We start from the raw sequence: 55,369 nt of genomic DNA, 5'->3' as shown, positions 1-55,369 counted from the left end.
TTGTAGGTGGGCCAGTTGGTGATTTTGAATTTTTGCTTTGCCACGGAACGGTCTGTGTTGTCGGGAGGATGCGTGATCTGATCCTTCAACTCAGCAAAAGTTCGATTTATTCAACAAAGCCGAATCGAGGCGAAATCGACCGCCTGGCCCTGCGCCGCTTTCGCCATCAGATCGATAAAGCCGGGATGCAGCAGCACGCCCGCGATAGCGATGGCCAGCGACATATTGGTTTTAAACTTCAGCGAGGCGGACGCGGCAACCATCACCGGCAGGAAGAAAAATGCGCCGTCGCCGATCACCGTCAGGATCGTCAGGGTCGAAGAGCCTTTCGGCAGCACGCCGCTCATCTCCAGCACCATCGCCAGCAGCTTCACCATTGAGCCGCCGATAATGGCCGGAATCAGCGGCGACATGGTGCCCACCAGCGCATCAAGAATGCCGGCGCCGATACCTCTCAGGGTAATTTTGCGCTTCACCGCCGCGCCGCCTGAGGCGGCCGGGGTGCCGAGTTCAAGGATCGCCTGATAGGCCTTGCCGACGTTGTTGCCGATAATGACCTGACACTGGGTCTCCTTGTGGACCACGCCCATTACGCCGGGCAGCGCTTTAAGCGCGGCGCTGTCGATAAGAGCGGGATCTTTCAGCACGAACCGCAGGCGGGTCATGCAGTGGGTCACTGCCTCAATATTTTGCATGCCGCCCAGCGACTGTACGATGGCGCGAGAGACTTCTGCGTAGGGATTAGGCATAGTTTTGCGTCTCTGTTGTTATGAGTAGAGTGTTTTTTACCGGCGGCCTGCTGTTGTAGGGACAGAGTGTGCGCTGATTCGCCAGAGCGGGATGATGCGCCATAGGAAACCGGTTTCACAAAAGCATGAACAGTTGCAAAATTGATAACAAGATGCAAAAAGCGGATATTTTCTAAACTGTGATTACTGTCACTTACTGGATTGATGCCTGTCGAGCGGGGTCTGAGGTTAAGTAGACTGCTCAGCTGACTGAAGGAGAAGGGAAAAATTATGGCCACCATACTTGAGGTCGCGAAACGGGCGGGCGTGTCAAAAGCCACAGTGTCCAGAGTGCTGTCGGGCAATGGCTATGTCAGTCAGGAGACGAGGGAAAAGGTGATGCAGGCGGTGACCGAAACGGAGTTCCGCCCCAATTTACTGGCGCGCAATTTGTCGGTGAAATCGACCCAGACAGTCGGGCTGGTCGTGACCAATACCCTCTACAGCGGCAACTACTTTTCCGAGCTGATGTCGCACTCCGCGCGCATGCTGGAGCAGCAGGGCCGCCAGCTTATTCTGGCGGACGGCAAGCACAGCGCGGCGCAGGAGCGGGCGGCGATCGATTTTCTGCTCGACCTGCGCTGTGACGGCATTATCATCTACCCGCGCTTTCTCAGCGTTGACGAAATGGATGAGATTATCGCGCAGCATAAGCAGCCGGTGCTGGTGGTGAACCGACGCCTGCGCCAGCACCACAGCTTCTGCATCTACGCCGACCAGAAGCGGATCAGCGCGATGGCGGTGAAAGCGCTTATCGATCTCGGGCATCGGGATATCGGCTTTATCACCGGCTCGCTTGATTCCCCGACCGGCCTTGAGCGCCTCGCCGGCTATAAAGCGGCGCTGGAGGAGAGCGCTATTCCGCTGCGCGCGGCGCTTATCGTGCAGGGCAACTGGCATGCAGAGAGCGGGGCGCAGGCAGCGGCTGCCTTGCTCGCCAGCGGCTGCCCCTTTAGCGCGCTGGTAGCCAGCAACGATGAGATGGCGATTGGTGCCATCAGAGCGCTGACCACGGCAGAGATAGCGGTGCCGAAGCAGGTGTCGGTGCTGGGCTTTGACGATATCCCGCTGGCACCTTTTACCGTTCCCGCGCTCTCCAGCGTTAAAATCCCCGTCACGGAAATGATCCAGGAGGCGATCGCGCGCCTGCTGGCGATGCTCGACGGCGGCTCGTGGCAGGACGCCGAGGCGTTCGCCGCCAGCCTGTCGCTGCGCGAATCGGTGGCGCCCGGCCCGTTTTCGCGCTAGCTGACGCTGGTGGTTAGCCAGCTTTTCAGCTCTGCCAGCTCCTCATGCTGTGCGGGAAAGGCCACTTGCAGCCGCGCGACCGCAGCGGCGAGCGCGTCGGGACGATAGTCGACGCCCTGCAGCTGCGTCGCCAGCATCTCCAGCGGCGCGGGATTGAGGCTGTCGCTAAAGATCTGGCAGCGTCTAATTACGCCGCGCTCGACGTCGAAATGGATCTCCACGCCGCCCCAGGCGAAACGGGTATCAAGCAGGTGAGAGAAGTCGGGTGAGTGGCCAAAGTTCCACTCCCAGCTGCTCTGGCGTGCAAACTGCTCGGCAAAGCCAGGGAGATCGGGCAGTGCCTCTGGCGAGATGCGTTCCGGCTGGCAGCGCGCCTGGTAGTAATCAAAAAAGGATTCTGTGACAGCGTCACAAATTGCCGCGTAGTTTATCTCCGGCGCAATCTCCGTTAAATTCGCCACGCGTGAACGCACGGAGGTAATGCCTTTGGTATGCAGCTTTTTGATGTCCGGGTTGAGATAATCCGCCAGCCGCGATAGATCAGAATTGATTAAAAAAGTACCATGATGGAAGCCGCGATCGGGAGTTTCATGATAGGCGGAGCCGGATATTTTGCGACTTTCCTCGCCGCGCCTGACCACCAGATCGTTGCGCCCGGACGCCTCGGCCTCAATCCCCAGCGCGCTCAGCGCACGTAAAATAATGCCGGTCGAAACGCTCTTGTCATACTCCGGCTTGCCCGCCATAAAGGTAAAACAGCAGTTGCCGAGATCGTGAAATACCGCGCCGCCGCTGCTGCGGCGCGCCAACTTAATGCCGTCCTGCGCCATACGCCGCGTATTGCACTCTTTCCAGGGATTTTGTGCCCGGCCGATTACCACGGTTTCGGCATTGCGCCACAGAAACAGCACCTTCTGCGTGGCGGGCATCTGCCGGTAAATGCAGGTCTCGACGGCGAGGTTAAACCAGGGATCGTTTGATTCTGAAAGCAGCAGGCGCAGCGTGGTCATCTCTTCTCCAGAGGCAGTAAGCAAAGCAGGCATTCATTTTAACGCGCTTCGACGTCGCCAGCATGATGGCGCGTGCTCTGATTAAAGCGGCTTAAGGTTTCCCTAAAGTTAATGCAGCATGCTGTCCGCTCCTGTTAACAGATGGACTGCAAGCATGTTTTTCCCGCTCAATAAAAGACCGACGCTGAATCGGCTCTCTTTTTTATTGCTGTTTTCGATTTATATCGCGGTATTTCTTAACCTGGCCTTTTACCGCCAGGTCATCGCTGCCATGCCGCTGGACAGCGTGCGCAACTGGCTGGTCTTTCTCTCGATGCCGCTGGTGGCGATTTCAGTAATTAATATCGTTGCGACCATCGCCTCTTTTATCTGGCTCGATCGCCTGATTATCGCGCTGTTTATTCTGGTCTCCGCCGCTGCGCAATATTTCATCTGGAATTACGGGGTGATTATTGATCGGTCGATGCTGGTCAATATCCTCGATACCACGCCGTCCGAGAGCTTTGCGCTGTTGACGCCGCAGCTGGTGGCGACGCTGCTGCTTTCCGGCGTGGTAATGGCGGGAGTGGCGTTCTGGGTGCGGGTTCGTCCCACCAGCCCCTTCTGGAAAAGCGCGGTTTATCGCATTGTTAGCGTGGCGGCGTCGGTGATCTGCATTCTGCTGGTGGCCTCGCTGTTCTACAAAGATTACGCTTCGCTGTTCCGCAATCAGAAAGAGCTGGTGAAGTCGCTCAGCCCGTCAAACGCTATTACCGCCACGCTCTCCTGGTATAAGCACAACCGGGATTTAAATCTGCCGCTGGTGAAAATCGGTGAAGATGCACGCCTGCAGCCGGCGATGCAGACGGGCAAAAAGAATCTGACTATTTTAATCGTCGGCGAAACGTCGCGCGCGGCCAACTTTTCCCTGTCGGGCTACGAGCGCGAGACCAACCCGCTGCTGAAGAACGATAACATCACCTATTTTCCGCATACCGCCTCCTGCGGCACGGCGACGGCGGTGTCGGTTCCCTGCATGTTTTCCGGTATGCCGCGCGTTCACTACGATGACGCGCTCGCCGGGCATCAGGAGGGACTGCTGGATGTGATTCAGCGCGCCGGCATTAAGGTGCTGTGGAATGATAACGACGGCGGCTGTAAGGGCGCCTGCGACCGCGTGCCGCATCAGGATCTCTCCAGCCTCAATCTGGCGGGGATGTGCATTAAGGGCGAATGCTACGACGAGGTGCTGTTTCACGGGCTGGAGGATTATATTCAACAGCTACGGGGCAACGGCGTGATCGTGCTGCATACCATCGGCAGCCACGGCCCGACTTACTATAATCGCTATCCGCCCCAGTTCCGTCGCTTTACGCCAACCTGCGACACCAACCAGATTCAGGACTGTTCGCAGCAGCAGCTGGTGAATACCTATGACAACACCCTGCTGTACGTCGATTTTATCGTCGACAAGGCGATTAAGCTGCTGCAGGCGCATCAGGACAGATTCACTACCAGCCTGGTCTATCTCTCCGATCATGGCGAATCGCTGGGCGAGAACGGCACCTACCTGCACGGCATGCCCTACGCTATCGCACCGGAGGTACAGAAACATGTGCCGATGCTGATCTGGCTGTCGCCGGACTACCAGCAACGCTATGGCGTCAACAAGCGTTGTCTCGACAAGCTGGCGGCGCAGGATAACTTCTCGCAGGATAATCTCTTCTCTACCATGCTGGGGCTAACCGGCACGGCGACAAAGGTCTATAAAGCGGAAGATGATATTCTGACCTCCTGCCGTAAAAGCTAACCGAGAAGCCCTGCCAGCGCAGGGCTTTTTTTTACTGGCGGCTGAGCGTCGCGCCGCGGCTGCAAATCACATCACGATACCAGTAGAAGCTCTTTTTACGGCTGCGCTTCAGGGTGCCGGAGCCGTCCTGATGGCGATCCACATAGATAAAGCCATAGCGTTTGGTCATCTCCGCCTTTGATGCGCTCACCAGATCGATGGGGCCCCAGTAGGTGTAGCCCATAACCTCTACGCCATCATTAATCGCCTCCCACACCTGCACCAGATGATCGTTGACGTAGCGGATGCGGTAGTCGTCGTGGATCTGGCCGTCGGCATCGGGTTTATCCTGCGCGCCAAGCCCGTTCTCGACGATAAACAGCGGCTTCTGATAGCGATCCCACAGGAGATTGAGCAGGGTGCGCAGCCCGACGGGATCGATCTGCCAGCCCCATTCCGAGCTGTCGAGGTGGGGATTAGGCACCATATCGAGAATATTACCGCGCAGCTTCGCCGCCTGGCTGGCGTCGGCAGTGGCGCAGCCGGACATGTAATAGCTGAACGAGACGAAATCGACCGTATGGCTCAGCGCCTCAAAGTCTGCCGGTTCGGTGCAAAGCGTAATATTCTGTTCCCGGAAGTAGCGTTTTATGTAGCCAGGATAACGGCCGCGGCACTGCACGTCGCCGAAGAACTGCCAGCGTTGGTTTTCCTGCAGCGCGGCGAGCACGTCGTCAGGCTTACAGGTCAGCGGATAGAGCAGGCCGCCAAGCAGCATATTGCCGATGCGCGCGTCAGGGATCAGCTCGTGGCAGGCTTTCACCGCCAGGGCGCTGGCGACCAGCTGATGATGGATCGCCTGATAAATCTCCGCCTGACTCACATCACCCTGCAGACCCACGCCGGTCAGCGGCGCATGCAGCGACATATTGATTTCATTGAAGGTCAGCCATAGCTTAACCTTGCTGCGATAGCGCGCGAAAACGGTACGCGCGTAGCGTTCAAAAAAGGTGATGAGCTGACGGTTGCCCCAGCCGCCATAGTTCTGCACCAGCCCCCAGGGCATCTCATAGTGCGACAGGGTTACCAGCGGCTGGATGCCGTGACGCGCCAGTTCGTCAAACAGCTTATCGTACCAGGCCAGGCCCGCCTCATTCGGCGCCTGTTCATCACCCTGCGGAAACAGGCGCGCCCAGGCGATAGAGACGCGCAGACAGGTAAAGCCCATTTCCGCAAACAGCGAAATATCCTCGGGATAGCGGTGATAAAAATCGATAGCGATATCTTTGATGCTGGCGTCGCCGGGCTGGCGCTGCACCACCGGCCCGAGAATGCCCTCAGGCTGCATGTCAGAGGTGGTCAATCCCTTGCCGTCTTCGCGATACGCGCCTTCAGCCTGATTCGCTGCCAGCGCACCTCCCCATAAAAAGTCCTGTGGGAACTCACTCTTCATTGATGTCTCCTTTTGTTGCAGCGCTTAGTCAGCGCGCCGCGGCTGTGGTAAGCCCGCAATCACCGTCAGCAGGCAGGCAAGAATCAGGGAAAGCGCGGTGCCAGCGACAGCGCCCCAGAAGGCGTTATCGATGCCGCCTGGGGGAATGATCTGCGCCAGGGTAAAGATGCTCGCCAGCCCGATTGAATAGGCCTGGCTGTGGCTCATCGCAACAATGGCACCGCCAAGCGCGCCGCCGACGCAGCCGAAAATAAAGGGGCGACGGCAGGGCAGCGTCACGCCGTAGACGGCGGGTTCGGTAATGCCGAACACCCCTGAAATGACGCTCGATCCCGCCAGCGTTTTCAGCCGCGCATCGCGGGTTTTCAGGAAAACGCCAAGCGTGGCGCCGACCTGACCGAAGACGGCGGGCAGCAGGATAACCAGCATCGGATCGTGGCCCCACACCGCCATATTGTTCATCATGAGCGGGATCAATCCCCAGTGTACGCCGAAAATCACGCAAACCTGCCACGCCGCGCCGAGCAGCCCGCCGGCGAGCCAGGGGGCAGCCTGATTAACCAGCTGAAAGCCGTCCGCCAGCAGATGACTCAGCGCGGTCGCCAGCGGACCAATTGCCAGAAAGGTCAGGGGAACGGTCACCAGCAGGCAGATCAACGGCGTAAAGAAGGTTTTCACCACCGAGGGCATGACCTTATTACACTGGCGCTCCAGCCAGCAGCAGAACCAGGCGGAGCAGATAATGGGGATCACCGACGAGGCGTAGTTGATAAAGACAATGGGGATGCCGAAGAAAGTGGCGGTTTGCCCCGTTGTCGCTGCCTGAAAAGCGGCCACAATGGTGGGATGAACCAGGGCGCCGCCGAGAACCATCGTGACAAAAGGGTTGCCACCGAACTTTTTACCCGCGGTATAGCCGAGTGCCAGCGGCAAAAAGTAGAACGGCGCGTCAGCCGCAGCGAAGAGTATTTGCCAGGTGCCGCTGCTTTCCGTCAGCCATCCTGCCGCCTGGCAGAGGGCAAGCCCGCCTTTTAAAATCCCGCACGCCGCCATAACCCCGAGAAAGGGCGTGAATATGCCAGAGACCACATCGATAAAGGCCGCCGCCAGCGTCGGTCGTTCTTTGCCCGGCGTTGGCGAAGCGGGCTTTACGTCGTTCAGGTCCGCTTCCTGACAGAGCGCAGCGTAGACATCCCCTACATGGCTACCGATCACTACCTGAAACTGGCCGCCGCTTTCGACCACCATAATCACATCCGGATTAGCTTTCAGACTTTCCGCGTCCGCCTGCTGGCTGTCGTTAAGCTTAAAGCGCAACCGGGTCGCGCAGTGCACCAGACTGTGAATATTTGCTCTCCCGCCGACATGCCTGAGGATGTCCTGAGCGAGTGCCTGATATTTCATGTTAATACCCGCATTGGTTCAAGATGAATAAAGCGCAAAAAAAAACCTGAGAGAACTTATTACCGCATGGCGGCAGCAAGTCTCTCAGGTTTTGCCTGTTGTCAGTAACACCCCTGAAGCGAAAAGAAATTAACAGCCGGGAGAAAAAGAGTCCAGCGCATCGCGCGCAATTAACTGTGATGTCGCTCAATAAATTGAAATTAGTGCGGGCGCGGCTGCTGCTTCCGCCGAAATTAATAAAAATTTACTCAAAGCCTTAACGTGAATATCGGATTATTCCAGCGCGACAGGGTCAATTTAACTTCCCATTTACAAAGGCAGCAATTTTAAAATCAATTGCGCCTGTCTGAATGCGCTCTCACAATTAATTACTCAGTAAGCATAAAACGATTCTCTTTATCTTCTCAGATGCTACTCTCAACAGGCGTAAAAATGAGTAACTGGAACGCAATATTTTCAAAAGCCAGAATAGGGTGAAGCTGTTTTATTTAGGGGAAAGGCATGAGAATAGCGAAAATACTCAACAATAATGCCGTGATCGTGGTAAATGCGCAGCAACGGGAAGAGGTGGTAATGGGGTCAGGGCTGGCCTATAAAAAGCGTCCGGGCGAAGTACTAGACGCGACGCGCATCGAAAAAGTCTTTTGCTTGCAAAGCGATGAGCTAACCAGCCGCTTGGGCGAACTGCTGCGGCAAATTCCGCTCGAGGTGATGATCGCCTGCGATCGCATTATCGCGCAGGCAGCGCAGCAGCTGGGTGAGCTGCATGAAAGCATCTATCTGACGCTGACCGATCATTGCCACTGCGCCATTGAGCGCCACAGACAGGGGCTTAGCCTGAAAAACGCGCTGCTGTGGGATATTGCGCGTCTTTATCCGCGCGAGCTCGCGCTGGGAAAGGAGGCCTGCGCGATCCTCGCGCATCGTCTCAATATTCAACTGCCGGAAGATGAAGCGGGGTTTATTGCCCTTCACCTGGTTACAGCGCAGCTTAACCGCGCGATGCCGGAGGTAATGGAAATGACCCGCGTGATGCAGGATATACTGGATTTCGTAGAAAAGCAGCTGCAGCTAACCTATATACAGGACTCGCTAAGCTATCAGCGGTTTGTTACCCATTTGAAATTTTTTGCCCAGCGTATGCGTAGCCGCACAAGTGAACCCGCTGGAGATGACAGGCTCTGTAATACGATAAAAGCTAATTACGTTACCGCATGGCGGTGTGCAAAAGAAATAGCCAGCATGCTGCACCAAAAATACCGCTACGACCTGAAAAAAGATGAGATGATGTATTTAACTCTTCATATCGAACGAATAAGAACCTGTATGACGGCACCTGCTTAACGCGCTAAAACACGTGGCTCACACAGGTGACAACGTCACTTAAAATTCAGGTTCTGAACCAGATAGCAAGGTAGCTAATAATACTGACTGAAGCGATAAGCAGCGCCAGGTATTCGTCACGTTTAGCATTCAGGGCAGATTTCATTTTTACTCTCCTCAGCAACTGAGTAGAGTTTTACACTTTGCAGCTTAGTGAAACCTTAAGATCGGGAGAGCGCATATGCTGCGCGTCACAGAAAGGGGAATAAAGCCGGCCCTGACAGCAGGGCCGGCAGGCAAGGTTAGCGGTTGGCTTTTAGCGTGCCTTTAAGGCCATGCGGCTCCGAACGCAAGTACTGCGGCGGCGCGCTCGCCTGTGCACCCAGCTCAGCGGCGGCGTGCCACGGCCAGCGCGGATCGTAAAGCACCGCGCGCGCCAGCGCCACCAGATCGGCGGTGCCTTCCTGCAGCACCGCTTCGGCGTGTTTCGGCTCGGTAATCAGGCCCACGGCGATAACCGGGATCTTCACCTCTTTGCGAATGTCGCGCGCAAACGGCAGCTGGTAGCCCGGACCCACCGTAATTGACTGCTGAGGCGCAAGGCCGCCGCTCGACACGTGCACGTAGTCGCCGCCAGCCGCCTCAAACTGTTTGCTGAATTCAATCGACTGCGCGTTGTCCCAGCCGCCCTCTACCCAGTCGGTAGCGGAAATGCGCACGCCGACCGCGATATTATCTGAGACCGCGTCGCGCACGGCGCGGAAAATTTCCAGCGGGAAGCGCATGCGGTTTTCCAGCGAGCCGCCATATTCATCTTCACGGTGGTTGCTGAGCGGCGACAGGAACTGATGCAGCAGATAGCCGTGCGCGGCGTGCAGCTCGATAAGTTCAATCCCCAGCTTTTCAGCACGCTTCGCACTCTCAACAAACTTCTGCTTGATACGAGCGAGATCGTCGCGGCTCAGCGCCAGCGGCGGGCGGTCTTCTTCATGGAAACCTTCAGCTGAAGGCGCGACCGTTTCCCAGCCGCCGTTATCAAGCGCCAGCTGGTGGCCGCCCTCCCAGGGCGCGGCGCACGAGGCTTTGCGCCCGGCGTGACCCAGCTGGATGCCGAGCGGGATCGGCGACCAGGTGCGAATATCCTCCAGCACGGTGCGTAAGGCGGCTTCGGTTTCGTCGTCCCACAGGCCAAGGTCGCCCGGCGTGATGCGGCCAATCGCCTCAACCGCGGTGGCTTCAATAATCAGCAGGCCCGCGCCGGAGAGCGCCAGCTGGCCAAGGTGGATGCGATGCCATGAAGTGGCTTTGCCTTCATTCGCGGAATACTGACACATAGGCGCAATAACAATACGGTTTTCCAGTGCCAGCTTGCCAATATGCGTTGCGCTAAAGAGTTGACTCATGAATACCTCATTTCCTTGTAATGACTGCCTCGAAACAGAAAGTGTAATAGACGACAGGCGGATCATTGGCTTAATGCAAAAAAATAGCATAAAGCCTGACGGCAGAAGTTTACCTTTAGGGCTGTGAGCAGGGGCATCAGGCGAATAAGCGTCAGCATGGACAATAAGCAACCTGATTGCGCACAAAAGTTAAGCATTATTAAAACCGATCGCGCTACGTGAATTCTGCAGAAAATGCAGGGGAAGAGTGCTGCAGAATCAGCGTAGCGTTGTCATTTTAGCGTACAGAAAACAACCACCTGGCCGCAGTTGGCTTTATATAATGCCCATTATAGAAAGCCAGCATGCTAAAGAATCGTTTTACTGAAAGGATCGCTGGCGGACGCCAGACGCAACGCGTCCGGCGTCCGGTTTGGTTACGCCGTTGTCTTACGGTTGGTCAACAGGGCTTTTACCGTTTCGGCCGCGCGCTTGCCTGCCAGGAAAGCGTGATCCGAATTGTAATACTCCCATTCGCTGTAGCGCCCGGACAGATGAATACCCTGCGCCGCCAGCCAGTTGCGAATCAGCGCAACGTTCGCTTTGCGCTGATGATCGTAAACCACATAGGCATAGGGCATATCCACCTCGCTGGCGGTCAGGATAACGTCATCCTCACGAATAATGCCGACGCGAATACAGTCATCAATGCAGCGCTGGATTAGCGCGTCGCCTTCATACGGCAGCGGCTGATCGGCCCGCCAGGTGATCTCGCAGGTCAGGCCAAAACCGCCTGGGGGATTGCACTCCGGGCTGGCGTTGCCCTGCAGGAAAATGCGGTGGAACAGGGTATCGCCAGGATAGTAGATCCAGTGCTTGTCGCTGAGATTAGCGCGGCCGATGCCGAGGTTGACGCAGCGCACCGAAACGTGACGCAGCATCGAGGCGGCTTTCTGCACCGCCTGCGGCGCGCGGTTACCCATCAGACGCACCAGCTCGGGCAGCGGCAGGGTGCTGATCATCTGATCGTATTGGTAATGACGGCCATCTTTAAGGATCACGCTGCGGCTTTGCGGCTGGATATCAACGATCTCCGACTCGGTCTCCAGCACGCAGTTAAGATGCGGCAGGAAGCCATTCATCAGCGCCTGAAAACCACCGCGCTTAGGGTAGCCGAAGCGGGCGTTAGGGCCGACCGGCTTATCCAGCGGTGCCAGCGCGCCGGAGATGATCTGCTGAAGATCGGGCAGCGGAACGCGCCCGCCAAGCCAGGAGGTTTCCATATCGGCGAGCGGCGTTTTCCACAGTTTGCGATTATAGGGAACGGCAAAATGATGCGCGATGCCGCGACCCCAGGTGCGGAAGATAAAGTTTTCAAAATCCTCTTCCGCCTCATCCGCGCCGGCAGGTTCCGTCGCCTCGGCGCCCAGCACGCCATCGGCGCAGCAGTCGCGGCACTCGGTATTCGCTGCCGAACGCACCGCGCTCAGCGGCGCCGCCTCCTGGGCACCCGTGACACCGTAACGGGCCTCGATGGCGCCCAGCACGCATTCGCCAATCACCTCAGCCGGAAGTCCATGCAGCGCCGACTGGAAAGGATAGCGGGTAAAAACGTCGTGGCTGTAGACCCAGGCTTCGCGGTTCTGCCAGTGCAGATTATCCCCCAGCAGTTTGTCGTAAAGCTGAAGCACGTAGGGATCGTTAGAGAACATAATGTGGCCGGCATAGTCGAAGGTGAATCCTTTATCTGTAATAGAGCGGCACCAGCCGCCGGGCGTCTCGTTTTTCTCCAGCACCACTGCACCTTCACCATAGTGGTAGCCTGCACTCAGGCCGGTCGGTCCCGCGCCCAGAATCAGGCACTCGACCGGACGCAAGGTGACCGCATGCACGCCGTCGGTGGTTTCCGGCACCTGCGCGGCAGCAACCGGCTGAACCACGTTATCGCGCAGCCTGACAATCTGCGCCTGCATCTGCTCAGCGGTGCGATCCCACGAGGTTTCGGCGATGATCGCCGCCATCTGCGCCGCCTGCTGGCGGCGCGCCTCATCGCTCAGCCCCAACGCGGCTTCGCAGGCAAGGATAAAGCCCTGCGGGGTATCGGCGATGCTCACCACCTCGCTATAGTGGCGCACCACATCCGGCACCGCGGTGCTGACGATCGGCAGCTGCGCCGCCATATACTCCAGCACCTTGGTCGGGCTGATAAAGCGGGTCGAGGCGTTCAGCGCGAACGGCATCAAACAGACGTCCCATCCGGCCAGGAAATGGGGCAGCGCTTCATAGGGCTGCTGACCAAACCAGTGCAGATTGGGCCGCTGCGGCAGGGTGAGCGGATCGATCTTCACTACCGGGCCGACCATAACGATTTGCCAGTCGGGATGCGCATCGGCGAGCGCAGCGATCAGCGCGATATCCATTCGCTCGTCAATCACGCCGTAGTAGCCCAGACGCGGGCCAGGAAGATTTTCCTGCAGCGGATGACCGTTGCTGCGATCGAGCGCCTGCTCGAAGTGCGCGGCGTCAACGCTGCTGGCAAAACAGTGTACGTTCTGGTGGCGAGACTTTTTCGCTTCATAGAGGCTGGTGCCGCCGGTAAAGACCACATCGGCACGGGTCAGCAGGGCGGACTCGCGCTGCTGCAGCTGGCGCGGCGCCATCTGAAAGGCGGATAGCTCATCCATACAGTCATAGATAATTGCGCTGGGGTTGAAGCTGGCCAGCAGCGGCAGCGCCATCGGGGTATAGAACCACACCAGCGGCTGCTCGTCGCTATCCAGCAGCGTGGCGAGCAGGGGCTGGAGCACCGCAATCTGGCTGTCATGGAAGCCCGGCGCATCGACGTCGGTATGCGGCTCGATTACGGTGACGTTGGGTGCGGGGGAATGCTGTCGCAAACCCGCCTCGCCGGGCTGGTAAACCGGTTCCTCAATGAACAGCACGCGATGGTGCTGGGCCAGACGCGACAGTAAATGCTGCGGACGTTGAAAGACGAAACCCCAGCGAAGATGACTAAAAACCACCAAAACGGACTGTTTCATAGAGGACTCCTGTAGCTCGCTGGCCGGCGACAATAGCGCGTGAAACCGGTGCAGCGAACGTTGTGATTGCCGCAATGCTGCGGCGGTAGGCTGATGTAGCTGACGGGTAAAATCAGGGGCGACATCCCAGAGTCCGCTGCGCGGCCAGTGATCTGTCTCTTCCCAGAGCGGGCTTTCTATAATGGGGTAAATACAGACGCCCAGGATTTCGCAGCCGTCCAGCTGCGCCTGCGCAATCTGTGCGGTGATATGCTTCATCCAGGCAGGCCGCCCGCTGCCGACATGGCTGGTTTCCGCCAGCAGTATCGGACGCTGATAGCGCTGCGCTAAATTGAGCAGCATCTTATGCAGCGGCATCCTTCGCCTGTCGCCCAGATGCCAGTCAAGGCGCTGGTTGGAGTTAGTCTCCCACTGATTGGCGTGATAGTAGTTGGCGCCAATAATGTCGAGATAGCGCGCCGCGCCCCCCAGTTCCGGCTCACGCGCGCCGGCCAGCATATCCCAGGCGTGAAACTGCGCGTCGTTAAGTTCGGCGGTGCGCTGGTAACAGGCCTCGCTCTCTTCATCGGGAACCAGGTGAATAAGGGGATCGCAATGAAGAAAACGCGCCCTGGGATCGGCCAGCCAGATGGCGTCGCACCCCGCGATGGTCGCGCGCACCAGCTGGCGCTTGATGGCGTCAGGGTCCGCCTCGCGGTGGTTGCCGAATAGCCCAACCGAAAGGCCCCAGCTAAAAAAAGAGATCTCATTCATCGGCGAATAGATCGGAGAGCTGCGATACCAGGGCGCCAGGAAAGCGGCGATGCGCTGGCAAAAGGCGGCAAAGCGCGGGACAAAGGTCTCTGAAAAGAGATCGATATCTTCTGGCCAGCCGTAGTGACAGAAGGTCCAGTTAATCTGAATGCCCAGCTCATGCGCCGCCTGCATTTTGGCCCGCAGCGTAGCGAAAGTTCGTTCCGGATCCGCTTCCGCCTGGCGCCAGCCGATGCTCTCGCGCACCGTGCGGATGCCAAAATGCTGTAGAGCGAGATAGTCGCTGCGAAACTGCGTCTGATGGTCGGTCAGAGCATCCATGACCAGGCGCTGGCCTGCCGTATTGATATGATCGGCACCTTCGTACCCCGCCTGCCAGAAGCCAGAAAAAGGCAGCATCAATCCCTCCCGTAAATTATCAGGATTAAAAAAGACCCCTGCTATTGCTTGCGCAGATCGATCCCCGGCATAGCAATCAGGATGGAAAAGCTAAAGAAAACAGCGTTGCTGTCGTGAATTCCGTGTCCGGAAAAGAGAGACGGTGCGCGACCGGCCACACCTGGCCGAAGTAAAAGCGTTATCCCGCACGCAGAGAAGAGTCGATAAACATTATTAGTTTCAGTGAGCAATCACTGCTGATCGAAGTATAACCTCACTCGGCTTTCTCACAACTATCTGAAGGAAAAGAAAAAAGCCAAGCGGTAGAGCGGTGAGTCAGCGAGAAGAGAAAAAGCGGCAGAAGCGTCTGGCAAAGGAGGACCTGCGCGAAAAGGCCCGCGCCGCGTCGGCTCTGCCTCGGTGCCTGCGGTTTAGCGCCAGGCATCTGCAGAGCCGCAGGCGCTAAACCACCGACTGACACTGGCGGCAAAAATGGTGGTCGCTGTTGCCGAGTACGCGACGCAGGAAATCCTGCGTGCGTGCCTCCTGCGGCCGCAGCAGAATTTCCTGCGCCGGTCCCTGCTCAACAATCTGCCCGCTGTGGAGAAAACAGACGCGATCGGCTACCTCACGGGCGAACTGCATCTCATGGGTAACCACAATCATCGTCATGCCTTCCTGCGCCAGATTGCGCATCACCTGCAGCACTTCACCAACCAGTTCGGGATCGAGCGCGGAAGTGGGCTCGTCGAACAGAATCGCTTTCGGCTGCAGTGCCAGCGTGCGCGCGATCGCCACGCGCTGCTGCTGACCGCCGGAAAGCTGTCCAGGCCAGGCGTTAATTTTGTCTGCCAGCCCAACCAGCGCCAGCAGGGATTTGGCGCGCTTTTCCGCCTGGGCGCGCGACTCGCCGTTAACGTGAACGGGGCCTTCCATCACGTTTTCCAGCACGCTGCGGTGTGGGAAAAGGTTGAAACGCTGAAACACCATGCCGATCTGGCGACGAAGATCGTTAATGCTTTTATGTCGGCTGTCTACCCGCTGGTCCAGTACGCGTATTTCGCCGCCTTCATAGCTCTCCAGCCCGTTAATGCAGCGCAAAATGGTCGACTTACCGGAGCCGGACGGGCCGATCAGGCAGACCACTTCGCCGGCGCTCACGGAAAAACTGACGCCTTTCAGCACCTCCACGCGGCCAAATTTTTTATGTACCTCATCGATCTCAATCATCTCAGGCTCCTTTAATCTGGCGTTTCTCCAGCCGTTTGGTCAGGGCCATCAGCGGCATGCACAGCAGCAGATACAGCACCGCCACCAGCGTATAGACCGTGGTGTTGTCAAAGGTCGACGCGGCGATCAGCTGGCCCTGCCGGGTCATTTCCGTTACGGCAATGGTCGAGGCGAGGGCGGAATCTTTTAGCATCATCACCAGCGTATTGCTGTAGGGCGGCAGCGCGACGTGAAACGCCTGCGGCAGGATGACGCGGCGCATCGCTTTGAGAAAGCCCATTCCCATTGAGCGCGCCGCTTCAAGCTGACCGCGATCGACGGACTCAATACCGGCACGAAATATTTCGGCGATATAGGTGGAGAAGCAAAAAGCGATACCGATCACGCTGGCCTGAAAAGAAGTCAGGGTGATACCAATATCGGGAAAGACAAAATAGATATAAAACAGCACCACAATCATCGGCAGGCCGCGGGTAATATTTATCACCGTCGCCACCGGCCAGGAAATAATTTTCCACGGGCACATCTTTGCCGCGGCAAATATCAGCCCCAGCGGCGTACTGATCGCCAGCGACAGCAGCGTAATGGATATCGTCATTTCAGCCCCTTTTAGCAAAAAGGGCAGGTAGGTATGAATGCTGCTCCAGTCCATATCAGGCTCCTGAACGTGCTGCACACGGGTATCGGGGCAACGGCAATTCATTATAATGAATATCTTTACCCACCAGGCGCTGTCAATAATTACCCGCTTCTGTAAGATAGCGAATTGTTATTACCGCGATAAGAAACAGCTATAGATAGGGGAATAAATTAAATCAACGGCTTTTTTGACAATGTGTGAGGCGCCACGTTTTCACAAAATAAAACGTTGACAGCGGCAGCATAAATTTCATTATAGTGAAAAAGACGTTCGCCCTTTCGCTACTGAACCAGGAGTGAGTTATGTCTGTCGTCCGCAAAATAAGCCTGCTGAATCTCTCTATAGCCATGGGCGTGACCGCCCTGGTCAGCCTGAATGCCCAGGCCGCCGCCTTAACGGCGGGATCGCCGCCCTCCAGCGCACCAACCACCTTCCTGAACACCCAAAGTGGGAAAATCGAAGGCTTTATGCCGGACGTCGCGGCGGAGGTGGCCAGGCGTCAGCATCTGGAGGTCAATTTTACCGCCGTGCCTTTCTCAACGCTGATCCAGTCGGTTATCGCCGGTAAGATCGATATGATCGTCGCCGGTATGACGCCGACACCGGAGCGCGCGAAGCGAATCGGGTTTTCGCAGCCGGTCACAGCCTTTGGCGCGGGGCTGGTGGTGCGCGACGACAACCAGAAAAAATATCACTCCTGGCAGGATTTAAAAGGCGACGTGGTGGGCACCATGGCCGGCACCGATTATACCCAAAGCCTGATGCAGAGCGGCATCGCCAAAGAGGTGAAAGTCTATGACAGCCCGGCGGATATGACGCGCGATCTCTCGCTAGGCCGCATTGCGGCCGGGATGAATGACTATCCCATTTTAAAAGCGCAGGCTAAAGCGGGCGGGCTGAAAGGCATGCACGTTGTGGAAGGCTATCAGCCTGAGCATGTTTCTCCGATGGCGTTCGGCGTGAAGAAAGGTAACGATAAACTGCTGGCGGAGATCGACAGCGCCTTAACCGCCATGAAACAGGACGGCACGCTTCAGACCATCAAGGACAAATGGGGCATGCCCTGACTTAATCCAGGCCGACCTGCAGGCGCGGCGGCATAAAAGAGCATGAGATGAAAAACGCATCGCAACCCAGAGCGGAGCCAGGGGCCGCCGAAACGGATATTGGATCGCGGCTGAAAAGCCTGCGTAAGGCGCGCAATCTGACCATTACCGAACTGGCGCTGCTGGCGAACGTGTCAGCCGGGGCCATCAGCCAGATTGAACGCAACCTGACAAACCCTACCGTGCGGGTGCTTGAACAGCTCCGGCTGGTGCTGAAAGTGCCGCTGACGGCTTTTCTGGAGGAGAGCGCCGCATCGCTGCGCGGCGCCGAGCACTATGTGCGCCGCAGCGCGGAGCGGCCGCGCTTTAACGTCGGCAAACGCGGCATCGCCAAAGAGATGCTGTCGCCTTCGGGCGATCACGATATGCAGTTTATGCTCATCGACATTCCTCCCGGCGTGCGCTCCGACGAAATGCTGATTGGCCAGGGCGAAAAGGCGGGGCTGGTGGTCGAAGGCGAGCTGACGCTGGAGATCAATGGCGATGCCGCGCGCCTGATGACCGGCGACAGCTTTCAGTTTAAGAGCCATCTGCCGCATAACATTTTCAACCATACGGAGCGCGACGCCAGAGTGTTGTGGATCATGCATATTCCGCCTGAAAAGCATCTCTGAACGCCCTGAATTAATAAGGTTTCTCTATGCGCATCAAAATCAATGCTGTCACAGACAGCCCGACCTTTCCCGAGCAGGTCGATGTGGTGGTGATCGGCGGCGGCATTATCGGCACCTCCGTCGCCTATGAGCTGGCGAAGCAGGGCGTTTCGGTCGCGCTGTTTGAAAAAGGTGTTATCGGCGGCGAGCAGTCGGGGCGCAACTGGGGCTGGGTGAGACAACAAAACCGCGACCTCTACGAACTGCCGCTGGCGATGCGCAGCCTGCAGCGCTGGGAAGAGCTGGGCAACGAAATCGGCCTGGATCTCGGCTTTCGCCGCAGCGGTATCCTCTACGGCACGCAGAACGAGGCGGACGTGGCGCGCTGGGAGAAGTGGGGCAAACAGGCGAAGCAGATCGGTTTCGTCAGCCATCTGCTGTCGCCGAAAGAGGTATACGAGCGGCTGGGAGAGCAGGCGCGCTGGGCCGGCGGCATCTGGTCACCGACCGACGGTCGAGCCGAGCCGTCGCTGGCGGCGGCCGCTATCGCCGTCGGCGCACAAAAGCTGGGCGCCTCGCTTCACCAGCGCTGCGCGGTACGCGGGCTGGATATCAGCGCGGGCCGCGTCTCCGGCGTCTGGACAGAACGCGGCCGCGTGCGCGCCAGCCAGGTGATCTGCTGCGGCGGCGCATGGAGCTCGCGCTTCTGCAAGCAGTACGGTATCGACCTGCCCAGCGCCAATATTCTCGGCACCGCGTTTAAAACCACGGCGGCGCCGGAAGTGATTCAGGGCTGTCTGAGCATGCCCGAGCTTTGTATCCGCCGCCGGCTGGACGGCAGCTACACCGTGGCGATCCCCGGCCGCGGCCAGCTCGATCTCGCGCCGCAGAATATCCGCTATGCGACGAAGTTCTATCCGATGTACCGCAGTAAGATCGCCAAAAAGCTCAAGCTGAGGCTGAACGGCTCCTTTTTTAACGGGCCGGAGGCGGCGGGATCCTGGTCGAACAATGGGGTGTCGCCGTTTGAGAAGATCCGCGTGCTGGACCCGAAGCCCGATCGGCAGATTCTGAACGAAGCGCTGGGCATTCTGGTGAAGGCCTTTCCTGCGCTGGAGGGGATTAAAATCGATCACGCCTGGGGCGGCTGGATTGATACCACGCCAGATCTGGTGCCGGTTATCGATGAGATGACGCGCGTGCCCGGCCTGTTTGTCGCATCAGGCTTTAGCGGACATGGTTTCGGTATCGGCCCTGGCGCGGGCCTGCTCTGCGCGCAGCTGATGACAAATCGTCAGCGCTTTACCGATATCGCGCCGTACCGCCTGGCGCGCTTCGATAAAGGCAATGCGATCCGCGAGCCGCAGATGATGTAACGGCAAAAGCCCGCCGAAGCGGGCTTTTACGTTTAAGCCCGTCGCGGTTCGCCGCGCACCGGCGTTTCGCCCGCGACAAAGTAGCTTGCCGTCGAGGCGGGAAGCGGCTGGCGACCGCGAATATTGTCGGCAATTTTCTCGCCGATCATAATAGTGGTCGCATTCAGGTTGCCGGTAATAATCAGCGGCATAATCGACGCATCCACCACGCGCAGTCCCTGCATGCCATGCACGCGGCCTTCACCATCGACCACCGCCATCTCGTCGCTGCCCATTTTACAGGTGCCGCACGGATGGTAGGCCGTTTCGGCGTGGTTGCGCACGAACTCATCCAGCTGCTCGTCGGTTTCGCACTCTACGCCGGGGCTGATTTCGCGACCGCGGAACTTGTCCAGCGCCGGCTGGTTAATTATCTGGCGCGTAATGCGGATAGCGTCGCGGAACTCGTGCCAGTCCTGCTCGCTGGCCATATAGTTAAACAGGATCGCCGGATGGCGGCGCGGATCGCGCGATTTAATGCGCACATGGCCGCGGCTCGGCGAACGCATCGAGCCAACGTGACACTGGAAGCCGTGCGCGTTGACCGCGTTTGAACCGTTGTAGTTAATCGCCACCGGCAGGAAGTGATACTGAATATTCGGCCAGGCGAACTCTTCGCGGCTGCGGATAAAGCCGCCCGCCTCAAAGTGGTTGCTGGCGCCGATACCGGTGCCGTTAAACATCCACTCCGCGCCAATCTTCGGCTGGTTCCACCATTTCAGGGCCGGGTAGAGCGACACCGGCTCTTTGCACTCGTACTGCAGATACATCTCCAGATGATCCTGAAGGTTCTCGCCGACGCCCGGCAGGTCATGCACCACGGGAATATCGAATGACTTCAGCAGGCTGGCCGCGCCGACGCCGGAGCGCTGCAGAATCTGCGGCGAGGCGATGGCGCCCGCGCAGAGCAGCACTTCGCGCCGCGCATGCACCTTGTGCGACGTGTTGCTGGCACCGAGCAGATACTGCACGCCGACGGCGCGCTTGCCGTCGAACAGAATGCGATCGGTAATGGCATGGGTAATAATTTTCAGGTTCGGACGGTTTTTCGCCCGATCGAGATAGCCCCGCGCGGTGCTGGAGCGGCGTCCCTGCGGCGTGACGGTGCGATCCATCGGGCCGAAGCCCTCCTGCTGATAACCGTTCAAATCCTCGGTGCGCGGATAGCCCGCCTCGACGCCTGCCTCAATCATTGCGGCGAACAGCGGATTATTGCCTGCCTTCGGCGTCGCCACGCAGACCGGACCGTCGCCGCCGTGATACTCATTCGGCCCGATGTCGCGCGTTTCCGCCTTACGGTAGTAGGGCAGGCAGTTGAGATAGGACCAGGACTCCAGGCCCGGCGCCTGCGCCCAGCCGTCGAGATCCATCGCGTTGGCGCGGATATAGCACATGCCGTTGATCAGCGATGAGCCGCCCAGTCCTTTACCGCGTCCGCACTCCATGCGGCGGTTGTTCATATGGGGTTCTGGCTCGGTTTCATACGCCCAGTTATAGCGTTTTCCCTGCAAAGGGTAGGCAAGCGCCGCAGGCATCTGCGTGCGAAAATCCATACGGTAATCTGGGCCGCCCGCTTCCAGCAGCAGAACGTTGACGTCGCTGTCTTCGGTCAGTCGGGTAGCCAAAACGTTCCCTGCGGATCCGGCTCCGATAATGATGTAATCAAATTCCATTAGTCGCTCCTCAGGTTGATGCATTAATTAAAATACCGACTGAAAACGGTCGAGCTCGACCTGTACGGATTTCACCTGGGTATAATTTTGCAGGGTCATCAGGCCATTTTCGCGGCCAATGCCCGAGTGCTTGTAACCCCCGACAGGCATCTCCGCCGCCGATTCACCCCAGGTGTTAATCCAGCAAATACCGGCTTCAATCTGGTGGATAACGCGATGCGCGCGGTTAAGATCCTGCGTGACCAGACCCGCGGCCAGGCCATATTCTGTGGCGTTGGCGCGGCGTACCACTTCGTCTTCGCTCTCATAGCTCAGAATCGACATCACCGGCCCGAAGATCTCTTCGCGTACGAGAGTCATCTCATCGCGGCAGTCGGTGAACACCGTCGGCTCTACCCAGGCGCCCTTATCAAACGCGTCCCCCTGCATCCGCTTGCCGCCGCACAGCAGGCGCGCGCCTTCGGCGATACCGGTTTCGATATAGCGCATCACGTTGTCGCGGTGGGCAAAGCTCACCAGCGGGCCGAAGTTGGTAGCGGGATCGTTGAGGTCGCCGGCGCGAATGCGGGCGACGCGCGCCACAATTTTTTCTTCAAACGCAGCCTTCAGGCTGGCCGGAACAAAGACGCGGGTGCCGTTGGTGCAGACCTGACCGGAACTGTAGAAGTTGGCCATCATGGCGATATCTGCGGCGAGGTCGAGATCGGCATCGTCAAAGACAATCAGCGGCGACTTACCGCCCAGCTCCATGGTGACCTCTTTCAGGGTCGAACCCGCCGCGTTGGCCATCACTTTTTTACCGCTGGCGACGCCACCGGTGAAAGAGACTTTATCGATGCCGGGATGCTCGGTCAGCAGCTGGCCGGTTACCGCGCCGCTGCCCGGCAGCACATTAAACACGCCGTCCGGCACGCCCGCTTCGCTATAGATCTCCGCCAGCTTCAGCGCGGTAAGCGGCGTAACTTCACTCGGCTTGAAGATCATCGCATTGCCCGCCGCCAGCGCCGGGGCAGATTTCCACAGGGCGATTTGAATCGGGTAGTTCCACGCGCCGATACCCGCTACCACACCGAGCGGCTCGCGGCGCGTGTAGACAAAAGAGGTATCGCGCAGCGGGATCTGCTGGCCCTCCAGCGCCGGGATCAGGCCCGCATAGTACTCCAGCACGTCCGCGCCGGTGACGATATCCACGCTGGCGGTTTCGCTCAGCGGTTTGCCGGTGTCCAGCGTTTCCAGCGCGGCCAGTTCGTCGTTGCGCTCGCGCAAGATATCTACCGCGCGGCGCAGAATGCGCGAGCGCTGCATCGCGGTCATTGCCGCCCAGACCTTCTGGCCTTTGCGCGCGGCAGCAACGGCGCGGTCAACGTCAGCGCGGCCCGCCTCATGCACCTTCGCCAGCACGTCGCCGTTAGCGGGATTGATGGTGTCAAAGGTGTCGCCAGCCGCTGCCGGGACGTAAGCGCCATCAATATAGAGGTGCTGCTCTGCGAATCGGGACATGGTTCCTCCTTTATCAGGGATGGGTGTTGCCAGCGAGCTGCTGGCGTATGAACTGGGTCGTTAACGAGCGAGCCAGCTGAAAATCAAAGGGTTTGCCGCCCAGCGCCGCGCGCAGCCAGAGGCCGTCGATCAGCGCCGCCAGCCCGTAAGCGGCGGTGCGCGCCGCCTCGCGCGGCAGCTCGCGGCGGAACTCTGCGGCCAGCGCGGAGAAGAGGCGGCTGCTGCTGACGCGCTCCAGCCGGTTGAGCTGGGGCTGATGCATGCTGCTCGACCAGAAATCGAGCCAGGCCTTCATCGCCGCCTTATGCAGCTGGCTCTCATCGAAGTTGCCCTCGACGATGGCACAGAGACGCGCCTCGGTACTGGCGTCCGCCAGCGGCCTGAGCCTGATCGCCACCGCGTCGCGCAGCTGTCGCGTGATGTCGCGCATGGTGGCTTCCAGCAGGCCGTTCTTGTCTTTGAAGTAGTGGCTGATGATGCCGGTCGAGACGCCTGCGCGCCGCGCAATCTGCGCGATGGTGGCGTCGTTAATCCCGACTTCGTTAATGGTTTCCAGAGTTGCATCAATCAGCTGCCGACGTCGTATCGGCTGCATTCCTACCTTTGGCATGACAAGCGCTCCGCCCCTAAACAAGTCCACTATTAGAACTTTTATTGATTGAACGTTCAATATAAAAAAGAAAGTTGTTAGGATGTTGTGCCTTGATTGTTGCTAAGCACCGCTGCGCTTAGCCGTCAGGGAATAAAAATAAAGGACGTCCATCGCAATCAGGGGTTTGTATAACGTACTGAAATAGATACTAAAACAGAGGTAATTGATGATTAATCCACCTGCAAGTGAAAAAGACAGAATCAATCCTGTGGTGTTCTACACCTCAGCCGGACTGATTCTGACATTTTCACTGGTGACGATTCTCTTCAGCGAGCAGGCCGGGGCATGGATTCAGGCGGCAGTGAACTGGGTATCGTCTACGTTTGGCTGGTATTACATGCTGGCCGCGACGCTTTACATCGTATTCGTGCTGTTTATGGCCTGTTCCCGCTTTGGCGCGATTAAGCTGGGGCCGGAGCAGTCCAAGCCGGAGTTCAGCCTGCTGAGCTGGTCGGCGATGCTGTTTGCCGCCGGTATCGGCATCGACCTGATGTTTTTCTCGGTGGCGGAGCCGGTGACGCAGTATATGCAGCCGCCGGAAGGCGCGGGTCAGACCCTGGAAGCGGCGCGACAGGCGATGGTCTGGACGCTATTCCACTATGGCCTGACCGGCTGGTCGATGTATGCGCTGATGGGCATTGCGCTGGGCTACTTCAGCTACCGCTACAACCTGCCGCTCACCATCCGCTCGGCGCTCTATCCTATCTTCGGCAAGCGTATTAACGGCCCCATCGGCCATACCGTTGATATCGCGGCGGTGGTAGGCACCATTTTCGGCATCGCCACTACGCTCGGCATCGGCGTAGTACAGCTGAACTACGGGCTGAACGTGCTGTTTGATATTCCGGAAGGGCTGGCGGCGCAGACCGCGCTTATCGTGCTGTCGGTGGTGATCGCCACGATTTCGGTAACGTCCGGCGTCGACAAGGGGATCCGTATCCTTTCCGAGCTAAACGTGGCGCTGGCGCTTGGCCTGATCCTGTTTGTGCTCTTTTTCGGCAAAACCGATTTCCTGCTTAACGCGCTGGTGCTGAACGTCGGGGACTATATCAACCGCTTTATGGGCATGACGCTTAACACTTTCGCCTTCGACCGTCCGACGCAGTGGATGAACAGCTGGACGCTGTTCTTCTGGGCCTGGTGGGTCGCCTGGTCGCCGTTCGTGGGTCTCTTCCTCGCGCGTATTTCCCGTGGCCGTACTATCCGCGAGTTTGTGCTGGGCACGCTGATTATTCCCTTTACCTTTACGCTGCTGTGGCTGTCGATATTCGGCAACGCCGCGCTCTATGAGATCCTGCACGGCAACAGCGGCTTTGCGCAGGAGGTGATGGCTCACGCGGAGCGCGGCTTCTATCTGCTGCTGGAGCAGTATCCCGCCTTTAAGCTGAGCGCCTCGGTCGCCACCATTACCGGTATGCTGTTCTACGTCACGTCGGCGGACTCCGGCTCGCTGGTGCTGGGCAACTTCACCTCAAAACTCAAGGATATCAACAGCGATGCGCCGAACTGGCTGCGCATCTTCTGGTCGGTAGCGATTGGCGTGCTGACGCTGAGCATGCTGATGACCAACGGTATCTCCGCGCTGCAAAACACCACGGTGATCATGGGTCTGCCGTTCAGCTTTGTAATCTTCTTTGTAATGGCAGGGCTTTATAAATCCCTGAAGGTGGAAGATTACCGCCGCGCCAGCGCCAGCCGCGATACCGCGCCCTATCTGGCGACCAGCAGCGACCGGCTGAGCTGGAAGAAACGTCTGTCGCGGCTGATGAACTATCCCGGCTCGCGCTACACCCAGCAGATGATGGATAGCGTGATCTTCCCGGCGATGCAGGAGGTGGCGAAAGAGCTGGAGCTGCGCGGCGGCCGCGTGACGCTGGCGCGCCATGAGGCAGAAGAGAGCGCCCTGGGGTATATCGATTTGCGCGTCAACCTGGGTGAGGAGCAGGACTTTGTCTATCAGGTTTGGCCGCAGCAGTACTCGGTGCCGGGCTTTACCTACCGCGCGCGCAGCGGCAAATCGACCTACTACCGGCTGGAAACCTTTCTGCTGGAGGGTAGCCAGGGCAACGACCTGACGGACTACAGCAAAGAGCAGGTGATTATCGACATTCTCGATCAGTACGAGCGTCACCTGAACTTTATCCATCTGCACCGTGAAGCGCCGGGCAACAATATCACCTTCCCGAGCCTGTAATTGTGAAACGGGCCAGCCTGGCTGGCCCGCTGTCAGTTGCACAGCCGATCGCTGCGCCAGCGGTCATAGTAGATATGTTCTGCCTGGAAATCCGCTGCGCCCGCCTTGCCGGTCAGTCGCAGCGCCAGCTGCAGCGCGAAGTCAAAAGCGACGCCCAGCCCTCTGCCGCTGAGCAGATTGCCATCCTCCACCACATCCGCCATAACATACTCGCCATCCTCATAGTGCATCCAGAGTTCGCCCGAGCAGGTGTAGCGGCGTCCTTTCAGCAGACCGTTGCCCGCCAGCACGCGCGCCGCCGCAGAACAGAGGGGCGCAATGATCTTCTCCGCCTCGTCGTGGCGGCGGATAAAGGCGCTGACCGCCGGGCTGGCGGCCAGATTCATCGTGCCCTCCGGGCCGCCGGGAATGATCACCGCATCGAACATTTCATGCTGGCTCTCTTCCAGTAGCCGATCAGCCAGCGTCACCACGCCGTGATAGCTGACAACCTGATTGTGGGGATGACAGGCGAGGGTAGTGACCTTTATCCCCAGTCGGCTAAGGATATCGAGGGTAATAAATGCTTCGGCTTCTTCAAAACCGGTGGCCAGCAAAAGTGCAGCTTTCTTTGACATCGTCTCTCCTTGCATCTGTCAGTGGATAAAGGATATAAAAATAAAACAGCGTTTCATTTATATCCTGGTTAGCCGGTAATTGACAGTCGCGCAGGGAGAGATCCTGTGGCAGAGCGTTGGGGCGCGCTATTTGCCGCGTTCGCTGTAGGGCACACCGCCGCGCGCTTTATCGCTGGCTTTGGTTTCGACGACCGACACCACCACCAGATCGCGCTCCACGCCGAAACTCTCTACTACGGCGTCGGTGATCTTGACCATCAGGTTCTTTTTTTGCTCGGCTGAGCGGCCTTCTACGGCATAAACCACAATCTCAGGCATGCGGGTATCTCCTTTTTGATGAATAAAGAGTGGGGCGCAGCCGTGTCATGTTCAGCTGCGGTTCGCTGGCTTCTTTTTGCTTCTGTCCCAGCGGAGAGACCCATACTCCTTTTGGGAATGAAGAGATGCAAAGAAGATTGAAGGCTATTTGTTAAGCGCATCACACTATTAGCGCATTTCTGTCGGCGAACAGGGCGCTGGTTCTAAGCAGCTATTTTACGAAAACGGCGGGATTAAGGGGCAGCAGGTCAGGGCGGGCGGCCCGATGACCTGCGCTAAGTATAAGGGGCGGTTGCGTGTCGCGTCCGGCTTATCCCGTCAGCTAAGGCGCACGCCTGCGAAAGCCACTGCAGGTCGATCATATGGCTGAACGGATGCTCTCTGCCAAAAGAACGCATTCTTCCTCCTCTCACGGCCTCACCCATACTGACCCCACCCTGAATGCGGGCAACTATCCTGACCTGACAGCGGCCGTGACGACTGGCTGACTGGCGTGCAGGCAAGGTGAGAAGAGCTACCGTCGATGCGGGCCGTAGCCCGTTATTAGCCTGGGGCGATATTTGTTTAAAAGGTCACGCTGGTCTTAAACTCTCCAACCCATGCATCCTGCGTTTCCCTTAATCCTCCTGGGCGGTGCCAGTATTGAATGCCTGGCTGAAGCTCAAGCCAGCTTACCGGACGGAAACGATAATAAAGCTCTGCATTAACAGCATGCCCTGGAATGGGATGATAAAAGGCATGGCTGTATTCATTAATCCCGGAAAGCACGTTTTTGGCGCGTTGATTACGGCTGTAATGATGGCTGATATCGGTATAACTGACGCCAAGCCCAATCCAGTCTTCCGGTCTGGCATCAAATAGTCCCCGGTAGCGTAAAGAGGCTGCGGTGACCAGATGTAAAAAGTTGCTGCGACGATCGCTTACGCCAATATTCCAGCCCAGGCTCATGCCGCGGCTGGCATCATTCTCTTTACGGGTGATTTGCTGGTTGGCGCTTGCCCACATAAACCAGGTGCGATTATAGGGCTTATAGCCTTCAGGATCGGTTAATCCTTCCTTTTTCGACTTTCCACTATAGAGGTCGTACTGGACAGCATTTGTGAATTGCGTCCCGACACTATAAATGCCGGGCAGGGCGTTGATAGTGGTCTTCCATTCCAGCTCTATCGGCAGTATAAAACCTTTGCTGCCTTTTGTTGAACCGCTCCATGCATGGCTGCGCTCGGTGGCACGAGGATTTTGCTCGAAAATACCGGTTTTGAAGGTAACGTCTGGCGTAATTTTATAATCCAGCGTGGTGCCCCACGTATGGATGTTCCAGTTGCTCCAGAAAAAAGAGTTAGCTGATTTTCCTCCGCATAGCGTCAACAACTGAAAATCGCAGGGTGTGGTCTGATCGAATGTCTGCACCTTATTCATCATGCCGATTCGCCATTGCAGACGGCGATCGTCAAAAGAGCGGCTAAAGGTAAGCCAGCCAAGACGCGTAACTGATCCTGTGCCATGGCTTTCCTGAGCGGAGTCAACCATATTGACTCTCATATCCTGAATACGTCTGGTTGTTAAATTATCATCGTGGTTTCGGTTAACAATATTGCCTTCTATTTTGGCATCAGGAATCCCCGTAAATTGTTCCAGATCCTGAACAAAGGTTAGCGCAAACTGGTCGATATAAGCCAGATGCTCACGCCGATCGTAACCGCCAGCAACATTATAGGCGAATTCATTCAGGTAATTGAGGTTATAATTAAACCCAAGTTCCTGAAGTAACGGACGAATGCCTGCCATGTCGCCGGCTAAACCCGCTCCCGGGGGCTCAAAACCTAATACGATGCCATTCCATTCGCTATTTTCCGCGTGAAGCTGTGCGCCCGGTATAAAGAGCGCGGCAAGAAAGGTAACGCGCAAAGAGAGTCTTTTCTTCATTTTTTATCTCATCGTTAAGTTATATAACCGACTAACATTTCCTCTGGCTAACGCAGTGACGCGTTAAATTAAAAACAAAAAAACCTAAACCTTCTTGCTTCAGGTTAAGAAAGCGAGAAGGTTTAGGTTTTGCCTTTTTAAAAGTAGCAATCCTTTACGGGCCAATCATTGTTAAATCCTGCTGCGCTGGCAACAGGAATTAACAGGTTAATTTATTAATGTGAATCAGATCGGAGTTTTATAAGAGTTTGCCGTTGAATTATAATATTTTCAAATCAAATGATTAACTTTTTATTGATTTCCTGTCTAATAAATTCTTTAGCGTTGCCATTTACATTAAATAGTAATTTAATGGCGAATAATCACAGCCAACGCAACTACGCATAATACATCTTATGTTAAATAGAATATCAGCCGCAGCAAACAGAGATCTCTCAGACAGCCTTTTTCTCCCTCCTCTTCTCTGGTGACTCGAACCTTTCTGTCTGCCGTGCTCTCTGTCAGTAAAAGCGCCGACCGCGGTCGGCGCTTGATCAGATATCAACCTTCGCCGTGCCCGTTACGGCCGTCCGTAATAACCATCCCAGTATGTCGCGGTGGCGCTCTCCAGCAAAATCTGACTCTGTTCCTTCGGACGGTCAGCGCTGTAAACCTGCGAAACTATGTGGCTGGTCTGCGCCTCTGGTCTGAAAGGTCCCGTCGGACATTCGCTAAATGCTTTAACGCGCTGTTCAGCCTGCACCTGCGTCAGGCTGTTTGCCCGGTCTTTTTTACCCTGATCGTAAAACTGCCGCAGAAACGTCGTCATCCAGCGGTAATTATCCGCCCGGAGCGGACGCGTATTGGGATCGAAGTGAATGCTGGAGAGTTTCGCAACGGCATGGCTGGCGTTGCGTTCGGCGCTGCTTTGCTGTCCGGCACAGGCCGTCAGCAGCAGCGAAGCGGCAAGCATGGTGCAAAAATACCATCTGAATAGTTTCATTTTCATATCCTTATGTCATTAACGCAGCCAAACTATATCGCTGCGCTGCGCTGCGGGTGCGGCAAACCGCTGGCTGATTTATACGCGCCAGAATTGAGCCACATGTTAAATCGCGCTTCAGTCCTTTGCGTTCAGGTTTCTGCTTTTGCACGCTATCAGGCAAGGTTCAAAGTCCGGCAAGTCCGGTTCGCGAAAGATGACAAAAGAGAGCGGCTATAGAAATAACCTGAGGAGTCAGGCCAGGACGAGCAGGAAGCGAGCACAGGATTCGCCCGCCACCTGCTGCAAAGCCGCATGGATATGCAGCCGATAATAAGGGTTACTGGCCTGACTGAAGACGCTCTGCAGCAGGCCTGTCGCTACAATAGCCCGCGCTATCCGCTGAACGTTGGCAACATATCGAGCCAGCTCAGCGTCCAGGCCAGAATATTCAGTACGCCAAAGGTTATAACTGCCATCGCCGCAAGGGATCCTCGCGCCCCTGCTCTTTCCTGTTTAGCGAAGCGTCTCCGCGCTTTGATATAGAGTAAGGCGGGGACAATGACCGCCCAGAGCGTAGCGAAAAGACCGGCAAAGCCGATAGCGGCGAGGAAGCCGTCGGGAAACCATAGTGAGGCGGCCAGGGCGGGTAAAAAGGTCAGCAAAGCCACCTTAAAGCGCGCCAGCGGCGTATCGCCCAGCTTCAGGCGGTCAGCGATAAAGTCAAACAGACCAGCCGTTACCCCTAAAAACGAGGCGATCACCGCGAAATGGGAAAACAGCGTCATCATAAAGTTCAGCGCGCCGACATGCAGCCGATCGCGTAAGGCGGCGAGCAGCGCGGCGATATCCCCGCCAGCTGCCACCACGGCGGGAAACGAGGCGCGCGGCAGATTGCCCATGGTACCGGTAATCCAGAACAGATAGATAACCAGTGACATCAGCGTGCCAACCACCAGCGCGCGCCTGACCTGCTTCTGCTCGCCGCCATAGTAGCTTATCAGGCCGGTAATATTGCCGTGATAGCCGAACGAGGCGAGGCAGAATGGCAGGACGCCAAACGCATAGGGCCAGTAGCCGCCCTCGCCGCTTCCCGCGTCGGCAAGCGTAAGCAGATTGACCTGCGTGAGCAGGCCACCAAAGACCGTCACCAGCAGCAAAAGTTTGGCCAGCACGCAAAAGGTCATGATCCTGCTGACCCCCTTTGTCCCCAGCCAGACGACGATGGCGACGCACAGCGTCAGCAGCACCTTCGCGCCCGCGGTAGAGACAGGCAAACCGGCGCTATTGAGCGAGTGCTGATAGACCGGCCCGCTGGCCGAAATATAGGCGTAGGTCAGAATGCCCAGTACAAAAAGGATGCTCAGGCCGTTTAGCGCAGCCCACCGGCGCCCTAACAGCGAGCGGGTTAAGGTATCGTAGCCGGCACCGAGCGGAAAATAGCGGCTTGCCTGCTGGAACATCAGCCCCGACAGCAGCATACATCCCCAGCTAACCAGCAGTATCAGCAGCGACCAGCCGAACCAGGCGCCGGCCATCACCACAGGCAGCGTAAACATCCCTGCGCCTACCACCGTCCCGCAGATAATCATCGCGCCCCACCATACTGAAGGCTGACGCTGGGTTAATGCTATTTCTGTCATTACATGTTCCGATAAAAAAATATTAAGCCTGCACCAGGCGAGCGACCGCCAGAGCATAACGCATTAGCTGGCGATTCTCTCCTGGCAGACCATCCACAGAAAGACCAATAGAGAGTTCACCTGCTCTGCCCACCGGTAAAGTCAGGCTGGGCGCGCCGGCACTGCTGGCGAGATCCGTATTGCGCACCAGTTTTTCAAAAACAACAGGATTAAGCGCTTCCGTCAGGCGCGGCACGGCACAGCTCACGGTTGGGTAAAGTAAAACATCAAGCTGATGTTCAGAAAACATCTCTTGCCAGGCGGTGCGCACATCGCCTGTGGTGCACAGGCCGGCCAGATAGTCATCCCAGGAAACGCTGCACTGCTGCAGCTGCCGTTGAAGAAGATTACGTACTTGGGCATCGCTCAGCTGGTCCAGAATCGACTGGAATCGCCATTCGAGCCCTTCACCGAGCAGAAAGCGCGGGAAATCGATAAAAAATTCATAAAACGGAACGGCAAACTGCACTGACGCATTCAATTCGCCAAGATGGCTGTCATCAATGGTGACGACTTCCACCCCCTGCTCCTCAAGCCTGGCGACAGCTTCCCTGCACCGCTTCTCTACCGCGCTATCCAGCCCCTGCCATAAAAAGCCTGCAGGAATACCCACGCGGCGCGGCATCACCGGCTCAACCGGCGTTTCGTCCATAAGGGCGGCATCAAGCAGCACGATATCGGAGACGCCGGGTGCAATAAAGCCTGGCGTATCCCGGGTGTGAGAAACAGGCACAATGCCAGCAGAGGAGTAGCGCCCGGTGGTCGGCCGGAATCCTGACAGGCCACACAGAGAGGCCGGGATACGCACCGATCCCCCGGTATCGGTTCCCACGGCGAAAGCGCAGGCACCCGCTGCGACAGCCGCCGCGCAGCCCCCACTGCTGCCACCAGCAAGATGACCGGGATGAGCCGGATTGCCTACCGTGCCCCAGGTGCCATTACATGAAGTCACGCCAAACGATAATTCATGCATATTATTTTTGCCGCACAGCACTGCACCCTGCTCAATTAAGCGCGCAACGACGGGGGCATCTTTTTCAGGAAGGAAATCAGCCAGTCCCGGCGTACCCGCTGTGGTCGCGAATCCGCTAGCGTTGATATTGTCTTTACAGGAAAAAGGCAGCCCAAAAAGCGGTGCGGACGTGGACTTCGCAGGTGGGATTTCACCATTCAAACGCTGCGCATCATAAGCAATAAATGCATTAAGCGACAGCGTTTCACGGTAGCGTTCATATCGATAGTGATGATTTTCTTTTAGTCCTGCCGGGTGACGATTCAAGGCCACCTCGGCAGCCAAAGAGCAAGGGCGTTTAGTCAGCATGAACGTGTCGCTCTCAGTAGTGAAAATGGCGCGCCATAGCGTGCAGCGGATTACGGGGTATCAACGTCCCCCCCAGACTAGCGATAGCGGCGCAGGCCGCATTGATCCCCGTCTGTACGGCCCCTTCCGCCCAACCTCCGGTAAAGGAACAGCTGCATCCTGCGAGGTATATCCCTTTATCGGTGTCAGCACTAGCCGCGCTCTGGAACTGGAAAAAAAGCGCTTCTGAATAACGGTCGTCACCCGGATAGTTCAGTTTGAACGCCCCCATCGCGAGAGGATGAGTAAGCCAGTCATACTCCAGAATAAATTTGGGATCGTTATCCATAGGAACAAGGTGGCGGGCAAACTCTGGCGCGGTCTGGCTCAGCTCCTCTACCAGCCTTGACAGGCGTGCCTGTTTATCTTTAAGCGTGACCAGCTTGTGCGAATCATCTTCCCACGTATAGCTGATCAGTACGACGCCGTGCCCCTCAGGATCCTCTGGCTGGTAGTCAAGGCAGTAGACCCCTTTTGCGAGCGTATCGGTGAGAATGGTGTGCGGCAGCGTCTCTTTCAGCCAAAACTTCTCTCTGGTGAGCAAGAAAAGTTTCGATGAACCGATAAGATGCGTCTCATTTATCGCTCGCGAGACCTCTGGCGACAGCCACTGCGGGCGCTGAGAGAGCTTCAGAGCGATCTGCATCGCACGCGTTGATACCGTAACAATGACCCGGTCAAACGGGGTAGCGCCGCCCTCGGCGGTCACCACGTCGAACCGCTTATCATCACGCTCCTCGATGGCGGTAACTTTTTGATACAGGATGCGGTCTGACAGCATCTGACCGGCGATACGCTCCTCGCCCATGCGGTTAGTGAGCGTGGCAATACCTGCGGGCACCAGCCGCTGATCCTCTTCCAGGCCATTGACCACCAGCCGCATGATCTCCATGAAGGCCGCACGGAAAACGGGCTGAAAACCACCGGAACCAATGCCAAGCGATCCAAACAGGGCAAAATCGGTGGGTTTAAGCCAGGGCTCTCCGCCGGGCGGGTTTTTGCCGGTGAAAATGCGTACCAGCGCAGAGTAAAAACAGCTGTCGCTAAACACATCCAGATAACATTGCCATGCCTCTTTTGCGTCCGCGAGCCTTCCCGCTTTCAGCGCCTGCGTGATAGAGGCTGGCGCAACCAGCACCCTGCCGTTATCCAGGGTAACGCCCTCTTTTATAAAGGCGCGCCATCCGCGATCGACTTTCTGAAACAGCGCTGGCGGCGGCTCGCCGGCACGCCAGGCAAATGCCTCTCCCTGGTAGTGGATTTCGGTATCGACAATGCCAGGATCGGGAAAAACCGAAGCGGTATCGATAGCGAAATGGTTTAAATAGTGAAATAGCCCAACCTCTGTGGGAGGAAAGCGCATAGCGCCCATTTCAGCAATATAGTGCGGCATTGAAGGATCAAAGCGCTGGCTGAGCAGGCGTCCACCATAGCCGCCCTGCTCAGCTTCAAACAGCGTGACGTGGCGGATCCCCGCCCGAAGCAACTCACGCGCGGCGATTAACCCGCTTAAGCCAGCACCGATAATTGCGACGCGAGGCGCGCGCTCACGCTCTGGACACTGGCCAATACCCCCCAGCGACGCCGCTCGCGCAAGAAAATCACCGTAATCAAACAGCGTATCAATATAGGGAAAAGCCTGCGCCGCCCCGTTTTCATGTGATGGAGATGTCATAGGTGTTCTCAGATGATTAACTGCAGGCTGTCGAGAGGGCGTTCAAGATTGAGCAAAATCGTTTTGCGCGCAGCGATTAGCCATTGCCCTTCCACCAGACGAAACGCATGCTCAATGCGGGCAGCATAGTGCCACTCTTGCTCCCCGCGGCTTTCGCTGTAGATAAGCCGGGTGACGGCTGTCGCATTTGCCTCGCCTTCACGCCAGGCAATTACCGGCCGCTGCAGCAGGTGCTGGCTGCGGCTTTTAGGCTGCTGAGAAAAATTACGTGCGCTGCGCAGGCGATTAACGCGCAGCTGCGTGACAAAACGATCTTCATAAAGCAGCGATGACTCGGTTAACGGATCGGGCTGGCCGTGGCGCAGGGGCATCCACCAAGTGTAATCCTCAGAGAGAAGCGCCATCCATGCATCGTAATGTTGCTCGTCCAGCAGCTCAGCTTCGTAATAGATCAGGTCGGTCAGCGCGTTATAAACACCTTCAGGAGACATGTTTCCCCTCCAGCATATGCTGCCACATGGCATAGAAGTTTCTCATTGCAATCTCACTGGTTCCTGAGGTGACGGTTGTTCTGTTCCACTGTTCATCCGCCTGATAGAGGCGGGCGATATTGACCCACTCACTCCCCTGGCTTTGCAGCCCCTCCGTCGCGCGTTCATACATCTCTACATCGTCATGCGCCACCATCGAACAGGGCGAATTGATCAGGTTATTGTATTGAACGGTTCGTTCCAGCATCTGTTGCGGTGCGCCAACCAGCTCCAGAATCCAGGATTCCACCAGCGTCTCGCTGGCTGAGACGGGACGAATAATACGGAGCGTTTGTATCGGGCCTTTCACCATCAGGTTGGGAAAGTAGACGGTATTGTGGCGGGTATCATCGAGGATTTGCCGTGCCCGCGTTTCGCCATAGCTTTCAACCATGCTTTCCCAGTAACCGGGGATAGCGGAATAATCTTTATGGATTGAATTACGCGTTCCTGTATGTCCATGCCCGTTTGGCCAGGTGCGAATCCCCATTTCAGCGAAGAAGGCGTGCGACGACATAAACGGAGAAAAGAGCTCCACCGCCATCGGTTGTTCAGCCTGCCGCTCTGACTGCGCCCAGAGATTAACGGCTTCACCTGCTGAAGACTCATGCGCCACCATTGGATGACAAGTGTCAGTCTGATTGTCCATCACCATTTTCCAGTTGCAGCGATGGCGATGGCGCAACGGCGCGCCGACTACCCGCAGCTGGCCAGCGGGAGAGCGATCGACCATATTGTCCAGAGTGGAAAGCGAATCGCCGTAAAATTCCTCAAAGGAGAGGCCGTGCTGACTCAGACGCACAAAAATGAAATCGCGGTAAACCACAACATTTTCGACTCGTGCCATGCCGTGGCCCGCTTCACACGCGGCGATCACGCAGGGATCGTATTCATTTTTCACCGGAATGCTCAGCAGTTCACCTGACGGCTTAAAGGTCCATGCATGGTAAGGGCAGCGTAGAAACCGACCGCAATTGCCTGAGGATTCCGCTAATACCTTGACGCCTTTGTGCGGGCAACGGTTAAACAGAACGGTGATATCCCCTGCTTTTTGACGAATAGCGACCAGGGGCTGAGCAGCAAGCTCAACGGTGACATAGTCCCCCGCAGCGGGGAGCTGGCTGGCGTGGCACAGATAAAGCCAGCTTTGTGCAAAGACCGTTTTTTGTTCAGTGAGAAAAAGCGTCTGATCAAGGTAGGCGGATTTATGAATTTCGCTGCCGCGAAAAAGGGTATTGGGGTTCATGGCATCACTCATAAAGCTAATTTGAGAACGCTTCCTTTGGCTCGGGAAACGCAGGGATAAATAGTCCGACTGGTTGCGGCTTCCTGCGGCGTCATAATAAAGTCGTGGTGCTCGACCTCCCCCTCAATGACTTCCAGCGCGCAGAGTCCGCATTCCCCTCTTCGGCAATCGTAAAGCGGCTCCAGACCGGCCTCTTCCAGCGCGTCCAGCAGAGACTGACCGCGAGTGACATAAAACCTTACGCCACTCTCTGCTGCCTCGACCTCATACCCGCCCGCTTCGGCCTCGGCCGGAGGCGCGTTAAAGATTTCAAAGGCGAGATGGCTGCGGGGGAAATCATGGGCATCGCAGTAGTCCAGCACCGCACTCAGCAGACGCGTCGGTCCGCAAACGTGGATACGATCGTTGCGCTGCAGCTTTCCCAGTAACGCATCAATAGTGATGCGGGGACCTTCTGCGGTGTGTAAGTGAAACCGCTCTTGCAGCAGACTCTCCAGGGGATCCGCGTAGGCCGCCTGAGATCGGGAAGAAGCAAAGTAATGGCATTCAGGCTGGCGCCCGGCAGCGACCAGACGAGCAACCACGCCCGTCAGGGGCGTAACCCCAATCCCGCCGGCGATAACGATATCTCTTCCATTTAACGGCGCGGACAGCTGTGGAAAAGAGTTGAACGGCCCCTCCAGCGTGACGATCTCCCCCTCCGCCAGACCTGACAGATAGCCGCTGCTTAACGAGTCTGGGGAGAGACGAACAGCAAATGTCAGCGTGGGCGCGGGCAGCGCCAGCATGACGCAGGAATAACTCCGCGTGCCGATCGCATCAGGCATTTGCCAGCGGTAGTGCGCTCCCGGCGTCAGCAAAGCCAGCTCATTGTTATCCGCGTCAAGCGTGAACTCCCGAACGGCTTCGCCTACGGAACGAATAGTCGTGATGGCAAACTGCTTCATAACGCTTCCGCTACCGCTGTTTCCTGCAGATAGCGCCAGTAAGGTCGGCCTGCCTCAAACTCAATAATGGCGATCGACCAGCGGACATGCGTGTTGCCTTGCTCATAATGCGTTTCGCGGTAGCGACAGGTCACCGAGGTGTCCGTTTGGGCGAGCGTTTCGCAGGCGTCAGTCTCAATACGCAGACCGGGACGCGATCCCTTGTTGTTGCGAAACAGATTCTCCACCTCGGACAAACCGATGATCTGCCCCTTCATGGTGACCATGCTAAATGATGTGCTAAAGCTGGCGAGCAGCCGCTCCAGGGCAGAGGGATAGCCTGCGCGGCCGGTAAATACCTCTTCAATCCACTGATGCAATTCAGTCACGCTATAGTGGGCGATTAACTCTCTTTCCGATCGCATAGGAGCTCCGATTTTTGGCTAAGATTCATGAGTCCGAGCAGAGGAAGTAACCCCAGCCCGGCGGCAATAAGAAACACGGAATGGTAGGCAGACGTCAGCGTTGTGGACTTCTGCAGCAGGTTGAATAACAGGGTGAAAACCGCTGCGCCTGTGCTGAAAGAGATTTGCCGGTTCAGATTCCAGATGGTGCTGGCGCGAGCAAGGCGATCCCCTTCAAAATCCATCATTGCGGTGGTTTGAGCCGTATTGGCCGCTATGCCACCCCCGGTTCCCATAAGCAGATAAGCGCAAACAAGAAACAGCAGGTCGTGCGACGCCTCGGTTACCGACAGCACCGCTATACCGGCGGCGTGAAGCAGCAAGCCCGCCAGAAAAAGCGGCGCGGCGCCGGTGCGGTTATATAAACGGCCGCAAAGCGTCATCGCGCAGAAAGAGCCGCCCGCATAGAGCACCATCAGCAGTCCCGTTTCGCTCGCTGTCCAGCCGAGTACCTCCTGCACGAAAAAAATATTAAGCAGGTTGACCCCGGTGAAAATGCCCGGCACCGCGTAATAAACGATGACAGAAAAGCGCATATGCGCATTGCCAAGCACGCTTAAATCCAGCACCGGGTTAGCCTGGCGGCGGTAGTGCAGAAAATAGGCAAATGCCAGCGCTATACCCGCTATAACCAGCCCCAGAGGCAGGCTCTGGTGAGCAGAGTCCGCATACAAAGAGAGGCCTGACAGCAGAGCCGTCAGCGCCAGGCTAATAATGATCAGGCCAAGGATATCGGGCCGTGGCGCCGCGCTTTTTTCAGGTTTAATCCACAGCAGCGCCAGCGCAGCGGTCACGAGGCTGAAAGGTATATTGCAAAGGAAAACCCAGCGCCAGGAGAGATGGTCGACAATTGCCCCGCCGGCAGCCGGTGAAATGGCGGGAGCAATAAGCGCAACAGCCATCACCAGGGTAGAAATTTTTGCTCTTTCATCTTTTTTAAACAGGCCAAAGGTCAGCGCCTGTCCTACAGGGATGAGCAATCCTCCGCCCACGCCCTGGATAAAACGGAATAACACCAGGCTGCCAAAGTGGTCGGCAAATCCCGACAGCAGTGCGCCAGTAGAGAATATCAGCATTGAGGCTGCCATCGTCAGTCGCGCGCCAAAGCGGCTGGCAAGCCAGTGGCTAAGAGGAATAATAAGCGTTAAACCCAGAATATAGCTATTAGCAACCCAGGCCACGCTGGAAGCTGAGACCTGCAGCTCGCGCGATATGTCAGGCAGCGCGATAGCCGACATAAATATATTGATACAGTCGATAAAAAAACCGGCAAGAAAAACAAAAGCAATGCGATAGCGATATGTCATTGTGACCTCCGACGCGGAGTCTAAGGCGGCTTGACGTTGAGAGTCGATTAAATTAAATTAAACGCGGTGTTTACTTAAAATTAACAGTTAATGTTTAACCATTTAAACCGAATTCAGACATTTATCGCGGTCGTGGACTGCGGTTCCTTCACGCGCGCGGCAGAGCGTCTCTTTATCAGCAAAGCCATGGCGAGCATTCACGTCAAATCGCTTGAAGAGGTGCTGAAGGTACAGCTGCTGATCCGCAACTCGCGCGGCATTACCCTGACAGAAGCCGGTGAAGCGCTCTACAGAGATTTCTGCGAAATATTCGTTAACATCCAGAGTTCACTGGAAAATGTATCTGACAGCCATCGCTCTCTCTGGCGTATTAAATATTACTTCAACCACGGAATTCGGCGAAAACTATATCATTCCGCTAATTGGTGATTTCTGCCAGCTCCACCCTAATCTGGCTATTAACTTTTATGCCGACTCCTCGTTAAATGATTTAGTTTCCGACCGGCTTGATTTAGCAATTCGTCTTGGCACACTACGGGATTCTGAATTAAAAAGTAGAAAATTAGCCAGCTATAATATTCTGCTGGTTGCCTCGCCTGAATGGTTGAAAAATAATCCCCTCACCTCTGTCAAGGATTTAAACAGCGCGCCCTGGATTGCTAACAGTAATTTACAGACGCCAACGCAGTGGACGCTGTGCCATAAAGACGGAACGGACACAGAAATACGCGCCGTAGCGAAATATCACTCCAACTCCTCAACCGCCATTAAGGCAATGGCCATTGCCGGTCTGGGTATTGCTGTTCTGCCTGAATGGATGGTTCGCCAGGAGCGTGAAGCAGGCAAGCTGATACAGCTTTTTGCGGATTACGCCTTACCCGCGCAGGATATCACCATAGTCTATGCAGGCGACCACCGCATCCGTCTTAAGTGCCGGATCTTTATCGATTTCTTAATCAAAGAACTAAAAATATAATCGGCTGCACGCCTGGAATCACCTCCGGCAAAAAAGTCACGCTGGCGCTTGACGCACGCCGTTAGCCACAATTAGGATACGATCGTTTCCTAATTTAATCCGGCAGCATGATGTTGCCGTTTTCAACCCGTAGCGCTACCTCACCTCTTTGCCTGCAAGGAACAACGCCATGATTCATGGTTCAATGCCGTCCGCGCCAGCGGGATTCAGCCACAAATTTGCCACCGCCGGGGGGTTACGCTTTCACTACGTCGAAGGCGGCGCGCCGGGGCAGCCGACAGTGGTGCTGCTGGCGGGTTTTCCAGAAAGCTGGTACGCCTGGCGCAACGTGATGCCGCTGCTGGGTCGCCGTTTTCATATCATCGCGCTCGATTTGCCCGGTCAGGGCGACAGCGATCGCCCGCTTGATGGCTATGACACGCAGACGGTGGCGCAGCGCACGCACGATCTTCTGGCGCATCTTGGTATCAGGCGATACTGCCTCGCCGCCCATGACTTCGGCGCATGGGTCGCCTTCCCCTACGCGCATCTGTTCCCTGGGGAGGTCGCGGCGCTGGCGCTGATGGATGCCGGCATCCCAGGCGTAACTCTGCCAGATAAACTGCCTGCGACCTCCCCAACGGCCTGGAAGACCTGGCACTTCTCTTTTCACGCCGTGCCGGATCTGCCTGAAATCCTGCTTGAGGGGCGGGAAAGAGCCTATCTTGAATGGTTTTTCTGGACCAAAACGGCTAATCCTGCCTGTTACGGCGAAGAGGAAATGGCCGAATACCTGCGAATTTACGGCGCGCCCGGCGGCATGCGAGCAGGCCTGGCGTTTTACCGCTCGGTGGCGCGCTCGGCTGAGCAAAATCGGGCGCTGGCGCAAAACGGCAAACTCACCATGCCCGTGCTGGGTTTAAGCGCCGATCAGGGATCGATCCCGGATATGTCGGCCATTCTGCATGCGTTTGCCGCTGACGTCGCAGGCGAAACGCTGGAGGATTGCGGGCATTTCCTGCCTGAGGAAAAACCCGAAGCCGTTGCGGACGCTTTAACGCGGTTTTTTACCCGCTGCGCCGAATCAGAGAGCCAGCCTGTTGAGGCCTGTCTGTAACCGCTACTCTTTCCCCAGCAGCGTAATGCGCGTCAATTCTGACGGCCGCCCTAGCCTTACCGCTACGCCGGGCCAGAGTGCGGTTCCGTTGTTGACGTAGAGCTGCATGCCGTCTACCTGGTAGAGCCCGGAAACAAAGCCGCCGTTTGGCTTAGCAAACAGCCGATCCAGGCCGACGATCAGCCCGCCATGGGTATGGCCCGACAGCTGTAAATCGACCTGCTGCAGGGCATTCTTGCGCGCGTTGCGCGGCTGGTGGTCGAGTAAAATAACCGGGGCGTTTTTCGGCGCCCCTTTTAACGCCATCGTCAGATCGGGGCCGTCCGCCTTTCTTCGCAGCGCGGAGATATCAGGCAGGCCGGCGATAACCAGCTCCGCTGCGCCCCGCCTGATAATAATGTGGCTGTTATGCAGGGTAGAGAGGCCCAGCGAGGCAAGGTGCTCGGTCCAGCGCTGCTGCTCGAAGAAATATTCATGATTGCCGGTAACGGCGTAAACGCCGTCTGGCGCGTGAAGATTAGCCAGCGGTTCCACATCCTTTCTGCGGTTCTGCACGGTTCCATCAATAACATCGCCGGTGATCAGGATCAGGTTAACGTTGAGCGACATCGCCCGCCTGACCATCTCTGCGGTCCAGGCGGCATTGAAGAGCCGGGTAATGTGCAGATCTGTCAGCTGAAGGAGCTGGTAGCCCTCAAACTCGCGCGGAAGGTTATTGATGCGGATAGCGACATCTTTTACCGGCGGCACGCGGATCGCCTGATGTACGCCCACGGCCGCCAGCGTCATGGCAAGCAGCGCCGCCAGACCCCGCACCATCGGCGTAATGGCTAACGGATGCCTGATTAAAAGCGATATCAACGCGACGGCGTCGATCAGCATCTGCAGCAGCGCCAGAAACAGAACGGCGCTGAACGCCCAGTTGCACAGGATAATCAGCGCGCGGGGCATCTCCGGCGAAAAGATGCCGCCAGCGGTAAAGCGGCTGATAAACAGATATTGCGACGCCAGCAAAACCAGCACCGACAAAAGAATTTTCAACGCCAGCGGCATCGCCAGCGGCAACAGGAAACGTAGGATGACATACCAGCTCGGTATACTAAAAATCAGATGAAACATCGCGCTTCCCTGGGTTAACGGCGCTTATCCAGCGCAAAATGGGGTGTGATCGAGTGCGGTGGAACCTGTTCAGGTGTTCAAGCGTAGCACGAACCCGGCCGCTCGCCGCGTCAACGCCTTAAAAGGTTGACATCCTCTCCGCCCTGAAGGACGGAGCTTTACGGCGCGCTGGGTAAAGCTGAAACAGGCAGGGAAAGAGGAAAGGAAAGCGATGCGCCTTATATCATTCAGAGGGCAGAGGCTGCTCAGCCACGCCGCTGTTCGCAGAGCATGGCTGAGACAGAGGATATTACATAATACCCGCGACGGATTTCGCCAGCTGGGCTTCCAGCACCGGCCTGGCCTCTTCGAACTTCAGGTTAACCTTGTTAGCGTTAGAAACCACGCGCGTCTGGTATTTCATACGGTTGCCCTCTTCGCTGCTGGTCTGCAGCTTAATGCCGGCATTACCCTGACGCAGCGCGCCAATATTATCGGTGGTGACGGTAGATTTACTGCGCTCCGAAATTTGCAGATCGGTCACCATGGTGAAGTTGACATCCTCGACCAGCGCGTCTGCCGCCATGCCCGCCAGCCCTGCCGCGAGACCAATGCCCAGCATGGCGCCGCCTGAGTTGCTGTTATACGCGGTGATACCGGCACCCAGCGCTGCGCCGGTGACCGCACCTTCATAGCCAGTTGAGAGGAAACCCTGCGACTGACGCAGATCCATTTTTTCTGCCTTGAGCACGTTCGCCTGAATCCAGTAATAGGCCGTGTCAGGCGACGAGGTAACGGTATAACCCTTAGCGCGCAGGTCCTGTGCCAGTAATGACTGAAGATCGCTCATATCTTTGTCTGAGGTATTACGCACCTGGAGATAGACCGTTTTCTCATTTGACGGCTCCAGCCACACGGTCTGGCTCATCTGCGTTTTGACTTCGAGATTACGTTTCTTGATGGCCGTTCCCATAGCGCTGCAGCCAGAGAGAACAAGAGATGATGCGACGACAGCCGCCATAAGGGCATTGCGGTTTTTCATTTACTGCTCCTTGTTAAATTAAAAACGGGACAGTCTTGCCCCGACGCGCACTCAGGTGATGGATATAGTTAACAACGCATCCTCGACCTTCAAAGCGGCGCAATGGTTATCGGAAGCGCGATGAAAAACTTAAATTTGTTTTATCGGCAGGCGGGAGACTGGCAGAGGATTTTTGCAGCACTGGCGCGCGGCGTCGGCGCGCCTGGCCATCTGCGCAGACAGAAATGATAAACAGAACGTCACAATACATCGTGACCCGCTATCTGAGCGGGCGCGACAGCGACGCGGCGATTAGCGCGGAGATTCGCTGGCCAGCAGGCCGAACACCCAGTCGTCGCGCCACGCGCCGTTCAGGAAATAATTTTGCCTGATGGTCTCTTCCTGGCGAAATCCGCAGTTAAGCAGCAGGCGCTGCGACACGTGATTTCCCGCCGTGACCGTGGCGGTAAGTTTCCTGTAATCGAGCGCATCGAAAGCAAAGCGAATGATTGCGTTTAGCGACTCCCTTCCGTAGCCTTTGCGCTGATGTTCGGCTGCCAAAATAAATCCGACCTCCGCCACGTCAGGGCTGCGCTCAATAAAGCCGGTAACGCCCACTGGGATGCGGCAATCATCTGTTTCCATAACCAGGCATAACCAGTGCGCGTCGCCTTTCCGCCAGGGTAATAAACGGCTTTCAAATGATGCCGATCTTATTTCCGCTTCATCCCGGGGATCGGCGATACAGGTCATAAGCTTACTGTCCTGATAAAGCGCCAGAAAAAAAGGCCAGTCCTCTTTTTTTAGCGGACGGTAAACCAGCTGTTCTGATGAAATAACAGGCTGCATGTTAAACGCCTCCTGTCGCGCGACCTTTAACCAGAGGCTCAGACCAGATTCAGCCTTTTCAGATAGTCTGTCAGACGGTGTTTAAACTTGCGCGTCTGAAAACGCATTTCACTCCAGACATAGAGCGGCGACTTGATAAAAATCGCCCGCTCTTCGGCACGAATTTGCACCCATTTTTCACAGCGAAGACAGCTGTCATTAAACCAGAAATATTCGTCCCGGCTCAAAAGCGCGCGGCAGTGCCTGCAGTAAGCTCCCATACATTCCTTATTATCTGATGCGTTCCCCAGCGGTCAACGCTGCGTTTAACGCCTGGATATTAACTGCGGCTTTTTACCGACGATTAAGCACCCCATAAATAAGTGGCACTTTCCACCTCCGGCATATTCCGCAGTCTGACCTGTGGCATCAAACTACGGGCACATCAATGTGGATGGCAATGAGATTTATTCTCAAATATTGCTTCCTGCGGGCGCAGGCAGGGTTTTTTAGCGAAATAGTGGTTAAGGTCGCGGCAGCTCCGCGCGGACAGCGCGGCCGACGCATTCTTTGCGGAGAGGGGATCGGGCCAGCAGATTGCAGGCCAACGCGCCTCTTTACCCGCGCGGCAAATAAAAACCCGGCCAGAAGGCCGGGTACTTGCCACATTACACTGCGGCACAAACCAGGGTAAAAGGCTGGCTTATCAGGCTGGATTAAAACCCTTCCAGTACGATTTTGCCGCGCGCGCGGTTGCTCTCAATCAGCGCATGGGCGCGACGCAGGTTTTCCGCATTGATGGTGCCGTAGTGCTCGCCTTTCGTGGTGCGCAGCGTGCCGTCGTCGATCAGGCGGCGCACGTTTTCCAGGATCTCGTTCTGGCGCGCCATATCCGGCGTCTGGAACAGCGAGCGGGTAAACATCAGCTCCCAGTGCAGTGAGATCGCTTTACGCTTAAGCGGCATCGCGTCCAGGGTTTCCGGATCGTCAATCACCGCCATACGGCCCTGCGGCGCCAGCACCTCGACAATCTGCTGATAGTGTTTGTCGGTATGGGTAAGGCTGGCGACATAGCGAACGTTCTCAACGCCGATTTCGCGCAGCCCTTCCGTCAGCGGACGGGAGTGATCGATCACGTCGTGCGCGCCCAGTTCGCGCACCCAGTCGGCGGTTTCCGGGCGTGACGCGGTGGCGATAACGCGCAGGCCGGTCAGCTTGCTTGCCAGCTGCGTCAGAATCGAGCCGACTCCGCCGCCCGCGCCGATAATCAGCAGCGCTTCATCTTCCTGCTCTTTCACCTCCAGCCGGTCGAACAACAGTTCCCAGGCGGTCAGGGAGGTGAGCGGCAGCGCGGCGGCATCGGCGTTGCTCAGCGAGGCGGGCTTGTGGCCGGCAATGCGTTCATCCACCAGGCCATATTCCGCATAGGAACCCGGACGGTCGATGGCGCCAGCATAGTAGACTTCGTCGCCGGGCCTGAAGCGCGTCACGCTGTCGCCAACCGCCTCCACCGTCCCGACGGCGTCCCAGCCGACAATGCGCGGCTGCTCGGTCGGCGCGTTGTTGCGGACTTTGGTATCGACCGGATTAACGGCGATCGCGGCGATTTTCACCAGCAGATCGTGCGGGCCCGGCTGGGGCTGCGGCAGCGTGGTGTCGTAGAGCGATTGCGGATCGGCGATCGGCAATCCATTTTGGCTGTAGACGATAGCTTTCATCTCGGTTCCTTTTAGCAGTAACAGGTTTACGGGTGCTGGATAACAGCATAGGCCTCCTGCGCGCAGAGAAACAGCCGCTGACGACAGCAGCACTTTCACTGCCGGAGTGAAAATAGCCGCGCACCGGCCGAGCATGGCTTCAGGCAGAGCGGATAAAAAAGCGGCAAACGCGCAGCTCTGGATGTACAGACGTCTAGATGTAGATTATAGTCCTCAGCCTACGAGAAAAGGGATCAGGCTTATGAACAAAAAAGTGCTTTCAATTCTGCTGGCCGCGTCGGTAACGCTGCTCAGCGCCTGTAATAAAGATGACGACAGCAAAGTCAAAGTCGCTATTAATACCGGTCCGGACCAGACGTTGTGGGAGACCGTTAAGCAGGTGGCGCATGACAAATATCATCTGGATGTCGATGTCGTGGCGTTTAACGACTACGTGCAGCCGAATGAAGCGCTGTTCAATAAAGATGTTGACGCCAACGCCTTCCAGAGCCTGCCCTATCTGGAGATGCAGTCCAAAGAGCGCGGCTACCATTTCGCCGTGATCACCAACACCTTTGTCTTCCCGATCGCCGGCTACTCGCGCAAAATCAAATCGCTGGATGCACTGCCGGACGGCGCGACCATTACCATTTCTAACGAAGCGACCACGCTGGGCCGCAGCCTGCTGCTGCTGCAGGCGCAGGGTCTGATCAAGGTGAAACCGGAAGCGGGCCTGCTGCCGACGACGCTGGACGTGACCGACAACCCGAAAAAACTGAAGTTTGTCGAGGTTGATACGCCGCAGCTGGCGCGCACGCTCGACGATCCGCAGGTTTACCTTTCCATTATTAATAACAACTTTGCCGCACTGGCGAATCTCTCCGCCTCACGCGACGGCATGTTTATGGAAAGCAAAGCCTCGCCGTACGTGAATGCCATCGTGGCGCGTGAAGATAATAAAGACAGCCCGAATATCCAGAAGCTGAAAGAGGCGTTCCGCTCGCAGGAAGTGCTGGATAAAGCCAACGAAATTTATAAAGGCGATATTATCAAAGGCTGGTAATCGCGCCCTGCCTCCGCTTTCCCAGCAGATTGCGGAGGCATTTTCCTTTGCCATTCAGGCATGACAAAACCCGCCAGAATGTAATCAAATGAAAATATCTTACTGAAACTCCCAATAAGTTATCAGCCCTTGTTTCTATAACATCCCATTAGCAACTAAAGCTAAAACGCATAACAAATTCTGGCGTTTATTCATTTCGTCACCCCCGAAAAATAGATCCGATAGCCGTGCGTTAATTACTTAAGGAGTCTGCTAATGAAAGAGTTAGTGCAGGATGTTTTATCCATCTTCTCTCCGCAGAGCGTGAATCCCGTGTTGATTCGTACGGGTCTCTCTCAGCGTGAAATCGCTTCCGTTCAGCCCTTCGCCGTGACTTCCGTCAGCTGGGCGACCTCCATGGAGGAGCTTAACGCCGCCTTTGCCCATAAAGCGCATGAGGCAGGCGCCGTCGGCTATCACATTACCGATGTGGAGTCGCATAAGGCGGGCAGCGACGGTCAGCCTTTGCTGGCGGCGAAAGCGACGCTCTATAACATCCCCGACGAAGGCGGTAACGAGCAGCTAACGGCAGGGTTTATACTCTAATCTCAGCGCAGCGCCCTTGTCAGAAAACGACCGCTTACTTCAACGCTGCGGCAGCCCCGGCTGTTGCAGCTTTTACCTCCGCTTTTTGCCCCCCGCCCCTCAGGCAGCGCATATCCCTGCTACCCTTTGACCTCTTACCGGCGGGATCGCGTCACCGACAGCGCAGAGAGCTGCCCGTACGACGATCCGGCAGATTTACACTCTTTTTTATGGGAACGTTATGACGCCAAAAGGAAAGGAAAACAGCAGCGACCTGCCGCATCGCGGTAACCACAGCGGCGTAACCGTTCAGGGGGCGCGCACCCATAACCTTAAAGACCTCTCTTTCACTTTTCCTCGTGACGCGATGGTGGTGTTTACCGGCGTTTCAGGCTCGGGCAAGTCATCGCTGGCGTTTGATACGCTCTATGCAGAAGCGCAGCGGCGCTTTATGGAATCCGTGGCGCCCCATGCGCGCCGCCTTATCGATCAGGCGGCGGTGCCGGATCTCGATAACGTTGATGGCCTGCCGCCGGCGGTTGCCCTGCAGCAGAGCCGCGCGGGCGCTCAGGAGCGCTCCACCGTCGGCAGCCTGACGCGCGTCTCCGTCACGCTCAGACTGCTCTATTCCCGCGCGGGGAAACGCCCTGAAGGCGTGCCTTTTCTGGCTGCCGAATCCTTTTCGCCCAACAATCCGCAGGGCGCCTGTCCGGCGTGCCAGGGGCTGGGGATGGTGCATGAGGTCAGGAAGGAGGCGCTGGTGCCAGACGGCTCATTAAGCATTCGCGAGGGCGCTATCGCCGCCTGGCCGCACGGCTGGCAGGCGAAAAACTTACGCTCTATCCTGGAGGTGCTCGATTACGACATTGACGCGCCCTGGGAAACGCTCTCTGAAAAGAACCGGGAATGGATCCTGATGACAGAGGAGCAGCCGTCGGTGCCGATCTTTGTCGGGCTGACCGCCGAACAGCGCAAAGCGGCGATAGCTGCAAAGAGCGAGCCCGCCTACACCGGCACCTATACCAGCGTGAAAAAATATCTGCTGCAAAGCTATTCGGGCGGAAAAGAGAGCGTGCGGAAACGGCTTTCCCGCTTTGTCACCGTCGCGCCCTGCGCGCTCTGCCAGGGGAAAAGGCTTAATCAGGATGCCCTGTCGGTGACCTTCGCCGGCTACGATATTGCTGAAATGGGCGAGCTGACCATTGCCCAGCTCAAGGCGCTGTTTGCTCCCCTGGCGCAGGGCGCTTCGCCGCACCTGCCCGATGAGACGGCGCTAAGGGATGCCACAATCCGCATGGCGACAGATATTTGCGGACGTCTGGACCAGCTGGAGAATCTCGGCCTTGGCCACCTTTCGCTCGGGCGCAAGACCACGATGCTCTCTTCCGGCGAGCTGCAGCGCATCCGGCTGGCGACGCAGCTGCTCTCGCAGCTTTTCGGCGTCATGTATGTGCTGGACGAGCCGGCGGCCGGGCTTCACCCGGAAGATGTGCGCGCGCTAATCCGCTCGCTGCGCGCTCTGCTGGCGGCGGGCAACTCGCTGGTAATCGTCGAGCACAATCTTGATGTTATCGCCGAAGCGGACTGGCTGACGGAAATCGGACCGGGGCCGGGACGGCTCGGCGGCGAAATCGTGTATAACGGCGCGCCCGCTGGTCTGGCGGGCAACAGTCGGTCAGCGACGGCCAGCTATCTTTTCGATGACCGCTATCCCGGCCTGCGTCAGCGCAGGCCGCCTGAGGAGTGGCTGCGTGTTGAACAGGCCGCCTGCAACAACCTGCGCGGACTCGATTTCTCGCTGCCGCTGGAAAGAATGACGGTGATTACCGGCGTCTCTGGTTCTGGCAAATCGACGCTGCTTATCCGCGTGCTGCCTGCGCTGCTGCAGCGGCTGGATAAAACGCCGGTTGACGATGGCGAGGATGAAGATGACGCCGCCACGGACGTGCAGGGAAAAGTGATTGCCGGGGGCGCCTCCCTGAAGCGACTGGTACGCATCGATCAGCGCCCTATCGGTCGTACGCCGCGTTCCAACCTTGCCACCTATACCGGCTTTTTTGATATCGTCAGGCGGCTGTTTGCCGAGACGGATGAGGCCAAAAAACGCGGCTTCGACGCCAGCCGTTTCTCTTTTAACCTGCCCGCCGGCCGCTGTCCCGCCTGCGAAGGGCAAGGGCTGATCACTATTGAACTGCTGTTTATGCCGCAGGCGAGCGCGCCCTGCTCAACCTGCGGCGGCCGTCGCTACAATGCGGAAACGCTTGAGGTCCGCTGGAACGATAAAACCATCGCCGATGTGCTTGATCTGACGGTAGACGAAGCCGCAGAGTTTTTCAGCGGAATTGAAAGTATTCAGCGCTCGCTCAGCGCGCTGCGGGCGCTCGGTCTGGGCTACCTGACGCTTGGCCAGCCGGCAACGGAGCTCTCCGGCGGCGAGTGCCAGCGCATTAAGCTGGCCTGGGAACTTCAGCGCGCGCAACGAGGCAAAACGCTCTATCTGCTCGATGAACCCTCTACCGGCTTACATCCCTCGGACATGGATAAACTGATGCGAGTGCTGGATCAGCTGGTAAAACGGGGCGACAGCGTAGTGATGGCGGAGCACGATATGAGAATTGCGTCGGAGGCTGACTGGATAATCGATATGGGGCCGGGTTCAGGGGAAAACGGTGGCCGTATCGTTGCGGCCGGTACGCCGGAAGCGATCGGCCGCGCGAAGAACAGCCTCACCGCGCCCTATTTAGCCCGCCGGCTCAAAAAGAGAGAGGGCGACCCGCAGGCATAGCGTCTGAAAGGAATGTGCGGCGGGTGCCACTCCTGCCGCATAAAACAGCCCCCTATCTGGGGGCGCTTTCGCTTCCGGATAACTGTGCTTGCAAATAACGATAAGCGGCGGCTGGCTATTCTCATATCCGGTATCTGCTCTGGCGTTAGCGCCACGGTTTTTCTGCCTGACCTTTCTTCGCTCGATGCCTCAGCGTAAATTAAATTATTATTTAGTATGTTGTAACTATATATAAAGCCTGTTGATTTTGACTTAGATTTTCTTCTTAACGGCCCCAACTCACAACACAATAAACTTTGTCATAAATCAATATCAGCAATTACTTCTATTGAGTTGCCATTGGGCAGCTGCTATAACTGCGCCATGTTTATTACTGGAGTACAATCCGTCCACCGATGAGAAGCAATAGTGTGGATGTCTTGTTTAAATTATGCGCACAGCATTAATCAATCATTGTTGTTTTATCTGCTCTCTTCCCGTCTGGAATATCGCCGACCAGCACTGGCGTAGCGCCCTGTAGCGCCCTCTCCTCGTTTCCGTTTGCCAAAAGGAACTTGCGCCTCAGCGGTGCAGGTCGATTGAATAATTGCGACAGGAGTTAACCATGTTTGCATGGGCTTTATTATTACTTGCTATTGTTTGTGAAGTTATCGGTACGCTGGCGATGAAATGGTCGAGCGTCGATGAAAGCGCGTCAGGGTATATGATCATGCTGGTGATGATCGCCTGTTCCTATATTTTCCTGAGTTTCGCCGTTAAAAAAATTGCGCTGGGCGTCGCCTACGCGCTGTGGGAAGGCATCGGCATCGTGTTAATTACGGTATTCAGCGTGCAGCTGTTTGACGAGCCGCTGACGCAGATGAAAATCGCCGGGATAACCACGCTGATCGCCGGCATTATGCTGATCAAAACCGGCACCGCGAAGAAAAAGGAGTCACAGCATGTCCTCAGCTGATATGACCCATATACTCTGGCTGGCGCTGGCGATCCTGCTGGAAATCGCCGCCAATATTTTCCTCAAATATTCCGACGGCTTTAAAAAACCGCTGCTCGGTATCGCCTCGCTGGCCTCGGTGCTGCTGGCGTTTAGCGCGCTCTCGCAGGCGGTGAAAGGCATCGACCTGTCGGTCGCCTATGCGCTGTGGGGTGGATTCGGTATCGCCGCAACGGTTGCGGCGGGCTGGATACTGTTTGGCCAGCGGCTCAACGTTCGCGGCTGGGCGGGGCTAAGCCTGCTGCTGGCGGGCATGATCTTAATGAAGTTCGCCTGATGTCAGGTAACGTCCTGCCCCGGCGGGACGTTACCGCCCTACCCGCGCGGGAAAGATCTCCTGTAGCCAGCGAATAAATACCCGCAGTCGATGCGTCACGTAGCGATTTTGCGGGTAGACCACATGAAAGGGATAGCGCGCCGGCCGCCACGGTGTCAGGATCTCCACCAGCCTCCCGGCCTGAAGATGCTCAGCGGTGGCGTAGGTAAAGGTCTGCACAATGCCTAACCCCGCCAGCGCCGCCGCCAGATGCGCGTTGCTTTCGTTTACCCCGACCCGATAGTCCGCCTTAATTTCTGTTTTTTCCCCGTCACGCTCAAAGCGAAAAGGAAACGCGCGCCCGCTCTGCGGCGAAAGGTAGCTCACCAGGCGATGCCCGTTTTTCAGTTCGTCAGGATAGGCCGGTACGCCATAGTGTTTCAGATAGGCGGGCGTCGCGCAGGTGATCAGCGTGGCGTAGCCGATCTGGCGCGCCACCAGCGAAGAGTCGTTTAGCGGCCCGCCGCGGATCACGCAGTCTACGTTGTCGCTAATCAGATCGACGGCGCGGTCGGCTACGCCGAGATCGATACGGATATCGGGGTAGCGCGCCATAAAATCGGGCAGCGCCGGTATCAGCACATCGCTGGCGGTCGATCCGCCGACGTCAATGCGCAAAACGCCGCGGGGCGCGCTGCGTGCCGCGTTGAAAGAGGCATCAATATCCTCGAGGTCGTTCAGAATGCGCAGCGACTTCTCATAATATTCCCGCCCTTCCGGCGTCACCGTGACGCGGCGCGTGGTGCGCTGCAGCAGGCGGATGCCGAGATGCGCCTCCAGCTCCTGCACCAGCTTGCTCAGCGTCGCGTTCGGCATATCAAGCGAGTCCGCCGCACGCGTGAAATTGCCCGCCTCCACTACGCGGGCGAATGCCCGAATCGCCATCAGCTGATCCATTCTCGCCTCTCGCCTTATCTGATTATCCACACACAGAAATAGTGCTTTTCATTTTACAGGATTTTTCAATAAACAAGAGAGCGATAGATTGCTGTTAAGCGCTGCAGTCATCCACCGCAGCGACCCCTGACTAATCTGCCCAAGAGGAAACGATCATGACTAACACACTGAATGGCAAAATCGCATTAGTTACCGGCGGCACCAGCGGTATCGGCCTGGCATCGGCGCAGCAGCTCGCCGCACAGGGCGCACGCGTCTTTATAACCGGACGCCGTCAGGATGCGCTAGATGAAGCGGTCGCGCTTATTGGCCCTGCCGCCACCGGCATCCGCGCCGATGCCTCTCTTCTCACCGACCTCGATGCGGTCTACGCCGAGATAGCGCGCAGCGTCGGCCATCTGGATATTCTGTTTGCCAATGCGGGTGGTGGCGACATGCTGCCGCTGGGCGCGATTACCGAAGAGCATTTCGACCGGATCTTCGCCACTAACGTGCGCGGCGTGCTTTTTACGGTACAGAAAGCGTTGCCGCTGCTGGTGGACGGCGCATCGGTGATTTTAACCTCATCGACGACCTCGGTGCAGGGCACCGCCGGCTTCAGCGTTTACAGCGCCAGCAAGGCGGCGGTACGCAACTTCGCCCGCTCATGGGCGCTGGATCTCAAAGAGCGCGCTATCCGCGTTAACGTGGTCAGCCCTGGGCCGATCCGCACGCCGGGCTTAGGCGAGCTGGTAGATGAAGCGAGCCGCCAGGGATTGTTCGACGCGCTGGCGGCCCAGGTGCCGCTAGGCCGTCTGGGGGAACCCGAGGAGATTGGCAAGGTAGTCGCCTTCCTCGCCTCTGACGCCGCCAGCTTTATCAACGCCACCGAACTCTTTGTCGATGGCGGCATGGCGCAGGTATAAGGCTAACGCCCTGAAGCGAACAGGCTTCAGGGCGATGCTCTAAACAAAAGTTGTACAAGGGTAAAAGAGTCCTAAAAAAACTTGACCTCGGCCTCGCTTTCGCCACAATACAATGGTTTAACAAAACATATAACTATTTGAGAGCATTTTTTGCAAAAAGGTTAACGCGCTTTTCTTGCATATTCTTGTACACGTTTTCTTTCGATGTACAACTTGTCAATTTTTTGACTGATCATCGTTTAACTCATTTTGGGGTAAAATTATGCGTCAGAGCAGCAGCCTTCTCTCTTCATCCGAAGATATCGCACGTTATTTTCGCGAAGCCAGCCTACCTTCCGAACAGGAAACGCTGGGTCAGATCGTTGTTGAGCTTCTCCGCGCAGGCAAGAACGTCAACCGTAAAGGTATTTGCACTAAGCTGGTAAGACGACTGGAAGTTGCCTCAACGGCCGAAGAAGAGAAACACTACCAACGTCTGATCGGCTTGCTGTTAGGCCGCTAATTCCCGACAGTAGTTACGATTTCCGTTTTTCCGGCACGGCCTTAAGATTTAAGCAGGCATTGGCTGGCTTCGGCCAGCACCAGCCAGGTGCGCTGGTTCTTTCTGTAGTCAACCGCACCTCCAACCTGCCCCAATTGCTGGGGCGTGCAGCGGGACACAGAGCAAATGTTATGTATAAAAGTAATGAAGAAAGACTGACCGACATCGTGATTGGCGAGGCGACTCTCGAGCTGCTGCTATCGGATAAAGCGATCTCCAGCCGCGCGCTAATGGACGTGCTGCAGCGTATGGCTGAAGAAGAAGCGGATGAAGAGCGGCAGCTGATTATCGTCCGCGCCATTAACGAGGTGCAGCAAAACCTCACCACTCAGTCCGCCCAGACGCGCGTGACGATGCGCGATCGCAACAATAACGAGCACCACTTCAAGGGTGAAGCGATGCCGGGCGACAAACGTAAGCACTGATCCTCCCTTTCCCGGTTTACTCAGGAGCGCACTATGAATATTGCCTGTCTTGGATGGGGGTCGCTGATCTGGAAACCGGGCGCTCTTCCCGTTGAGGGAGAGTGGCATCACGACGGCCCCCTCTTTCCTGTTGAGTTCTCCCGCACCAGCGACGGCGGCGAGCTGGCGACCGCAATCTGTATGAACGCGCCGCCGGTGCCGGTATTGTGGGCCAGGCTGGCGACGCAGGATTTAGGTCGGGCCTGCCTGCAGCTGCGCGAGCGCGAAGGGATCCCTGATGAACGCGTCGACGGCATCGGCATTTTTTCCGTCACTGCCCAGACGCCCGGCGTGCTGGCCGACTGGGCGCGGGCGCGCAAGCTGGATGCGGTGATCTGGACCGGCCTGCCGCCAAAGCTGGGCAGCGTGGAAGGGTTAATCCCGACGCTGCCGCAGGCGATAGCGCATCTGCAGCAGCTGGAGGGCGACGAGGCCATCCACGCGCGCACCTATATCATGCAGGTACCCGCGCAGATCGACACGCCTTATCGACGCGCCATTACCGCTCACTTCGGCTGGGATCGATAACCCCCCTCTTCAGCGCATAGTCATAGAGCTGATGGCTGGCGAGATTTTTCATTTTCACTTCGCACATGATATCGAAGGCGTTAAACGACAGCGCCCAGTCGTTCAGCGTCGGGTTAAAATAGTAGTCCGAGTGGGCGCGCAGTTTGGCTTTCGCCACGCCTAACGCCTGCTGATCGGGGTAGCCCTGCTCCGGTATCACTCCCTCCTGTGAAATCGAATAGTGCAGCACCGGCTGGACGCCGCGCCATGACTCTTTGATCAGGGGGATGCGGCTGTCGTCCGGCTGAATAAAGGCGTTCTCTTTGACCCAGTGGTGATGAATATCCAGCACAATGGGACAGAGCGCCCTCGCCTGCAGCACATCATCCAGCGAACAGGAGATCTCATCGTTTTCCACCGTCAGCATATTGCGCGCCTCAGGCGTCAGCTGAGCGAAGGCCTGGCGAAACCCTTCAAAACCTCCTTTGCCATTCATATGAATGTTGATTTTGAAATCCTGGAAGGTTTTGCCGTAGCCCATCAGCACGGCGCAGAGCGCATGGTACTCAACATCTTCAATGGCCCGCTGCACCACATCGGGATTATCTGACGCCAGCACCGAATATTGTCCTGGATGGAAAGAGAGACGGATACCGTGCTGACGCGCCAGCGCGCCGCAGCGCTCGAACAGCGGATAGAGATCGGGCAGAAATTCACGGTAGAGCGGCGTCGCTTCCGGCACGGTATAGAGCGGCAGGAGATCGCTGCCGATACGCATCATGCGCAGGCTTTGCGGCTGGGTAGCCAGCGTTTCCAGCAGGCCGGCCAGGTTGGTCAGGTTGAGACGGGCAAGGCTGGCGATCAGCGCAATCTGCTGGTCGCGCCCTAAACTGAGAAAACGGGTACGGGTTGTGCTTTTGAACGGGAAATGTTGTTTGCCGTCTGCATCCAGATACTTACACGCGAAGCCTAATTTCATATTTCCCCCTGTTAAACACAAACAGTAAGTTTAACAGTTATTTGAAAACCGACCGGGCGGGAGAGAAGGCAATCA

At 56.9% G+C, this 55,369-nt stretch carries 47 protein-coding genes and 2 pseudogenes; 19 read left to right on the top strand and 30 right to left on the bottom strand.

Features of this window, described 5'->3' with window-relative positions:
- Together MHZ97_RS19965 and MHZ97_RS19960 are read right to left on the bottom strand one after the other, a co-directional pair.
- A partial coding sequence (locus tag MHZ97_RS19965; RefSeq protein ID WP_239313698.1) for a hypothetical protein occupies positions 1-89 on the bottom strand: 89 nt, incomplete at its 3' end.
- 33 nt (positions 90-122) lie between these two features.
- Positions 123-749: pseudogene (locus MHZ97_RS19960) on the bottom strand (PTS transporter subunit EIIB); the annotation flags it as partial.
- A 270-nt stretch (positions 750-1,019) separates the two neighbouring features.
- Here MHZ97_RS19960 and MHZ97_RS19955 point away from each other — a divergent pair.
- The gene (locus tag MHZ97_RS19955; protein ID WP_239315127.1) at positions 1,020-2,036 is read left to right on the top strand and encodes a LacI family DNA-binding transcriptional regulator; all 1,017 of its coding nucleotides are present in this window, start codon (positions 1,020-1,022) and stop codon (positions 2,034-2,036) included.
- Here MHZ97_RS19955 and MHZ97_RS19950 read toward each other — a convergent pair.
- Complete coding sequence (locus MHZ97_RS19950; RefSeq protein ID WP_239315128.1) at positions 2,033-3,046, bottom strand: lipoate--protein ligase A; 1,014 nt, start codon at positions 3,044-3,046, stop codon at positions 2,033-2,035. The genes MHZ97_RS19955 and MHZ97_RS19950 overlap by 4 nt on opposite strands.
- 154 nt (positions 3,047-3,200) lie before the next feature.
- On the opposite strand from MHZ97_RS19950, the gene eptA reads away from it, so the two are divergent.
- Complete coding sequence (gene eptA, locus MHZ97_RS19945) at positions 3,201-4,835, top strand: phosphoethanolamine transferase EptA (RefSeq protein WP_239315129.1); 1,635 nt, start codon at positions 3,201-3,203, stop codon at positions 4,833-4,835.
- A 31-nt stretch (positions 4,836-4,866) separates the two neighbouring features.
- Here eptA and MHZ97_RS19940 read toward each other — a convergent pair whose 3' ends face one another.
- Positions 4,867-6,267 carry a glycoside hydrolase family 1 protein gene (locus MHZ97_RS19940; protein ID WP_103796482.1) on the bottom strand — a complete coding sequence of 467 codons (1,401 nt, stop codon included), beginning with the start codon at positions 6,265-6,267 and terminating at the stop codon, positions 4,867-4,869.
- A 42-nt stretch (positions 6,268-6,309) separates the two neighbouring features.
- A pseudogene (locus MHZ97_RS19935) lies at positions 6,310-7,671 on the bottom strand (PTS transporter subunit EIIC); the annotation flags it as partial.
- 501 nt (positions 7,672-8,172) lie between these two features.
- Between MHZ97_RS19935 and licT the strand changes: the two are divergent.
- Positions 8,173-9,015, top strand: a complete 843-nt coding sequence (licT, locus tag MHZ97_RS19930; protein WP_239315130.1) for a BglG family transcription antiterminator LicT — start codon at positions 8,173-8,175, stop codon at positions 9,013-9,015.
- 281 nt (positions 9,016-9,296) lie between these two features.
- On the opposite strand, the gene MHZ97_RS19925 is transcribed toward licT, so the two are convergent.
- The 4 genes from MHZ97_RS19925 to MHZ97_RS19910 form a co-directional block, all read right to left on the bottom strand.
- Entirely contained in the window at positions 9,297-10,397 is a 1,101-nt protein-coding gene (locus tag MHZ97_RS19925) for an NADH:flavin oxidoreductase/NADH oxidase (protein WP_103796479.1), read from the bottom strand.
- 416 nt (positions 10,398-10,813) lie between these two features.
- On the bottom strand, positions 10,814-14,569 hold the full coding sequence (locus MHZ97_RS19920; RefSeq protein ID WP_239315131.1) for an NAD(P)-binding protein: 3,756 nt from the start codon (positions 14,567-14,569) through the stop codon (positions 10,814-10,816).
- Positions 14,570-15,010: 441 nt separating this feature from the next.
- On the bottom strand, positions 15,011-15,778 hold the full coding sequence (locus tag MHZ97_RS19915) for an amino acid ABC transporter ATP-binding protein (RefSeq protein WP_103796477.1): 768 nt from the start codon (positions 15,776-15,778) through the stop codon (positions 15,011-15,013).
- A gap of 1 nt (position 15,779) precedes the next feature.
- Positions 15,780-16,430, bottom strand: a complete 651-nt coding sequence (locus tag MHZ97_RS19910; RefSeq protein WP_103796476.1) for an amino acid ABC transporter permease — start codon at positions 16,428-16,430, stop codon at positions 15,780-15,782.
- Positions 16,431-16,720: 290 nt separating this feature from the next.
- Between MHZ97_RS19910 and MHZ97_RS19905 the strand changes: the two genes are divergently transcribed.
- From MHZ97_RS19905 to MHZ97_RS19895, 3 genes are read left to right on the top strand one after another with little or no spacing between them, the layout of a single operon-like run.
- Positions 16,721-17,485, top strand: a complete 765-nt coding sequence (locus tag MHZ97_RS19905; protein WP_239315132.1) for an ABC transporter substrate-binding protein — start codon at positions 16,721-16,723, stop codon at positions 17,483-17,485.
- A 47-nt stretch (positions 17,486-17,532) separates the two neighbouring features.
- Positions 17,533-18,138 (top strand): cupin domain-containing protein, encoded by a 606-nt coding sequence (locus MHZ97_RS19900; protein WP_103796475.1) that lies wholly within the window; start codon positions 17,533-17,535, stop codon positions 18,136-18,138.
- 26 nt (positions 18,139-18,164) lie between these two features.
- A complete protein-coding gene (locus MHZ97_RS19895) occupies positions 18,165-19,493 on the top strand; it encodes an FAD-binding oxidoreductase (RefSeq protein ID WP_239315133.1) in 1,329 nt (442 codons plus the stop codon).
- A 32-nt stretch (positions 19,494-19,525) separates the two neighbouring features.
- Here the strand turns inward: MHZ97_RS19895 and betA are convergent, their stop codons facing one another.
- From betA to betI, 3 genes are read right to left on the bottom strand one after another with little or no spacing between them, the layout of a single operon-like run.
- Complete coding sequence (gene betA, locus MHZ97_RS19890; protein WP_103796473.1) at positions 19,526-21,205, bottom strand: choline dehydrogenase; 1,680 nt, start codon at positions 21,203-21,205, stop codon at positions 19,526-19,528.
- Between the two features lie 27 nt (positions 21,206-21,232).
- Positions 21,233-22,705: a betaine-aldehyde dehydrogenase gene (gene betB, locus MHZ97_RS19885; RefSeq protein ID WP_239315134.1), complete on the bottom strand. Its 1,473-nt coding sequence runs from the start codon at positions 22,703-22,705 to the stop codon at positions 21,233-21,235.
- Positions 22,706-22,718: 13 nt separating this feature from the next.
- On the bottom strand, positions 22,719-23,315 hold the full coding sequence (gene betI, locus MHZ97_RS19880; RefSeq protein ID WP_103796471.1) for a transcriptional regulator BetI: 597 nt from the start codon (positions 23,313-23,315) through the stop codon (positions 22,719-22,721).
- Positions 23,316-23,523: 208 nt separating this feature from the next.
- On the opposite strand from betI, the gene MHZ97_RS19875 reads away from it, so the two are divergent.
- Positions 23,524-25,551, top strand: coding sequence for a choline transporter (locus MHZ97_RS19875; protein ID WP_103796470.1), 2,028 nt, complete (start codon positions 23,524-23,526; stop codon positions 25,549-25,551).
- A gap of 32 nt (positions 25,552-25,583) precedes the next feature.
- On the opposite strand, the gene MHZ97_RS19870 is transcribed toward MHZ97_RS19875, so the two are convergent.
- The 12 genes from MHZ97_RS19870 to MHZ97_RS19815 all read right to left on the bottom strand — a co-directional run bounded on the left by MHZ97_RS19870 (position 25,584) and on the right by MHZ97_RS19815 (position 38,563).
- Positions 25,584-26,168, bottom strand: coding sequence for a DJ-1/PfpI family protein (locus MHZ97_RS19870; RefSeq protein WP_103796469.1), 585 nt, complete (start codon positions 26,166-26,168; stop codon positions 25,584-25,586).
- A 126-nt stretch (positions 26,169-26,294) separates the two neighbouring features.
- Positions 26,295-26,486, bottom strand: coding sequence for a tautomerase family protein (locus MHZ97_RS19865; RefSeq protein ID WP_103796468.1), 192 nt, complete (start codon positions 26,484-26,486; stop codon positions 26,295-26,297).
- 564 nt (positions 26,487-27,050) lie between these two features.
- Positions 27,051-28,412, bottom strand: a complete 1,362-nt coding sequence (locus tag MHZ97_RS19860; protein ID WP_239315135.1) for a carbohydrate porin — start codon at positions 28,410-28,412, stop codon at positions 27,051-27,053.
- Between the two features lie 559 nt (positions 28,413-28,971).
- Complete coding sequence (locus MHZ97_RS19855; RefSeq protein WP_239315136.1) at positions 28,972-29,394, bottom strand: Exc2 family lipoprotein; 423 nt, start codon at positions 29,392-29,394, stop codon at positions 28,972-28,974.
- A 374-nt stretch (positions 29,395-29,768) separates the two neighbouring features.
- Entirely contained in the window at positions 29,769-31,016 is a 1,248-nt protein-coding gene (locus MHZ97_RS19850) for an aromatic amino acid transporter (protein WP_239315137.1), read from the bottom strand.
- A gap of 22 nt (positions 31,017-31,038) precedes the next feature.
- The gene (locus tag MHZ97_RS19845) at positions 31,039-32,376 is read right to left on the bottom strand and encodes an amidase family protein (protein WP_239315138.1); all 1,338 of its coding nucleotides are present in this window, start codon (positions 32,374-32,376) and stop codon (positions 31,039-31,041) included.
- Positions 32,377-32,389: 13 nt separating this feature from the next.
- Positions 32,390-34,090, bottom strand: a complete 1,701-nt coding sequence (locus MHZ97_RS19840) for an NAD(P)/FAD-dependent oxidoreductase (RefSeq protein ID WP_239315139.1) — start codon at positions 34,088-34,090, stop codon at positions 32,390-32,392.
- Positions 34,091-34,098: 8 nt separating this feature from the next.
- The gene (locus MHZ97_RS19835; protein ID WP_239315140.1) at positions 34,099-34,581 is read right to left on the bottom strand and encodes an aromatic-ring-hydroxylating dioxygenase subunit beta; all 483 of its coding nucleotides are present in this window, start codon (positions 34,579-34,581) and stop codon (positions 34,099-34,101) included.
- Complete coding sequence (locus MHZ97_RS19830) at positions 34,571-35,866, bottom strand: aromatic ring-hydroxylating dioxygenase subunit alpha (protein ID WP_103796461.1); 1,296 nt, start codon at positions 35,864-35,866, stop codon at positions 34,571-34,573. The genes MHZ97_RS19835 and MHZ97_RS19830 overlap by 11 nt, the downstream gene beginning before the upstream one ends.
- An 8-nt stretch (positions 35,867-35,874) precedes the next feature.
- Positions 35,875-36,813, bottom strand: a complete 939-nt coding sequence (locus MHZ97_RS19825) for a flavin reductase family protein (RefSeq protein ID WP_239315141.1) — start codon at positions 36,811-36,813, stop codon at positions 35,875-35,877.
- Positions 36,810-37,217 carry a hypothetical protein gene (locus MHZ97_RS19820; protein ID WP_146053842.1) on the bottom strand — a complete coding sequence of 136 codons (408 nt, stop codon included), beginning with the start codon at positions 37,215-37,217 and terminating at the stop codon, positions 36,810-36,812. The genes MHZ97_RS19825 and MHZ97_RS19820 overlap by 4 nt, the downstream gene beginning before the upstream one ends.
- On the bottom strand, positions 37,196-38,563 hold the full coding sequence (locus MHZ97_RS19815) for an MFS transporter (RefSeq protein ID WP_239315142.1): 1,368 nt from the start codon (positions 38,561-38,563) through the stop codon (positions 37,196-37,198). Before MHZ97_RS19815 ends, MHZ97_RS19820 begins: the two co-directional genes overlap by 22 nt.
- Positions 38,564-38,653: 90 nt before the next feature.
- Here MHZ97_RS19815 and MHZ97_RS22485 point away from each other — a divergent pair, with 90 nt between their 5' ends.
- From MHZ97_RS22485 to MHZ97_RS19805, 3 genes are all read left to right on the top strand, one after another.
- Positions 38,654-38,992 carry a LysR family transcriptional regulator gene (locus MHZ97_RS22485; RefSeq protein WP_366925759.1) on the top strand — a complete coding sequence of 113 codons (339 nt, stop codon included), beginning with the start codon at positions 38,654-38,656 and terminating at the stop codon, positions 38,990-38,992.
- A complete protein-coding gene (locus tag MHZ97_RS19810; RefSeq protein WP_239315143.1) occupies positions 38,901-39,539 on the top strand; it encodes a substrate binding domain-containing protein in 639 nt (212 codons plus the stop codon). Before MHZ97_RS22485 ends, MHZ97_RS19810 begins: the two co-directional genes overlap by 92 nt.
- A gap of 169 nt (positions 39,540-39,708) precedes the next feature.
- Positions 39,709-40,635, top strand: a complete 927-nt coding sequence (locus tag MHZ97_RS19805) for an alpha/beta fold hydrolase (protein ID WP_239315144.1) — start codon at positions 39,709-39,711, stop codon at positions 40,633-40,635.
- A 3-nt stretch (positions 40,636-40,638) separates the two neighbouring features.
- Here MHZ97_RS19805 and MHZ97_RS19800 read toward each other — a convergent pair whose 3' ends face one another.
- The 4 genes from MHZ97_RS19800 to MHZ97_RS19785 all read right to left on the bottom strand — a co-directional run bounded on the left by MHZ97_RS19800 (position 40,639) and on the right by MHZ97_RS19785 (position 45,300).
- Positions 40,639-41,754, bottom strand: a complete 1,116-nt coding sequence (locus MHZ97_RS19800; protein WP_239315145.1) for a metallophosphoesterase — start codon at positions 41,752-41,754, stop codon at positions 40,639-40,641.
- A 289-nt stretch (positions 41,755-42,043) separates the two neighbouring features.
- Positions 42,044-42,775 carry a complement resistance protein TraT gene (gene traT, locus MHZ97_RS19795; protein WP_103796454.1) on the bottom strand — a complete coding sequence of 244 codons (732 nt, stop codon included), beginning with the start codon at positions 42,773-42,775 and terminating at the stop codon, positions 42,044-42,046.
- Between the two features lie 291 nt (positions 42,776-43,066).
- Positions 43,067-43,603 carry a GNAT family N-acetyltransferase gene (locus MHZ97_RS19790; RefSeq protein ID WP_239315146.1) on the bottom strand — a complete coding sequence of 179 codons (537 nt, stop codon included), beginning with the start codon at positions 43,601-43,603 and terminating at the stop codon, positions 43,067-43,069.
- 695 nt (positions 43,604-44,298) lie between these two features.
- Complete coding sequence (locus tag MHZ97_RS19785) at positions 44,299-45,300, bottom strand: zinc-binding alcohol dehydrogenase family protein (protein WP_239315147.1); 1,002 nt, start codon at positions 45,298-45,300, stop codon at positions 44,299-44,301.
- A 241-nt stretch (positions 45,301-45,541) separates the two neighbouring features.
- Here MHZ97_RS19785 and MHZ97_RS19780 point away from each other — a divergent pair, with 241 nt between their 5' ends.
- The 5 genes from MHZ97_RS19780 (at position 45,542) to mdtI (ending at position 50,962) form a co-directional block, all read left to right on the top strand.
- A complete protein-coding gene (locus tag MHZ97_RS19780) occupies positions 45,542-46,342 on the top strand; it encodes a MetQ/NlpA family ABC transporter substrate-binding protein (protein ID WP_239315148.1) in 801 nt (266 codons plus the stop codon).
- Between the two features lie 255 nt (positions 46,343-46,597).
- Complete coding sequence (locus MHZ97_RS19775) at positions 46,598-46,927, top strand: DUF1471 domain-containing protein (RefSeq protein WP_103796450.1); 330 nt, start codon at positions 46,598-46,600, stop codon at positions 46,925-46,927.
- Positions 46,928-47,147: 220 nt separating this feature from the next.
- The gene (locus tag MHZ97_RS19770) at positions 47,148-49,691 is read left to right on the top strand and encodes an excinuclease ABC subunit UvrA (RefSeq protein ID WP_239315149.1); all 2,544 of its coding nucleotides are present in this window, start codon (positions 47,148-47,150) and stop codon (positions 49,689-49,691) included.
- Positions 49,692-50,295: 604 nt separating this feature from the next.
- Positions 50,296-50,646: a multidrug/spermidine efflux SMR transporter subunit MdtJ gene (mdtJ, locus tag MHZ97_RS19765; protein WP_239315150.1), complete on the top strand. Its 351-nt coding sequence runs from the start codon at positions 50,296-50,298 to the stop codon at positions 50,644-50,646.
- Positions 50,633-50,962, top strand: coding sequence for a multidrug/spermidine efflux SMR transporter subunit MdtI (gene mdtI, locus MHZ97_RS19760; protein WP_239315151.1), 330 nt, complete (start codon positions 50,633-50,635; stop codon positions 50,960-50,962). Before mdtJ ends, mdtI begins: the two co-directional genes overlap by 14 nt.
- Before the next feature lie 30 nt (positions 50,963-50,992).
- Here mdtI and MHZ97_RS19755 read toward each other — a convergent pair whose 3' ends face one another.
- Entirely contained in the window at positions 50,993-51,898 is a 906-nt protein-coding gene (locus MHZ97_RS19755) for a LysR family transcriptional regulator (protein ID WP_239315152.1), read from the bottom strand.
- Positions 51,899-52,053: 155 nt separating this feature from the next.
- Between MHZ97_RS19755 and MHZ97_RS19750 the strand changes: the two genes are divergently transcribed.
- From MHZ97_RS19750 to MHZ97_RS19735, 4 genes are all read left to right on the top strand, one after another.
- Positions 52,054-52,803 carry an SDR family oxidoreductase gene (locus MHZ97_RS19750; RefSeq protein ID WP_224481410.1) on the top strand — a complete coding sequence of 250 codons (750 nt, stop codon included), beginning with the start codon at positions 52,054-52,056 and terminating at the stop codon, positions 52,801-52,803.
- Positions 52,804-53,065: 262 nt separating this feature from the next.
- Complete coding sequence (gene ycgZ, locus MHZ97_RS19745; RefSeq protein ID WP_033748886.1) at positions 53,066-53,305, top strand: regulatory protein YcgZ; 240 nt, start codon at positions 53,066-53,068, stop codon at positions 53,303-53,305.
- A 170-nt stretch (positions 53,306-53,475) separates the two neighbouring features.
- Positions 53,476-53,769, top strand: coding sequence for a hypothetical protein (locus MHZ97_RS19740; protein WP_103796444.1), 294 nt, complete (start codon positions 53,476-53,478; stop codon positions 53,767-53,769).
- Positions 53,770-53,802: 33 nt separating this feature from the next.
- The gene (locus MHZ97_RS19735; protein ID WP_239315153.1) at positions 53,803-54,336 is read left to right on the top strand and encodes a hypothetical protein; all 534 of its coding nucleotides are present in this window, start codon (positions 53,803-53,805) and stop codon (positions 54,334-54,336) included.
- On the opposite strand, the gene MHZ97_RS19730 is transcribed toward MHZ97_RS19735, so the two are convergent.
- Entirely contained in the window at positions 54,308-55,294 is a 987-nt protein-coding gene (locus MHZ97_RS19730; RefSeq protein ID WP_239315154.1) for a UV damage endonuclease UvsE, read from the bottom strand. The genes MHZ97_RS19735 and MHZ97_RS19730 overlap by 29 nt on opposite strands.
- Positions 55,295-55,369 lie beyond the last annotated feature (75 nt).

Origin of the sequence: Pantoea sp. ACRSC (assembly GCF_022346785.1) — a bacterium.
Taxonomy (GTDB): Bacteria; Pseudomonadota; Gammaproteobacteria; order Enterobacterales; family Enterobacteriaceae; genus Pantoea; species Pantoea alvi.
This window is presented reverse-complemented; position numbering and strand designations above follow the sequence as displayed.

Coding starts and splice junctions, on each gene's coding strand:
- MHZ97_RS19955 (WP_239315127.1), top strand. CDS start 1,020: ATGGCCACCATACTTGAGGTCGCGAAACGGGCGGGCGTGTCAAAAGCC.
- MHZ97_RS19950 (WP_239315128.1), bottom strand. CDS start 3,046: ATGACCACGCTGCGCCTGCTGCTTTCAGAATCAAACGATCCCTGGTTT.
- eptA (WP_239315129.1), top strand. CDS start 3,201: ATGTTTTTCCCGCTCAATAAAAGACCGACGCTGAATCGGCTCTCTTTT.
- MHZ97_RS19940 (WP_103796482.1), bottom strand. CDS start 6,267: ATGAAGAGTGAGTTCCCACAGGACTTTTTATGGGGAGGTGCGCTGGCA.
- licT (WP_239315130.1), top strand. CDS start 8,173: ATGAGAATAGCGAAAATACTCAACAATAATGCCGTGATCGTGGTAAAT.
- MHZ97_RS19925 (WP_103796479.1), bottom strand. CDS start 10,397: ATGAGTCAACTCTTTAGCGCAACGCATATTGGCAAGCTGGCACTGGAA.
- MHZ97_RS19920 (WP_239315131.1), bottom strand. CDS start 14,569: ATGCTGCCTTTTTCTGGCTTCTGGCAGGCGGGGTACGAAGGTGCCGAT.
- MHZ97_RS19915 (WP_103796477.1), bottom strand. CDS start 15,778: ATGATTGAGATCGATGAGGTACATAAAAAATTTGGCCGCGTGGAGGTG.
- MHZ97_RS19910 (WP_103796476.1), bottom strand. CDS start 16,430: ATGGACTGGAGCAGCATTCATACCTACCTGCCCTTTTTGCTAAAAGGG.
- MHZ97_RS19905 (WP_239315132.1), top strand. CDS start 16,721: ATGTCTGTCGTCCGCAAAATAAGCCTGCTGAATCTCTCTATAGCCATG.
- MHZ97_RS19900 (WP_103796475.1), top strand. CDS start 17,533: ATGAAAAACGCATCGCAACCCAGAGCGGAGCCAGGGGCCGCCGAAACG.
- MHZ97_RS19895 (WP_239315133.1), top strand. CDS start 18,165: ATGCGCATCAAAATCAATGCTGTCACAGACAGCCCGACCTTTCCCGAG.
- betA (WP_103796473.1), bottom strand. CDS start 21,205: ATGGAATTTGATTACATCATTATCGGAGCCGGATCCGCAGGGAACGTT.
- betB (WP_239315134.1), bottom strand. CDS start 22,705: ATGTCCCGATTCGCAGAGCAGCACCTCTATATTGATGGCGCTTACGTC.
- betI (WP_103796471.1), bottom strand. CDS start 23,315: ATGCCAAAGGTAGGAATGCAGCCGATACGACGTCGGCAGCTGATTGAT.
- MHZ97_RS19875 (WP_103796470.1), top strand. CDS start 23,524: ATGATTAATCCACCTGCAAGTGAAAAAGACAGAATCAATCCTGTGGTG.
- MHZ97_RS19870 (WP_103796469.1), bottom strand. CDS start 26,168: ATGTCAAAGAAAGCTGCACTTTTGCTGGCCACCGGTTTTGAAGAAGCC.
- MHZ97_RS19865 (WP_103796468.1), bottom strand. CDS start 26,486: ATGCCTGAGATTGTGGTTTATGCCGTAGAAGGCCGCTCAGCCGAGCAA.
- MHZ97_RS19860 (WP_239315135.1), bottom strand. CDS start 28,412: ATGAAGAAAAGACTCTCTTTGCGCGTTACCTTTCTTGCCGCGCTCTTT.
- MHZ97_RS19855 (WP_239315136.1), bottom strand. CDS start 29,394: ATGAAACTATTCAGATGGTATTTTTGCACCATGCTTGCCGCTTCGCTG.
- MHZ97_RS19850 (WP_239315137.1), bottom strand. CDS start 31,016: ATGACAGAAATAGCATTAACCCAGCGTCAGCCTTCAGTATGGTGGGGC.
- MHZ97_RS19845 (WP_239315138.1), bottom strand. CDS start 32,376: ATGCTGACTAAACGCCCTTGCTCTTTGGCTGCCGAGGTGGCCTTGAAT.
- MHZ97_RS19840 (WP_239315139.1), bottom strand. CDS start 34,090: ATGACATCTCCATCACATGAAAACGGGGCGGCGCAGGCTTTTCCCTAT.
- MHZ97_RS19835 (WP_239315140.1), bottom strand. CDS start 34,581: ATGTCTCCTGAAGGTGTTTATAACGCGCTGACCGACCTGATCTATTAC.
- MHZ97_RS19830 (WP_103796461.1), bottom strand. CDS start 35,866: ATGAACCCCAATACCCTTTTTCGCGGCAGCGAAATTCATAAATCCGCC.
- MHZ97_RS19825 (WP_239315141.1), bottom strand. CDS start 36,813: ATGAAGCAGTTTGCCATCACGACTATTCGTTCCGTAGGCGAAGCCGTT.
- MHZ97_RS19820 (WP_146053842.1), bottom strand. CDS start 37,217: ATGCGATCGGAAAGAGAGTTAATCGCCCACTATAGCGTGACTGAATTG.
- MHZ97_RS19815 (WP_239315142.1), bottom strand. CDS start 38,563: ATGACATATCGCTATCGCATTGCTTTTGTTTTTCTTGCCGGTTTTTTT.
- MHZ97_RS22485 (WP_366925759.1), top strand. CDS start 38,654: ATGTTTAACCATTTAAACCGAATTCAGACATTTATCGCGGTCGTGGAC.
- MHZ97_RS19810 (WP_239315143.1), top strand. CDS start 38,901: ATGTATCTGACAGCCATCGCTCTCTCTGGCGTATTAAATATTACTTCA.
- MHZ97_RS19805 (WP_239315144.1), top strand. CDS start 39,709: ATGATTCATGGTTCAATGCCGTCCGCGCCAGCGGGATTCAGCCACAAA.
- MHZ97_RS19800 (WP_239315145.1), bottom strand. CDS start 41,754: ATGTTTCATCTGATTTTTAGTATACCGAGCTGGTATGTCATCCTACGT.
- traT (WP_103796454.1), bottom strand. CDS start 42,775: ATGAAAAACCGCAATGCCCTTATGGCGGCTGTCGTCGCATCATCTCTT.
- MHZ97_RS19790 (WP_239315146.1), bottom strand. CDS start 43,603: ATGCAGCCTGTTATTTCATCAGAACAGCTGGTTTACCGTCCGCTAAAA.
- MHZ97_RS19785 (WP_239315147.1), bottom strand. CDS start 45,300: ATGAAAGCTATCGTCTACAGCCAAAATGGATTGCCGATCGCCGATCCG.
- MHZ97_RS19780 (WP_239315148.1), top strand. CDS start 45,542: ATGAACAAAAAAGTGCTTTCAATTCTGCTGGCCGCGTCGGTAACGCTG.
- MHZ97_RS19775 (WP_103796450.1), top strand. CDS start 46,598: ATGAAAGAGTTAGTGCAGGATGTTTTATCCATCTTCTCTCCGCAGAGC.
- MHZ97_RS19770 (WP_239315149.1), top strand. CDS start 47,148: ATGACGCCAAAAGGAAAGGAAAACAGCAGCGACCTGCCGCATCGCGGT.
- mdtJ (WP_239315150.1), top strand. CDS start 50,296: ATGTTTGCATGGGCTTTATTATTACTTGCTATTGTTTGTGAAGTTATC.
- mdtI (WP_239315151.1), top strand. CDS start 50,633: ATGTCCTCAGCTGATATGACCCATATACTCTGGCTGGCGCTGGCGATC.
- MHZ97_RS19755 (WP_239315152.1), bottom strand. CDS start 51,898: ATGGATCAGCTGATGGCGATTCGGGCATTCGCCCGCGTAGTGGAGGCG.
- MHZ97_RS19750 (WP_224481410.1), top strand. CDS start 52,054: ATGACTAACACACTGAATGGCAAAATCGCATTAGTTACCGGCGGCACC.
- ycgZ (WP_033748886.1), top strand. CDS start 53,066: ATGCGTCAGAGCAGCAGCCTTCTCTCTTCATCCGAAGATATCGCACGT.
- MHZ97_RS19740 (WP_103796444.1), top strand. CDS start 53,476: ATGTATAAAAGTAATGAAGAAAGACTGACCGACATCGTGATTGGCGAG.
- MHZ97_RS19735 (WP_239315153.1), top strand. CDS start 53,803: ATGAATATTGCCTGTCTTGGATGGGGGTCGCTGATCTGGAAACCGGGC.
- MHZ97_RS19730 (WP_239315154.1), bottom strand. CDS start 55,294: ATGAAATTAGGCTTCGCGTGTAAGTATCTGGATGCAGACGGCAAACAA.